Annotated in this window: 52 protein-coding genes (1 of these 52 running past the window's edge); 29 read left to right on the forward strand and 23 right to left on the reverse strand. The window is 45.0% G+C overall.

Features of this window, described 5'->3' with window-relative positions; translation table 11 throughout:
• From R8O70_RS16800 to R8O70_RS16825, 6 genes are all read left to right on the forward strand, one after another.
• Positions 1-1,228 (forward strand): HlyD family type I secretion periplasmic adaptor subunit (locus tag R8O70_RS16800; RefSeq protein ID WP_318184273.1); only part of this gene is annotated, 1,228 nt, incomplete at its 5' end.
• Between the two features lie 114 nt (positions 1,229-1,342).
• Entirely contained in the window at positions 1,343-2,026 is a 684-nt protein-coding gene (locus R8O70_RS16805) for a transglutaminase-like cysteine peptidase (RefSeq protein ID WP_005374561.1), read from the forward strand.
• A gap of 5 nt (positions 2,027-2,031) precedes the next feature.
• Positions 2,032-3,945 (forward strand): EAL domain-containing protein, encoded by a 1,914-nt coding sequence (locus R8O70_RS16810; protein WP_005383568.1) that lies wholly within the window; start codon positions 2,032-2,034, stop codon positions 3,943-3,945.
• 15 nt (positions 3,946-3,960) lie between these two features.
• Positions 3,961-6,075 carry a type I secretion system permease/ATPase gene (locus R8O70_RS16815; RefSeq protein WP_005374556.1) on the forward strand — a complete coding sequence of 705 codons (2,115 nt, stop codon included), beginning with the start codon at positions 3,961-3,963 and terminating at the stop codon, positions 6,073-6,075.
• Positions 6,076-6,568: 493 nt separating this feature from the next.
• Positions 6,569-7,162 carry a mechanosensitive ion channel family protein gene (locus tag R8O70_RS16820; RefSeq protein WP_042522270.1) on the forward strand — a complete coding sequence of 198 codons (594 nt, stop codon included), beginning with the start codon at positions 6,569-6,571 and terminating at the stop codon, positions 7,160-7,162.
• 136 nt (positions 7,163-7,298) lie between these two features.
• Entirely contained in the window at positions 7,299-7,883 is a 585-nt protein-coding gene (locus R8O70_RS16825; protein ID WP_025521460.1) for a flavodoxin family protein, read from the forward strand.
• Between the two features lie 63 nt (positions 7,884-7,946).
• On the opposite strand, the gene R8O70_RS16830 is transcribed toward R8O70_RS16825, so the two are convergent.
• Positions 7,947-9,572, reverse strand: a complete 1,626-nt coding sequence (locus R8O70_RS16830; protein WP_046875647.1) for an ABC transporter substrate-binding protein — start codon at positions 9,570-9,572, stop codon at positions 7,947-7,949.
• 141 nt (positions 9,573-9,713) lie between these two features.
• Between R8O70_RS16830 and mpaA the strand changes: the two genes are divergently transcribed.
• Positions 9,714-10,424, forward strand: a complete 711-nt coding sequence (mpaA, locus tag R8O70_RS16835; RefSeq protein ID WP_017821883.1) for a murein tripeptide amidase MpaA — start codon at positions 9,714-9,716, stop codon at positions 10,422-10,424.
• A gap of 19 nt (positions 10,425-10,443) precedes the next feature.
• Here mpaA and R8O70_RS16840 read toward each other — a convergent pair whose 3' ends face one another.
• The gene (locus R8O70_RS16840; RefSeq protein WP_005383578.1) at positions 10,444-11,295 is read right to left on the reverse strand and encodes an SIS domain-containing protein; all 852 of its coding nucleotides are present in this window, start codon (positions 11,293-11,295) and stop codon (positions 10,444-10,446) included.
• A gap of 242 nt (positions 11,296-11,537) precedes the next feature.
• On the opposite strand from R8O70_RS16840, the gene murQ reads away from it, so the two are divergent.
• The 3 genes from murQ (at position 11,538) to R8O70_RS16855 (ending at position 15,127) form a co-directional block, all read left to right on the forward strand.
• Positions 11,538-12,440, forward strand: coding sequence for an N-acetylmuramic acid 6-phosphate etherase (gene murQ, locus R8O70_RS16845; RefSeq protein WP_225466166.1), 903 nt, complete (start codon positions 11,538-11,540; stop codon positions 12,438-12,440).
• Between the two features lie 28 nt (positions 12,441-12,468).
• Positions 12,469-13,923 carry a PTS N-acetylmuramic acid transporter subunit IIBC gene (gene murP / locus R8O70_RS16850; RefSeq protein WP_170902810.1) on the forward strand — a complete coding sequence of 485 codons (1,455 nt, stop codon included), beginning with the start codon at positions 12,469-12,471 and terminating at the stop codon, positions 13,921-13,923.
• A 148-nt stretch (positions 13,924-14,071) separates the two neighbouring features.
• The gene (locus R8O70_RS16855; RefSeq protein WP_258625347.1) at positions 14,072-15,127 is read left to right on the forward strand and encodes a porin; all 1,056 of its coding nucleotides are present in this window, start codon (positions 14,072-14,074) and stop codon (positions 15,125-15,127) included.
• An 89-nt stretch (positions 15,128-15,216) separates the two neighbouring features.
• Here R8O70_RS16855 and R8O70_RS16860 read toward each other — a convergent pair whose 3' ends face one another.
• Both R8O70_RS16860 and R8O70_RS16865 read right to left on the reverse strand, forming a co-directional pair.
• Positions 15,217-15,882, reverse strand: a complete 666-nt coding sequence (locus R8O70_RS16860) for a peptidase E (RefSeq protein WP_258625346.1) — start codon at positions 15,880-15,882, stop codon at positions 15,217-15,219.
• A gap of 37 nt (positions 15,883-15,919) precedes the next feature.
• On the reverse strand, positions 15,920-16,831 hold the full coding sequence (locus R8O70_RS16865) for a LysR family transcriptional regulator (protein WP_258625345.1): 912 nt from the start codon (positions 16,829-16,831) through the stop codon (positions 15,920-15,922).
• A gap of 88 nt (positions 16,832-16,919) precedes the next feature.
• On the opposite strand from R8O70_RS16865, the gene catC reads away from it, so the two are divergent.
• A complete protein-coding gene (catC, locus tag R8O70_RS16870; protein ID WP_258625343.1) occupies positions 16,920-17,579 on the forward strand; it encodes a type C chloramphenicol O-acetyltransferase in 660 nt (219 codons plus the stop codon).
• 56 nt (positions 17,580-17,635) lie between these two features.
• Here the strand turns inward: catC and R8O70_RS16875 are convergent, their stop codons facing one another.
• The 4 genes from R8O70_RS16875 to R8O70_RS16890 form a co-directional block, all read right to left on the reverse strand.
• A complete protein-coding gene (locus tag R8O70_RS16875; RefSeq protein WP_258645236.1) occupies positions 17,636-19,315 on the reverse strand; it encodes a DUF342 domain-containing protein in 1,680 nt (559 codons plus the stop codon).
• Between the two features lie 251 nt (positions 19,316-19,566).
• The gene (locus tag R8O70_RS16880; protein WP_258625340.1) at positions 19,567-21,594 is read right to left on the reverse strand and encodes a tRNA(Met) cytidine acetyltransferase TmcA; all 2,028 of its coding nucleotides are present in this window, start codon (positions 21,592-21,594) and stop codon (positions 19,567-19,569) included.
• 105 nt (positions 21,595-21,699) lie between these two features.
• Positions 21,700-22,674, reverse strand: coding sequence for a ParB/RepB/Spo0J family partition protein (locus R8O70_RS16885; protein WP_005374504.1), 975 nt, complete (start codon positions 22,672-22,674; stop codon positions 21,700-21,702).
• 7 nt (positions 22,675-22,681) lie between these two features.
• Complete coding sequence (locus R8O70_RS16890; RefSeq protein WP_005374503.1) at positions 22,682-23,899, reverse strand: AAA family ATPase; 1,218 nt, start codon at positions 23,897-23,899, stop codon at positions 22,682-22,684.
• Positions 23,900-25,137: 1,238 nt separating this feature from the next.
• Here R8O70_RS16890 and R8O70_RS16895 point away from each other — a divergent pair.
• Positions 25,138-27,108, forward strand: a complete 1,971-nt coding sequence (locus R8O70_RS16895; RefSeq protein WP_258645234.1) for a replication initiator protein RctB domain-containing protein — start codon at positions 25,138-25,140, stop codon at positions 27,106-27,108.
• Between the two features lie 289 nt (positions 27,109-27,397).
• Here the strand turns inward: R8O70_RS16895 and R8O70_RS16900 are convergent, their stop codons facing one another.
• From R8O70_RS16900 to R8O70_RS16910, 3 genes are read right to left on the reverse strand one after another with little or no spacing between them, the layout of a single operon-like run.
• Positions 27,398-27,865, reverse strand: coding sequence for a hypothetical protein (locus tag R8O70_RS16900; RefSeq protein ID WP_047102478.1), 468 nt, complete (start codon positions 27,863-27,865; stop codon positions 27,398-27,400).
• Complete coding sequence (locus tag R8O70_RS16905) at positions 27,865-28,797, reverse strand: ATP-binding cassette domain-containing protein (protein WP_017821873.1); 933 nt, start codon at positions 28,795-28,797, stop codon at positions 27,865-27,867. Before R8O70_RS16905 ends, R8O70_RS16900 begins: the two co-directional genes overlap by 1 nt.
• 2 nt (positions 28,798-28,799) lie before the next feature.
• Positions 28,800-29,648 (reverse strand): ABC transporter ATP-binding protein, encoded by an 849-nt coding sequence (locus R8O70_RS16910; RefSeq protein ID WP_005374497.1) that lies wholly within the window; start codon positions 29,646-29,648, stop codon positions 28,800-28,802.
• A 361-nt stretch (positions 29,649-30,009) separates the two neighbouring features.
• Here R8O70_RS16910 and R8O70_RS16915 point away from each other — a divergent pair, with 361 nt between their 5' ends.
• Together R8O70_RS16915 and ribA are read left to right on the forward strand one after the other, a co-directional pair.
• A complete protein-coding gene (locus R8O70_RS16915; protein WP_005374493.1) occupies positions 30,010-30,207 on the forward strand; it encodes a PA3496 family putative envelope integrity protein in 198 nt (65 codons plus the stop codon).
• A 238-nt stretch (positions 30,208-30,445) separates the two neighbouring features.
• Complete coding sequence (gene ribA, locus R8O70_RS16920) at positions 30,446-31,507, forward strand: GTP cyclohydrolase II (RefSeq protein ID WP_005374492.1); 1,062 nt, start codon at positions 30,446-30,448, stop codon at positions 31,505-31,507.
• A gap of 68 nt (positions 31,508-31,575) precedes the next feature.
• Here ribA and R8O70_RS16925 read toward each other — a convergent pair whose 3' ends face one another.
• Positions 31,576-32,331: a substrate-binding periplasmic protein gene (locus R8O70_RS16925; protein WP_005383196.1), complete on the reverse strand. Its 756-nt coding sequence runs from the start codon at positions 32,329-32,331 to the stop codon at positions 31,576-31,578.
• Between the two features lie 68 nt (positions 32,332-32,399).
• On the opposite strand from R8O70_RS16925, the gene R8O70_RS16930 reads away from it, so the two are divergent.
• From R8O70_RS16930 to R8O70_RS16940, 3 genes are all read left to right on the forward strand, one after another.
• Complete coding sequence (locus R8O70_RS16930; RefSeq protein ID WP_042522309.1) at positions 32,400-34,298, forward strand: ATP-binding protein; 1,899 nt, start codon at positions 32,400-32,402, stop codon at positions 34,296-34,298.
• Positions 34,299-34,398: 100 nt separating this feature from the next.
• Positions 34,399-34,608 (forward strand): DUF3283 family protein, encoded by a 210-nt coding sequence (locus R8O70_RS16935; protein ID WP_005374484.1) that lies wholly within the window; start codon positions 34,399-34,401, stop codon positions 34,606-34,608.
• Positions 34,609-34,743: 135 nt separating this feature from the next.
• Complete coding sequence (locus R8O70_RS16940; protein ID WP_318184274.1) at positions 34,744-35,460, forward strand: YebC/PmpR family DNA-binding transcriptional regulator; 717 nt, start codon at positions 34,744-34,746, stop codon at positions 35,458-35,460.
• Between the two features lie 72 nt (positions 35,461-35,532).
• Here the strand turns inward: R8O70_RS16940 and rodA are convergent, their stop codons facing one another.
• Positions 35,533-36,615 (reverse strand): rod shape-determining protein RodA, encoded by a 1,083-nt coding sequence (rodA, locus tag R8O70_RS16945; RefSeq protein ID WP_065275570.1) that lies wholly within the window; start codon positions 36,613-36,615, stop codon positions 35,533-35,535.
• A 392-nt stretch (positions 36,616-37,007) separates the two neighbouring features.
• Between rodA and R8O70_RS16950 the strand changes: the two genes are divergently transcribed.
• From R8O70_RS16950 to R8O70_RS16980, 7 genes are read left to right on the forward strand one after another with little or no spacing between them, the layout of a single operon-like run.
• Entirely contained in the window at positions 37,008-37,676 is a 669-nt protein-coding gene (locus tag R8O70_RS16950; protein WP_017189795.1) for a hypothetical protein, read from the forward strand.
• Positions 37,677-37,685: 9 nt separating this feature from the next.
• Positions 37,686-38,384 carry an ABC transporter ATP-binding protein gene (locus R8O70_RS16955; protein WP_258625337.1) on the forward strand — a complete coding sequence of 233 codons (699 nt, stop codon included), beginning with the start codon at positions 37,686-37,688 and terminating at the stop codon, positions 38,382-38,384.
• On the forward strand, positions 38,372-39,640 hold the full coding sequence (locus R8O70_RS16960) for an ABC transporter permease (RefSeq protein ID WP_054575277.1): 1,269 nt from the start codon (positions 38,372-38,374) through the stop codon (positions 39,638-39,640). The genes R8O70_RS16955 and R8O70_RS16960 overlap by 13 nt, the downstream gene beginning before the upstream one ends.
• Positions 39,633-40,418, forward strand: coding sequence for an outer membrane lipoprotein-sorting protein (locus tag R8O70_RS16965; protein WP_054575276.1), 786 nt, complete (start codon positions 39,633-39,635; stop codon positions 40,416-40,418). The genes R8O70_RS16960 and R8O70_RS16965 overlap by 8 nt, the downstream gene beginning before the upstream one ends.
• 45 nt (positions 40,419-40,463) lie before the next feature.
• A complete protein-coding gene (locus R8O70_RS16970; RefSeq protein ID WP_206953049.1) occupies positions 40,464-41,810 on the forward strand; it encodes a hypothetical protein in 1,347 nt (448 codons plus the stop codon).
• On the forward strand, positions 41,811-42,833 hold the full coding sequence (locus R8O70_RS16975; protein ID WP_017821053.1) for a sensor histidine kinase: 1,023 nt from the start codon (positions 41,811-41,813) through the stop codon (positions 42,831-42,833).
• A 15-nt stretch (positions 42,834-42,848) separates the two neighbouring features.
• On the forward strand, positions 42,849-43,640 hold the full coding sequence (locus tag R8O70_RS16980; RefSeq protein WP_047102486.1) for a LytR/AlgR family response regulator transcription factor: 792 nt from the start codon (positions 42,849-42,851) through the stop codon (positions 43,638-43,640).
• Positions 43,641-43,780: 140 nt separating this feature from the next.
• On the opposite strand, the gene R8O70_RS16985 is transcribed toward R8O70_RS16980, so the two are convergent.
• The 4 genes from R8O70_RS16985 to R8O70_RS17000 all read right to left on the reverse strand — a co-directional run bounded on the left by R8O70_RS16985 (position 43,781) and on the right by R8O70_RS17000 (position 47,438).
• Positions 43,781-44,275, reverse strand: coding sequence for a peptidylprolyl isomerase (locus tag R8O70_RS16985; protein WP_020195057.1), 495 nt, complete (start codon positions 44,273-44,275; stop codon positions 43,781-43,783).
• Between the two features lie 121 nt (positions 44,276-44,396).
• Positions 44,397-46,058, reverse strand: coding sequence for a methyl-accepting chemotaxis protein (locus R8O70_RS16990; protein ID WP_318184275.1), 1,662 nt, complete (start codon positions 46,056-46,058; stop codon positions 44,397-44,399).
• Between the two features lie 175 nt (positions 46,059-46,233).
• Positions 46,234-46,620 (reverse strand): DUF393 domain-containing protein, encoded by a 387-nt coding sequence (locus R8O70_RS16995; RefSeq protein WP_318184276.1) that lies wholly within the window; start codon positions 46,618-46,620, stop codon positions 46,234-46,236.
• Positions 46,621-46,661: 41 nt separating this feature from the next.
• Positions 46,662-47,438: a DUF4344 domain-containing metallopeptidase gene (locus R8O70_RS17000; RefSeq protein ID WP_318184277.1), complete on the reverse strand. Its 777-nt coding sequence runs from the start codon at positions 47,436-47,438 to the stop codon at positions 46,662-46,664.
• 862 nt (positions 47,439-48,300) lie between these two features.
• On the opposite strand from R8O70_RS17000, the gene gltS (R8O70_RS17005) reads away from it, so the two are divergent.
• Positions 48,301-49,536, forward strand: a complete 1,236-nt coding sequence (gene gltS / locus R8O70_RS17005) for a sodium/glutamate symporter (RefSeq protein ID WP_005374448.1) — start codon at positions 48,301-48,303, stop codon at positions 49,534-49,536.
• A 99-nt stretch (positions 49,537-49,635) separates the two neighbouring features.
• Here the strand turns inward: gltS (R8O70_RS17005) and R8O70_RS17010 are convergent, their stop codons facing one another.
• The 3 genes from R8O70_RS17010 to R8O70_RS17020 are packed head-to-tail and all read right to left on the reverse strand — an operon-like array spanning position 49,636 to position 51,691.
• Complete coding sequence (locus tag R8O70_RS17010) at positions 49,636-50,466, reverse strand: hypothetical protein (RefSeq protein WP_171342396.1); 831 nt, start codon at positions 50,464-50,466, stop codon at positions 49,636-49,638.
• Complete coding sequence (locus R8O70_RS17015; protein WP_005383221.1) at positions 50,466-51,323, reverse strand: ABC transporter ATP-binding protein; 858 nt, start codon at positions 51,321-51,323, stop codon at positions 50,466-50,468. Before R8O70_RS17015 ends, R8O70_RS17010 begins: the two co-directional genes overlap by 1 nt.
• Complete coding sequence (locus R8O70_RS17020; RefSeq protein ID WP_005374444.1) at positions 51,320-51,691, reverse strand: GntR family transcriptional regulator; 372 nt, start codon at positions 51,689-51,691, stop codon at positions 51,320-51,322. The genes R8O70_RS17015 and R8O70_RS17020 overlap by 4 nt, the downstream gene beginning before the upstream one ends.
• A gap of 413 nt (positions 51,692-52,104) precedes the next feature.
• Between R8O70_RS17020 and gltS (R8O70_RS17025) the strand changes: the two genes are divergently transcribed.
• A complete protein-coding gene (gene gltS, locus R8O70_RS17025) occupies positions 52,105-53,331 on the forward strand; it encodes a sodium/glutamate symporter (protein WP_025768732.1) in 1,227 nt (408 codons plus the stop codon).
• Positions 53,332-53,484: 153 nt separating this feature from the next.
• Positions 53,485-54,351, forward strand: coding sequence for a hypothetical protein (locus tag R8O70_RS17030; protein WP_005374442.1), 867 nt, complete (start codon positions 53,485-53,487; stop codon positions 54,349-54,351).
• A gap of 90 nt (positions 54,352-54,441) precedes the next feature.
• On the opposite strand, the gene nagB is transcribed toward R8O70_RS17030, so the two are convergent.
• Complete coding sequence (gene nagB / locus R8O70_RS17035; protein WP_005374441.1) at positions 54,442-55,242, reverse strand: glucosamine-6-phosphate deaminase; 801 nt, start codon at positions 55,240-55,242, stop codon at positions 54,442-54,444.
• A gap of 374 nt (positions 55,243-55,616) precedes the next feature.
• On the opposite strand from nagB, the gene R8O70_RS17040 reads away from it, so the two are divergent.
• Entirely contained in the window at positions 55,617-55,868 is a 252-nt protein-coding gene (locus R8O70_RS17040; protein ID WP_005374440.1) for a DUF3081 domain-containing protein, read from the forward strand.
• A 147-nt stretch (positions 55,869-56,015) separates the two neighbouring features.
• On the opposite strand, the gene R8O70_RS17045 is transcribed toward R8O70_RS17040, so the two are convergent.
• The gene (locus tag R8O70_RS17045; RefSeq protein WP_005374439.1) at positions 56,016-56,369 is read right to left on the reverse strand and encodes a DUF413 domain-containing protein; all 354 of its coding nucleotides are present in this window, start codon (positions 56,367-56,369) and stop codon (positions 56,016-56,018) included.
• A 149-nt stretch (positions 56,370-56,518) separates the two neighbouring features.
• On the opposite strand from R8O70_RS17045, the gene R8O70_RS17050 reads away from it, so the two are divergent.
• Positions 56,519-57,412, forward strand: a complete 894-nt coding sequence (locus R8O70_RS17050) for a LysR family transcriptional regulator (RefSeq protein ID WP_005374436.1) — start codon at positions 56,519-56,521, stop codon at positions 57,410-57,412.
• Between the two features lie 81 nt (positions 57,413-57,493).
• Here the strand turns inward: R8O70_RS17050 and R8O70_RS17055 are convergent, their stop codons facing one another.
• Positions 57,494-57,671: the 3' end of a pirin family protein gene (locus R8O70_RS17055; protein WP_213905599.1), read on the reverse strand. The gene runs 518 nt beyond the window's last position; the window shows 178 of its 696 coding nt (coding positions 519-696); its start codon lies off the right edge, out of view; the stop codon is at positions 57,494-57,496.

Genomic DNA, 57,671 nt, shown 5'->3' on the forward strand with positions numbered 1-57,671 from the left:
GTTGCCTGCCATACGTTGCCCTCAGAAATTATCGTTATTCATTATATTATACGATAATTCCTTTTGGGATAGGCTCTTAGTCAAAGAAATCTTAGTCAAAGAAGGTCAGTTGGTTGAAAAAGGCCAACAGTTACTGCTTATCGATGACACCCGCTTTCGCTCAGATTTTCGTGAACGTGAGCAACAAGTTGCCAACCTTACCGCATCTGTGCTGCAACTATCCGCTTCTATTAACAGTGTTGCCGTTAATCGTGATTTTGAAACGGAAAACTGGCGTCAAAGTGTACTACTTGATTACGGTAAACTGACCTTCCCACCAACCTTGGAAGAGACTCGACCTCAACTCACACAGCGTCAAAAAGCAGAATATCGCGAAGATCTAGATAATTTACGCAACCAACTTTCTGTTATTGACCAACAAGTGCAGCAAAAGCAGCAGGACTTGGTAGAGATCCAAGCACGAGTAAGGAACTTGCGTCAAAGCTACCAATACGCGAAAAAAGAACTCGATATCACCAAACCTTTGGCAGACGAGGGCGTTGTTCCTCGTATTGAACTGCTCAAATTACAGCGCCAAGTCAACGATACCCGTCGTGAAATGACGTCCAGTGAGCTCAAAATTCCCGTATTGCAATCAGCGATTCGAGAATCCATGCTCAACCGTATTGATGTTGCACTCAAATTCCGCTCTGAACAGCAAGAGAAACTCAACAGCGCCCAAGACCAGTTATCTGCTTTGGTTGAATCAGCGGTGGGCTTGGAAGATAGAGTAAACCGAACGGTTGTGAATTCGCCAGTAACAGGCAAAATCAAAACACTGAACATCAATACTGTCGGTGGTGTTATCCAACCTGGTATGGATATCGTCGAGATCGTACCAACAGAAGACACACTATTGGTAGAGGCGAAAATTGCGCCAAAAGACATCGCATTTTTACGCCCAGATCTTCATGCTATCGTGAAGTTTACAGCTTACGACTTCACAAAGTACGGCGGTTTAGAGGGAGAGTTGGAACATATCAGCGCGGATACCACTCAAGATGAAGAAGGCAACAGCTTCTACATTGTTCGTGTACGCACCGAAAAAACAAACTTTGGTCAAGATGCAGATTTACCAATCATTCCAGGAATGACAGCATCGGTCGATATCATCACAGGGAAGCGAACCGTTTTGGAATATCTACTTAAACCGATTTTAAGTGCCAAAACGAACGCCTTGAAGGAGTAAACCACATTAAGATACTCGCGATAGGGAGTATTGAGCGATAAGCGATTAAATAAAAAGCACTTATTTCTCACTGACGAACTCTCTAGAAGAGTATACTTGTGATACGAGTCGAATATGCGATCCAATTTGCAGCGTAAAGTTACATTATTAATCAGCTTAAGTTGTTTGTCGTTCCAACTTGGTGCGCTGAACAGTAAAGAACAACGATGGGTCAATACGGTCACAGCGGTGTACGGCGAACGTGCGGGATTGCGCGTAAATACATGGCGAAAGAACCTCGACTTATTTAAACAATTAGAGACTCATGAACAGCTCGCTGGCGTTAACGACTTTTTTAATCAGCTGTATTTCGTTGACGACATAAAACTGTGGGGAAAGACAGATTATTGGGCTACGCCACTCGAATTTTTAGGGAGTAACGCAGGAGACTGTGAAGATTTCACTATTGCTAAGTACTTCTCTTTACTCGAGCTAGGAATACCAGATTCAAAGATGCGGTTAATATACGTAAAAGCCATCGAACTGAATCAGTTTCACATGGTATTAGCTTACTACCCTACCCCAAGTTCTGAGCCGCTCATTCTCGATAATATCAATCCTGACATTGTCCGAGCCTCTAAGCGTAGCGACTTGCTACCGATATACAGTTTTAATGGTACAAACCTGTGGTTGATGAAGTCATCTGCTAGCACTGGAGAGCTAGCAGGGAAAGCATCACGGTTGAGCCTTTGGAATGACTTACGCTCGCGCGAACGTAAGTTGCAGTTAAATAAACCTAAAATTAACTATGACGAGTGAGAAACATGACCCTATATAAGAAGCTTGTGGTGGGGATGGTTACGGTCTTTATACTCTTGTTGGCATCAGTATTCGTAATCCAATTCAACACGACTCGAGACAGCTTGGAGCAACAGCAACGTTCAGAGGTCAACAACACTATTAACACCGTAGGTTTGGCACTGGCTCCTTACCTAAAGGACAAAGATAAAGTCGCGGTTGAGTCCGTGATTAATGCTCTATTTGACGGCAGCACCTACTCCGTTGTTCGTCTTACAGCATTAGATTCTGACTACCAGATCGTGCGTACTTACCCAGTTAAACCAAGTACGGTGCCACAATGGTTTATCGACATGAATCTATTTAAAGCGATTCACGATAAGCGTGTTGTGACCAGTGGTTGGATGCAGCTCGCCGAAGTAGAAATCATTAGTCACCCAGGCGCAGCTTACGAGCAGCTCTGGCAAGGTTTTATTGGCTTGCTGTCTGTATTCAGTGTTATTTTTCTAGCTGGTTTAGTGGCAATTTCATACATCCTACGTCGCTCGCTAAAACCATTAACGGCCATCGTAAATAAAATGCATGAAATCGCGAATAACCAATTTGGTGAACCGCTTGCTCGTCCAAGAACCAAAGATCTTATCGCGGTGGTAGATGGCATTAACATGATGTCTGCTCAAATCGAGCTATCATTCAAAGAGCAAGCCAAAGAGGCGCAACGTCTGCGTGCTCAGGCTTACCTCGATCCTATATCTAAATTGGGTAACCGCTCATTCTACATCAACCAAATCGACCAATGGCTTGCAGAGCAAACGCAAGGGGGGATCGCGCTACTCCATGCTGAATACATTGGGGACATTTACGAGACCAAAGATTACCAACGCGCAGATGCCCACGTTAAAGAACTGTCTCAACGTTTGAAAAACACCATTGATGTACCGGGTGCCACTATTGCTCGCTTGTCTAGTGATGAGTTCGGCTTGCTTTTCCCTCATATGGATGAGAGCGAGTTACGCATTTTATCGGACAGCATCGTCAATTGTGTGAACGGCCTAAATACTGACCCAACAGGCTTAGCAAAACCTAAAGCGTCACTAGGGGTTGCACACAGCAAAGATCAGAAAACGCGTTCTGAAATCCTCTCGATGGTGGACAACGCACTATCGAAAGCCAAAGCGCAACCAGACAAGCCATACGGCTTCATTGGCAGTGATACACCTTCTAGTTTGATGGGTAAACAGCAATGGAAAGCGTTGGTTGAAGAAGCCATTCATAGTGATTGGGTTAAATTCCGTTTCCAAGCTGCGAAAAACACATGGGGTAAAGTATTCCACAACGAAGTATTTTCAAGCATCGAAAAAGATGGTGAAACGTATCGTGCGAATCAATACCTATTCGCACTAGAACAGTTAGACGCCACCAACATCTTTGACCAGTATGTCATTGAATCAATGATTAAGATGCTAGAAAGTGGTGAACTTAATGACCCAGTCGCGATTAACATCGCGCAAAGCAGCTTGTCTCAACCATCGTTTATTCGCTGGACAACTAGCATGCTGGAAAAACACGCCAAAGTGGCCTCTAAGCTACACTTTGAAATTCCAGAGGAATGCTTTATCGATCAGCCTCACCACACAGCACTGTTATGTAATGCCATTCGCCAATCAGGTGCTGAGTTCGGCGTAGATAACTACGGACGTAACTTCCAATCTTTGGAATACATCCAAGAGTTCCGCCCGAACTATGTGAAGCTCGATTACCTATTCACACACAACTTGCACGACGAAAAACAAAAATTCACGCTAACGTCGATCTCTCGTACTGCCCACAACCTTGGTATTACGACTATCGCATCGCGTATCGAAACTCAAATCCAGTTGGATTTCCTCACTGAACACTTTGTTGAGGTATTCCAAGGATTCATCGTCGACAAGGAATAAAAAGGTTTATCAACGATGAAAGACCCTTTACTGAATTCGCTCATCTACGTTAGCCGTTACTATGGGTTAGCTAACTCGCCAGAAGCGCTAGTCAACGGACTACCGCTATCTGACGGTAAACTGACCCCATTTTTGCTACCAAGAGCAGCGGAAAGGGCCGGATTGGTTGCCAAGGAAAACCGCGCAGAGCTGGAGAGCATCTCCAGCCTAATTCTGCCGGCAATCTTAGTTCTTAAAGGCGGTGACTCTTGCGTTCTCAACAGCATCAATATGGAGAAACGCGAGGCCGAAGTCACCACCCTAGAAAGTGGAATGGTGCCGATCTCTATTCCATTAGAAGACCTACTTGAGCAATACACTGGTCGGTACTTTTTAGTTAAAAAGCAATTCCGTTTCGATGAGCGCTCTCCCGAAGTGCTCAAAACCAACGAAGGCCACTGGTTCTGGTCAACCTTGTGGCAGTCAAAACGCATCTACCGCGATGTTTTAATCGCATCACTTCTCATCAACCTCTTTGCGGTTGCCGCTCCGCTATTCACTCGCTTGGTGTACGACAAAGTGGTTCCGAATCTTGCGTTTGAAACCCTATGGGTACTAGCAAGTGGCATCTTTGTCGTGTTCCTGTTCGACTTCATTCTCAAGTCGCTGAGAAATTACTTCATTGATGTGGCGGGCAAGAAGTCTGACATTCTGATTTCATCCAAACTGTTCAGCAAAGTGATGGGGATTAGAATGGAATCGAAGCCGCCTTCGGTCGGTGCCTTCGCTCGCCATTTACAAGAATTCGAATCTATTCGAGAGTTTTTTACTTCAGCGACCGTCAGTGCTCTCATTGATTTGCCTTTTGCCATTTTATTCTTAGTGATTATATGGCTAATGGCTGGCGATCTTGTGTATGTACCGATGGTGGGCGTGGTCATTTTGATTATTCACTCGCTACTGATACAAGGGCCGCTGCGCCGCTCCATTGAGGAGGGTTCACGCCTAGCATCGCAAAAATATGCCAATTTGATAGAGAGCTTGGCTGGGTTAGAAACCGTAAAAATGCTCAGTGCGCAAAGCCAATTCCAATACCGCTGGGAAGAGGCAGTTGCGCACATGGCGAACTGGAATATAAAAAGCCGCCGAATTACGGATAGCATTCAAAACGCGGCAGGTTTTGTGCAGCAAAGTAGTAACGTAGGGATGATCATCCTAGGCGTTTACTTGATTGCAGAGGGCGACTTAACCATGGGTGGTTTGATTGCCGCAACCATGCTTAGCGGCCGCGCGATTGGTCCTTTGGTTCAGTTATCCTTACTCTCTACGCGCTACAACCAAGCGAAGTCTTCTATGACAATTATCAATCAAGTCATGGAAATGCCGGATGAACAAGAAGAAGGTAAACGTTACATTCACCGTCCAATAGTACAAGGCAAAATTGAACTTGAACGCGTGACCTTCCACTACCCAGATTCACCGGTGGCGTCGATTCGAGATTTGAGCTTGACCATTAACCCTGGCGAAAAAGTAGCGATCATAGGCCGTATCGGTTCGGGTAAAACCACGTTAGAGCGTCTCATCATGGGCTTGTATCAGCCGACGGAAGGTCATGTTCGCATTGATGATACCGACATCGCACAGCTGCATCATGTCGACATTCGCCGTAATATTGGTTGTGTGCCGCAAGATTCGAATCTGTTCTTTGGTTCTATCCGCGACAACATTACGCTAGGTCGCCCATTAACCGATGACCGTGACGTACTAGACGCAGCGAATCGTGCCGGTGTTACTGCGTTTACGCAATCTGACCCAGCGGGCTTAGAACGCCAAGTTGGTGAAGGTGGTGCAATGCTTTCGGGTGGTCAACGTCAAGCAGTCACGATCGCTCGTGCATTTTTGGGTCGTCCTCCTGTTCTACTCATGGATGAACCAACCAGTGCGATGGATAACCGCTCAGAGATGCACATTAAGCATCAATTAGCACAGTTGAAACCTAGTGAAACGCTGATTCTGATTACGCATAAAACGTCTATGCTCGACATCGTTGATCGCGTAATTGTGATGGAAAAAGGCAGCATCATTGCAGATGGTCCTAAAGCGCAAGTGCTGAACGATTTGAAACAAGGCAAAGTGCGTGCGGTTAGCTAGCCTGAATTCACATTGATAAAAGACAAGGGCCCCGTTTAACTTGTGTTTAACGGGGCTTATTTTATTGGGAGCCCGAGATAATTAAGTTCTTCAAGCGCGACCCAAACGAGTACAAGGCCAACAATCACGAATAAAATCATAATCGCCTTTTCATCTTCTTCCATTTTTCAACGCCCTAAAAGCTATTTCAATTAATACACCTTAGGTTATCAGGACAAAAGTCATATTCAGCTCGTTTATAAGGAACTAGCGTCATATAATGTCGGATATGGGATACAGCTCAAAGATTGCTCTTTTCAAAATCACGTCAGCTTTGGTTGAATATAAGTAATAAAGCCAAAGAGTTCGTAATACTCACTAAGTCTTTGATTAACTTATACAGTACTCTGTGGAACCTCAACACAGAGACAAATGGTGTAAAGAAAAATTGTGATTACTTACAGCAAAAAATCAGCTATAAAAGCCGCTTTCTAGATATCGTCGAGATGAAGAAATGAATGATTGGATCCAATTAGAGCAAGTGAGCCAGTATTTCACTACGGGCTCCCTCGGTTACAAACTATTGATGGGCATTTTTGTCCTGATCGCGTATCGCATCCTGAAGAGGATTGTAAATAGAGCCATCCTAAATTTGGCAACAACGAAAGGTGTAAAAAAGGCTCGTTTGAGTTTTATTCAGCGCTGTTTCAATGTCGCGCTGCTATTTTTGACCGCCTCTATTTTTGCCATTATCACAGGTATTGGCTATGGCGATGTGTCTTTGTTCCTATCGTCCATTTTTGCCGTATTAGGTGTGGCGTTTATTGCGCAGTGGTCAATTCTGAGCAACATCACAGCCAGCTTTTTGATCTTTTTTGTCTTCCCGTACCGAGTGGGTGACCGAATTAAAGTCGTAGACAAAGATGAAGACATCTGCGGTGAGATTCAAGAGATCAGCATGTTTCACGTGTTAATTAAGCACGACAACGGTAACTTGATCACTTACCCAAACAACCAGATTTTGCAAAAAGCAGTGCTAAAGCTGGCGAAAAACAAGCCAGAGCCAAGTAAAGTAAAATCTCGGATTTATACTCGCAGAAAGAAATAACCCACTAAAAAGCCGATGTATCTACATCGGCTTTTTTAATGCACTTCTTTTTAAGTTTTAGTGTTGACCTCAACTTAGCTTGAGGTTTTAGCCTTAGTCGCACGATTAAAAATCAACAATGAAAAAAGGAACCATTGTGTCCAAAATTGCGATTATTTATTTCTCTAAAACCGACGTTACTGGTCAGCTTGCTCGCGCGATTGCCGCAGGCCTTGAACAACAAGGCATTAAGCAGCAAGATGAATGTGAAATCCTCTCTCACCGAATTGAAGGCAGTGAGATTATTGAGGGACGTTTTGTGAACCCTAAACTAATGGATGAACTTGCTGAGTGTGATGCGATTATCTTTGGCTCACCGACCTATATGGGCGGTGTAGCAGCGCAGTTTAAAGCATTTGCAGATGCAAGCAGTGAATCTTGGTATTACCAAAAATGGGCGAGCAAAATCGCGGCTGGCTTTACCAGTGGTGGGGCAATGAATGGCGACCAATCTTGCACATTACAATATCTACAAACGCTCGCTAACCAACACGGCATGATGTGGGTCGGGTTGGATAAGATCAGCAATTCTGGGGAGCAAAACCTGAATCGTTATGGTGTACAAGGTGGTATTGTTGCACAAGGTGGTGAAGGTGGTCAGTTGCATGCTTCTGATGTTGCAACGGCGGAGTATCTTGGCAAACGAGTCGCTATGCTCGTGAATAAGCTCTCCACTCGCTAACAATAAAAAGAAGCCCCGTAAGATACATCTTCGGGGCTTCATATTTATCGCTTGTTTTGAGCGCTACTTCTTGATGTAGAGGTCTTTCGAGTAGATACGACCTTCTACGTTGTTCTTGGCAAAACCGCCAACCGTAGGACGAACCAAACGCGCTTGCATGTAGTAGTAAATCGGTGCGATTGGCATATCCGCCGCCAACAATTGCTCGGCTTGATCATAGAAACCTTGGCGTGCTTTCTCATTGGTTGCAGCCAATGCACTGTTCATCGCGTTGTCGTACGCTTCACTGCTGTAACGTGCAAAGTTACCCGAGGAACCTGAGCGAAGTAAGCTCAGGAAAGTAGACGCTTCATTGTAATCACCACACCAGGAAGCGCGCATCACATCGAAATTGCCTTGTTTACGCGCCACTAAGTACGACTTCCACTCTTGGTTTTCTAACTCCACGTTTGCACCGAGATTTTTTTGTAGCATCGACGCTATCGCAACCGCGATCGATTTGTTTGCCTCACTGGTGTTGTACAGCAATTTAAAATCGAGCGGCTTGTCTTGGCTGTAACCCGCTTCTTTTAACAACTGACGCGCTTTCTCGTCACGTTGTTGCTGACTCCACTTACTGTATTCAGGCGGCGTCGCATCAAACCCTGCGGTGTACTGATGCGCAAAAGTATAAGCAGGAAGGTTGCCCACTTGCGTGACACCATTCGTAATCACATCGCGCATGATGGAGTACGACACCGCTTGACGCACTCGCACATCATCAAATGGCGGACGAGTGGTATTGAACGCGTAGTAATACGTACACAATAATGGCACCACCGTGTAAGCCTGCTTGTAATCTTGTTTAAGCTTCTGCGCCATATGAGTCGGCACATCTGACGTGATATCCAGCTCTCCTGCCGCAAAGCGATTGATAGACGCGTTTTGGTTTTCAAACGGAATGTAAGTCACTCTGTTTAGATGCGTATCTGCGCTGTCCCAGTAACTTGGACTCTTAACCAGTTCAATGCGTTCATTCACGACCCACTTATCCAATGTGAATGCACCGTTGCTAACAAATTGGTCTGGATCGCTCCACGGCTTGTCGCGGTTTTCCACTGTCGCTTGATGCACTGGCATCATGGACGTGTGCCCAGTCATAGCAACAAAGTACGGCACTTGACTGTCCAACTCAAAACGTAGGGTGTATTTATCCACTGCCTTGATACCGAGATCGTCCAAAGGCTTTTTGCCCTCTGCTACATCGGCGATGTTTTTGATCTTGGTGAGTTTGAGATACCAAACATTTGGAGAAGCGGTCTTCGGGTCCACCGCTCGGCGCAGTGAATAAACAAAATCATCCGCTGTCACAGGCTCGCCATTCGACCATTTCGCGTCTTTGCGCAAGTGAAAAGTAAAGGTTTGGTTGTCGTTGGTTTCCCATGATTCTGCCACACCGGGAATAATGTTTCCGTCACGATCTTGAATCACAAGCCCTTCAAATAAGTCACGAATCACATGCATTTCTGGCAGACCTTCGGCTTTCGCTGGGTCAAGCGTCGCCGCCTCTGCGTCATTCGCACGTACTAAATGCTGTTCTGCGGCAAGTTGAATACCTTTAGGTAAGGTCTCCGCAGCAACTGATGTAGCAAGAAAAGGGGTGAATAAAGAGGAAATCAGCAACGCCGTTGAATGTTTTTTAAAATCCATATCGTTTTTCGTTCTCCTAACGCGTCTTGTGAAGCAAGTTCCACAATTAACATTTCAACCGTTGACGAGTTTAAACGGTTCAGTTTAGCTAGGTGTAATTAGCTTAGATATTGATACTACTTCATCAATCAGGAGATTACGGTGAGTCTAATTCCAAGAACGGAAAGAGCGGCATTTTTAATTCGGCCAACATCATACGGTCAATCCGTGCTTGGTGCGCCATTACTGTACTTTCCGGCTCAAGTCGAAAGTGCTTTGCGAGGTTTGATTTTGGCAGGCACTCACGGGGACGAGACGGCCTCGATTGCAGGTTTGTCCTGCGCGCTAAGAAGCTTGCCTGCTGAAAACTTACGACATGATGTGATTCTGTCAATGAATCCTGACGGCAACCAACTAGGCACACGCGCAAATGCAAACCAAGTGGATCTCAATCGCGCGTTTCCAACCCAAAATTGGACTGAGCATGGCACAGTGTATCGATGGAGCTCTCACACACCCGTTCGAGACGTACAGGTGAAAACTGGCACTAAAAACCAACTAGAGCCTGAAGTTAGCGCATTAATTAACTTGATTGAACTGCGCAAGCCAAAGTTTGTGGTGTCGTTTCATGAACCGCTTGCTTTTGTGGATGATCCCAAACATTCCGACCTTGCCAAATGGCTCGGCGAGCAGTTCCAACTGCCAATCGTGGACGATGTCGACTACGAAACACCCGGCTCATTCGGCACTTGGTGTAGTGAACGTGATTTACCTTGCATCACGTTGGAATTGCCCGCGATTTCTGCCGATCTCACCATTGAAAAACATCTCTCTGCTTTTATTGCTTTGCTGAGGCACGATCCGGATCTTTAGTCCGCTGTTGGTTAAGCGATCATGTGAGGATCTGTTTGATGTCGGTACTGATATCGCTGATCAACTGACGGGCACTGTCGTCTCTTTGTTGAACCAAGATGATAAACAGCAAATCGGTGATCACGTTTTGCGCGGTACGCGAAGCAATGGATGAGCTGCGATGTTCCGTTTCATTGGCAATCGTATCAAACGTAATATCGGCAATACCGCGCAAGCGACTTCTTCCAGGCGCAGATAACGCAATCACCTTCGCGCCCTGCTCTTTTGCCGCTTCTGCCGCGACGAGAATTTCTTTGCGCTCACCCGAAAACGAGATTGCGATCTGAACATCTTCTGGAGAGAGCGTGCGGGCAACAGCAATCTGCACGTGGCTGTCTTGTTCAGAAAGCGCCGTAATACCAAGTTTAAGCAGTTTAAAGCTTAAATCCTTCGCGGTCAGTGCAGAGCCCCCAATCCCGACCACTTGCACTCGACGCGCTTCACTCAACCATTTCACCGCTTGGTGACACGCTTCGTAAGACAGCGTATTGGTAGTTTGAAACATAGCGTCGGTTTTCGCTTTCACCAGTTTCTGTGAAATTACCGCAATGGGGTCGTCAGCCAAAATATCACTGTGCAGCGGTGTCGACTGCATCGCATGCTTACGGCCAATCTCTTCATTCAAAGCTAACTTAAACTCGCTGTAACCTTTAAAGCCGATACGCTGAGTAAATTTCACAATGCTCGATTGACTCACTTTTACTTGCGCCGCAAGTTCTTGGCTGGTGAGCAGCGCCGCCTTTTCTGCGTTTTCAACAATCCAATCGCCAACCAAACGACCGCTTTGCGAAAGCTGAGTACGCCTCGCGACTATCCTATTGATAACTGACACAACAAAAACCTCAAAAATTTTAAATAAATTATTCCAAAACAGAAATAATAGGCGTTTGATTTAACCCCCTGATTATTCTAACCAAGACAGTTAATCCCGGATGTAATAGACGTATATTTTCTCTCATTATTCCAAATTTCTCCTGCATAAAGAATAACCTCAAGTGTGATTTTTATCACCAAACCTGAATATTTTATTCCATAAAATCGCCCTCAGATTGAACATTACAAAGAGTGCAAAACATGAAAATTGATTTAAGCAGATTGGTGACAGAAAGCCGTAACCCAGCCAGTGCGGAGATCGATACGCTTTCGACAATCGAGATGCTGCAAGTCATTAATGAAGAGGATCAAAAAGTCCCGCTCGCGGTAAAAGCGGTGCTACCACAAATTGCAGAGACAGTTGACGCAATTACCCAAGCTTTTGCAAATGGTGGCCGTTTAATTTACATGGGAGCTGGTACGTCAGGTCGCTTAGGCATTCTTGATGCGAGCGAGTGTCCTCCTACCTACGGCACGCACCCAGATATGGTGATTGGCTTAATTGCTGGTGGACATCAGGCGATTTTGAAAGCGGTAGAAAACGCAGAAGACAACGCGAAAATGGGTCAAGACGACTTAAAAGCACTTCACCTCACCAAGCATGACGTGGTTGTAGGCATTGCAGCGAGTGGCCGTACACCTTATGTACTAGGTGGTTTGGAGTACGCTAAATCCATCGGAGCCACGACCGCATCTATCGCTTGTAATCCAGAATGTGCCATGGCAGAAGCGGCCGACATCGCGATTCTGCCGATAGTTGGCGCAGAGGTTGTCACTGGATCTTCTCGCATGAAAGCCGGCACCGCACAAAAACTGGTGCTAAACATGCTCACGACAGGCGCAATGATTCGTAGCGGTAAGGTATTTGGCAACTTAATGGTGGATGTAGAAGCCACTAACGCCAAGCTCATCCAACGCCAAACCAACATTGTTGTGGAAGCAACCGACGCATCAAAAGAAGAAGCAGAGCGAGCATTAAATGCCTGTGGTCGCCACTGCAAAACCGCCATCTTAATGATTTTGGCCGATTTGGATGCCGAACAAGCCAAATCACGCCTAGCCGCGCACAACGGCTTTATTCGCGCAGCACTAAATAATAACTAAATAATCCGAGTTCTGAAGGATAGACCCTATGGCAAAAATAACTTCAAACACAGTATCGCAGTTGCTGTCCGCAGTGGGTGGCAGTAGCAACGTAAGCAAATGTGGTAACTGTATGACGCGTTTGCGTTTATCGCTCGCCAACAATGGCTTGGCTGATCAATCAGTTATCAAGCAAATTCCCGGCGTAATGGGTGTGGTGGAAAGCGATGAGCAGTTTCAGATCATTCTCGGTCCCGGAAAAGCTCAACAAGCGGCTGAGATGATGAATCAACTGATCGAAAGCTTAACCTCTGGTGACAGTGAAGAAGCAGATATGCCGCAACAAGATCTTTCTGCCGTCGCGGCCGAGCAGAAAAAACAGATGAAGAGCAAACAAACCAGTGCGGTTCAGCGTTTTTTAAGCAAGTTTGCCACCATCTTTACGCCGTTGATCCCTGGCTTTATTGCCGCTGGTTTGTTGCTAGGTTTTGCGACGTTATTGGAGCAGATGTTTGTTCTTGACCAGACACCAAGCCAGTTTATGTTGGATTTGATCGCCTACATGAAAGTCTTTGGTAAGGGTCTGTTTGCTTTCCTAAGTATTCTGATTGGTTACAACGCGCAGCAAGCATTTGGCGGCTCTGGTGTTAATGGTGCCATTCTCGCCTCTTTGTTTGTGCTGGGTTACAACCCTGAGGCGACATCCGGCATTTACTCTGGCATGAACGAGTTTTTCGGCTTTGCGATTGATCCGCGCGGCAACATTATCGGCGTACTTTTGGCGGCGATCATCGGTGCGCAAGTCGAGCGTAAGGTTCGTCAATACATGCCAGATGATCTGGATATGATCTTAACGTCCGTTATCACTCTGTTGATCATGGGTGCGGTAACCTTCTTGATCATCATGCCAATCGGCGGCGAGCTGTTTAAAGGGATGTCTTGGTTGTTCCTCAACTTGAACGATAACCCATTAGGCGCTGCAATCTTGGCAGGTTTGTTCTTAATTTCTGTGGTATTTGGCATCCACCAGGGTTTTGTTCCAGTGTACTTCGCATTGATGGAAGCACAGGGCTTTAACTCACTATTCCCTATCCTGGCGATGGCAGGTGGCGGTCAGGTTGGCGCGTCAATGGCGCTGTATTTCAAAGCCAAAAAAGACGCTCTACTGCGCACCCAAGTTAAAGGCGCTATTATTCCGGGTCTTCTAGGCATTGGCGAACCATTGATTTACGGCGTGACATTACCACGCGTAAAACCATTCGTTACCGCTTGTATTGGTGGTGCTGCGGGCGGCTTCTTTATCGGTTTAGTTTCTTACCTTGGCTTACCAGTTGGTCTTAATACGGTGTTTGGCCCGTCCGGTATCGTGGCGATTCCTCTCATGACATCTGAAAATGGCATCTTCCCGGGCATGATGGTGTTTGTTGCCGGCCTGCTTATCTCTTACATCGTCGGCTTCCTCGCGACTTACTTCTTTGGCTGCAAAGACGTCGATTTAAGCTAAATCATTCTTCCCCTATAGGAATGGACTAGCTCGCGCCCTTGGCAAACAAGGGCGCACCCTCTCTCTACTTCACGACAATTTTTCTTATTCCGTTACTCGGAAGGGGCTTTGTCGTACCTAAAACAATAGAAATGAAAGGTCGTTAATCATGAAAAAGCACATTTTGGCTCTACTTCTCCCTACATTGATGGCATCAAACGCAATGGCAGCGCAGCTGTATCAAGCGGAAGATGGGTCAGTTTTAAATATTTACTCTCGTCTTGGTTTCAATGTCACCAGTAAAAATGACGAGCACGGCGATGCAAATGGCGAGTTTGATGGCCGTATTGGTTTAAACGGTTCACAAACCATCAACGAGTACGCGTCGATCATCGGCCAAGCGCAATACCAAGTGGGTGCAGCTGAATACGCAAACCAAGTAAACGACAAACCATCTCTGACTGCACGTTATGTATGGGCGGGTATTGATGCGAAAGATTATGGTCGTATTACTGGTGGTCGCGTGGCATCTGGATTGATTATGTTTACCGACATTGGTGATGTGTTCGCCTCTTCCGATGTTTCTATGGCGCGCCAAGCGAATAAAGTCGACAAAACCGCGACGCAAGTTTTCCGTCAAGATGGCACGCTGCAATATCAAAACAGCCTAGGTAATTTCGACTTTTCTGTCGCGTACATTTTAGGAAACAACACTTCTGAGCTCGACTACGGTTACAACGCTGCACTGCGTTATACGCTAGACATGGGGAATTTGGGTACCTTGGCGCCAGTGGTGACGATGCAGAAAAATAAAGGTGATGCACGTGAAAGCAACGACACCGATTACACATTCTGGGGCGCAGGTACGCGTTACTACCTAGGTGATTTGATGTTGGGTGCGTTGTACTCGGAAGATGAACTAGAGGGCTATTACTCACAAACCAGCACCGACAAAGTGATGGAATTGACGGCGGTTTACAGTGTAAATGACAAATGGGCACTGCGTGCTGGTTATCGTTCTTTAGAAAACAGTGATGGTGACGAGCTAGAGCTGAAAGATACAACGCTAGAAGTGCAATACAAACTGACGCCTCGTTCTTCTATCTACACAAACTACGTTGATCGTAACGGTTCGCGTGGCTACAGCAATGGACAAGAAGTCTCGTTTGGCGGTGCGCACGCAGACGAAAGCTACTACCACTTAGGTCTGCGTTACGAGCTGTAAGCACGATACTTAATGTAAGTTCGCTGAATCCATGAGCTTCTTATGTGTCCGGTCAGTAGTTATTGCCTTTAATGCTGATTTGAAGAAGCTCACCCTCGTAATATGTTTTCTTCGTTACCTGTTTTGACCAACACGCCTGCATCAGGAAAACTGGTGACAGTAGCTAACAATTTTCCATCGACAAAGTGCAATGCCGCATAATCGTGAATACCATAACAAGTGATGCTCGGTTGAGAACAAGCAAAGGCTTGGAAAACCTCAAACTTCTCACCAATATGGGAAAAATGCGCCGCAGCCAAACCGTCAATTAATCCAAGACAACGCATAACTTGGTATGCTTCGGGATCACTGTCTGTCACCGCAAACTCAAACCAACAAATTGCACCAGCGCTCATGCCACAAATGATGATGCCTTGTTCATAACACTGCTTGAGTATTCTATCGATTCCCCATTCGCGCCAAATGGCCAACATCGAACGCGTATTACCGCCACCGACGTAAATGATGTCTTGTTCAAATAGCGTTTCTTTCCAACCAGCATCAAACTTAAACAGCGGAAAATGGGTTACGTTTTCACTAAGCTTCGCATTGTAAAAACGTTCAATAACTTCATCGGCGTCTCCCGTGGCTGTCGGTAGAAAACAAATGTTTGGATTCTCCTTACCAGACAAAGACAAAATGTATTGATCGAGCGGGCTCGGATTCTCTCCCATCATCCAGCCCCCACCGCCAATCGCAATACAGTGTTTTCGCATTCCTTTGCTTCCTCAATTGTTGCTAAGTTTGTTGTCGCTATTCGCCGACAGAATATATGTTCCTAAAGTGATCAATGAACGCTCGCGTTCTTCTTGGTAAGTGCTCACGTTTTGGGTAAAGCAGATAAAGCGGCAAAATCGCATCCGTTTGCCATTCTGGCAGCAAACTCACGAGTTTTTCTTTTTGTGCAGGGTCGAGTTTAGCCAGTGCAAATTCATCTAACATGGCTACACCACAGCCAGCCAAAGTAGCATCCAACATGGACTGGACAAGATTAAAACTCAGCGTACTTTCTAACTCAATGCTGCACTGCTGTTGAGTTTGCTTATGCGTAAACGTCCACTTGTCTAACACCAAGTCACGACTTTTATAAAGGATGTGCTCTAAGTCACCAAGATCCTCTGGCGTACTTACATTTGGTTTATCAGCTAAATACGAGCGATGAGCGATCGGTTTACAGTGTAAAGTGCGTAGCTGATGGCCGACGTATCCCTCTGGGGGAGTATCGGTAAAATAGAATGCGATATCAAACCCAGCCTCAATCAAGTCGAGAGGTGTCTCTGTGAAGATCACTTCGATGCTCACCTGTGGATGTTGCAATCGAAACTCGATCAATGTTTGGCTGAGTAACGCGGCTCCGAAAGAAGCGGACGCCGCTATTCTCAATTTTCCCGATACGATCTCGTTTGCCATGGCTTGCTCATTGATCTGCTCAGCGCCTTCGAGCAGTTGCTTTACCTGCTGATAAAACCGCAAACCATCGTAGGTCAAATTAAACTGGCGCGTAGTTCGCTGAATAAGCTGCACCGACAATATGTCTTCTAGCTGTTTAAGTTGCCGACTTACATGCGCATTCGAACAATTCAGGCGCTTTGCTGCGCCAGCAATACTTCGCTCCTCGCACAAAGCGACGTAAAGTGGTACGTAGCTGAGCCATTTTATTTCCATACAGTAATTCTGAATCTCTAAAATCAAACTACTGGAAATAATAGAAAGCCTCTAAACTCTGTACAACCTAAATTTGAAAGGATGAGTTATGAGTGTTTTCGACACGTGGTTAAAAGGTCAAGTCATTAAAGATCACATCACTAATCCCAATATCATCGTTGGCGATTACAGCTATTACTCGGGCTTCTATCATCAAAAAAGCTTCGAAGAGCAAGCAGTACGCTACTTGTTGGGTGACCCCGTCACACTTCAAGAATGGCAAAGTAGAGAACCCGATAGCATCGACAAATTAATCATTGGCAAGTTTTGTTCCATCGCTTCTGGAGCCACCTTCATGATGGCAGGAAACCAAGGTCATCGCATTGACTGGATTTCGACCTTCCCCTTCTCTCCTGAAGACTTTGGAGAAGGCGTACAAGACGGTTTCGAGCGTGCCGGAGATACAGTGGTGGGGAACGATGTTTGGATTGGCAGCGAGGCGATGATCATGCCCGGAGTAAACATCGGTGATGGAGCCGTCATCGGAGCACGCACCGTAGTGACGAAAGACGTGCAACCTTATTCGGTAGTGGTTGGAAACAACCAAGTCGTCCGTCAACGATTCAGCGATAAAGAGATTGAAACTCTACTCAATATCCAATGGTGGAACTGGCCAATAGAACACATTAAACAAGCAATGAAAGTAATGTGTAGCAGCCAAGTCGGTGCGCTTGCGGACTACTATCAAGAGCACATTGTCGGTTTGTAAATAAACAAAAGCCCACACATCTTGTTGCGACGTGTGGGCTCAGTGAGTAAGAAAGCTTAAACCGCAGCGACGTCCTCTTCTTCCAAGTTCGCCGAGACTTTAATTTCGTATTGATTGAAACGGAACGAACAACCGCCATGAGTGCGCTTTGTCGTTACCTGCTCGTCGCCAAACTGCACCGTCACGCGTGTGAAGACACGCTCTTTGGCTTCGACAATATTTTCTTCTAACGCGACTTCAAAGTCGTGTTCCGTTTGTTCTAGCTTTTGCTTTATCGCTTCAAGCTGCTCGTTGTTTTGTGTTTTCATCACATCAATCTGAGCTTGTTCTTCGTCGGTACGTTCGGCTTTAGGACGTTTCTTAAATTCGAGCTCTTTACGAATCACATCCATCGTGCCTTCTTGAGCGTGTTTGTATTGATCTTTGAGCTCTGCTAATCGCTCCTTAAATGCAGAATAGCGCGCGAACGCTTCTACCTTAGTGGCGGTGTCGCCTTCTACGCCCAATTGTAAGCACACCACTTTGCCACCGACTTTTGCATCTCCGCCGCTGAGCGTGCCGTTCCTACCGTTCGCATCTAGCACCGTCAGATTGCGCCCACAAACAATATCGTTATTCATACTGTGCACCGCCAACTCAATATCTTCGCCGGCTTGCAAATCACAATATTGGGCGTAGCTGGCACGAATCGAACCTTTGGCTTTGACGTGACAACTCTTTGGCTGGCCATCACTCACGGTGTGGCCAATGATCCCTTTACCAACTTGGATGTCGTCTTGCGCTTGTACGTCAGCCGATTCAATGAAGCCGCCTACAGTAATAGAACCCGTCGCTTTAACAATCATGCCAGATTCAATGTTGCCACCGATAATCACATTCCCTTTGAATTTCACGTGGCCTGTATTCACGCCAACGCTATTGAGGCAGAGTGCGTTATCAACTTCGATGGTTTTGTCTTTAATCAGAGGCGTACCGGATACCGATGCAATCAATAGGTGTGGGTCTTGCTTGCTTATCTCGGTGCCCTTGCCTGGCTTCATTGGGCTGTCTTTTCCGGCTTGTGGAGGAATCACTCGCCCTTGAACAGTAAAACCAGGCGTACCTTTGGTCGCAGGCGTGCGGCGCATCACCTCATCGCCTACGTCAACCGCGATAGTTTCACCGAGGTTACGTAAATCAATTTTGTCGCTAGCAGATTGGCCGTCTTTGGGTTTGAGGATGCGTTTGGTGATGTCTTTAACAAGAGGAGTAAAAAGAGCGTCTTTGCCTTTGATAGGTTGCTTACCAACCGCTACAGGTTGAGAAAAAGTTTCGCCGGGTTTGAGCTGAGTGCTGACAACCAACACTTTCTTCAAAGCCAGTTTGTTGATGCCTTTCGAAACTCGCGCTTGAGCAAGAGCTTGAACAATCTCGGGGCCACGTAAACCTCGGCCTCCGTACGCGCCGACAACGTTCATACTGGCGAGCATGTCATTATTCGATAATTCAACCTCAACTTGCGCGTTGCGTTTTTCCGCAATGACGATGCCTTCGTAGGCCTCGGCTTTACGTTCTTTGGCGCAGTTAATGAATCTCACGACTTCCCCCTCAACAACAAACATCTTTTCAGCGTTCATTGCGACGAGCTGCTCGTTTAATTCATTTTGATTTAGCTCGCCACCGAGGTCCACTTCTCCCGGAAGACGGGCTATCACCTTGGTCTTATCTTCAGATAACTCCAGACACAGCTTCCACATACCCTTACCACTTTGCTTCCCATCAACACTTTCAGTCTACCCAAATCCGTTTTCTGAACAAACCTCGCATTTCTTATTATAGGGCTCACGTCACTAAAGAAAGTAATCCATCAATAACGGTTAAACAGATATTAAGAGAGCATTTCGATTTAACCTAAAGCTCAATCAAAATACACGCCGAAATAAAAAGGAGCTGGATTTACAGTGTAAAATCAGCTCCTAATAATTTCATTTACAGTGTAAATTTCCCTTTAGTGTTTACAGTGTAAATCGTTCCAAATGTGTCTTACTTCGTCCCTTAACTGCTGCTCAACTTGCCTTCTTCCAGGTAAACCAAATTGCTGAGCACATTCAGTCCAACTACGGTTAAGAAAAAGCTTACTGATCATCAAGTCGGAAGCAGAGTTCAAACCTAAGTTAAGTAACCACTGCTGAAGCCAAGCAGACACGGACTCATAACTGTTACCACCATCAGCATAGCATTCAATTAGTAATAACTTAGCGGGATGAAGTGGACTCATTCCCAAAGGTTGCGGTAATAGAGCTCGAAAAATAGAGGCTTCTAATTTTGGATAGACGTCAGCCACATTGTTAGACAACATTTCTTCAAATAGCGCCTGAGATTCATCGACCCAAGCCGTCTGTTGGGAATCACAAGGTTTGACCATCAAGACTGAATAACAACCGCTAGCAGCATCGCGCATTGACCCTAAACGAATTGCACGGAAGTTCGATTGTAGCCAGAAATGGACCAACTCTTCCGTCGCACCGAAACTCGTGGATAAGTAAGCAATGTGTTTAGCCGCCATTTGATCAAGTTGCTGCAGCATTTTTTGACCGATGCCTCTTCCTTGCAATTCCGGATGAACAGCAATTCTCATGACTCGCAGCGTCGATAGATTCGCGACATTCGGGAATCCTAAGTGGTTTGCAATCGTAACTGGGGCTAAGTGTCCTTTAGGACGACGCTTACCAAGCTGAATTTCTTCAACCAATTCAGCGTCAAGCCCACCCTCTTCGACCGCTAATATTACCCCCACAACCGCATTATCTTGCTTAGCAAAATAGAGCTGACTGTTGTCGTCTTGCAAAAGGTGAATCAAATCATTCGGCGAGGTCTGATAATGAGCATTAACCAAAAGAGCGAAGCACTCGCGCAGCAAACTAGGCTGCGATATCAAATCGTCCTTATCGGCTTTAGAAAGGGAAATTGAGTCGACCTGGTTAAGTTGATGGTGCGTTAACTCCGCATCCAACAAAAACGCGTCATAGAGCCATGATTCGAGCGCATCATTCATGCTCCAGCGGATGGGCTGTGTCATGTGCCACGTTTTCATTCCCGAACGCTGTTTCTGAAGCCAATCAACAAATTTAATCGTAAAGCCCCGGCCACAACCTTCATAACCGTGAATAGTCGTAGAAAAAACGAGTCGATGATAATGTTCGGTAATGCTTTTGAGCATAGGAACTGGAATTGCAGCCGCTTCATCGACAAGTAACAAATCACATTCAGGTCGGCTCAATAATAGTTCATCTGGAGCAATAAATTGAATGGCTCCCTGCCCTGATTCTAATCTATCCTTCTTAATACGCTGTGCGCTAGGGAGTAAACGTAAAGCATGTTGGTAAACAGGCTCAACGGCTTTTATAGATGGTGCCGTAATTAAGATTCTAAGCGGCTTCTGCTGTAATAAGTTCGCACACGCAATTCCGAGGGCGCTTGTTTTTCCACGTCCACGATCAGCGGTCAAAATTAATGGTCGCTTTCGATGTCCAGTTACCACCTTTTCAATTAGAGAAATGGCATGTTCTTGTTCCGTGTAGTGACTTTCTTTTTCTGCTTGCTTGATGTCTGGAGCCGTTGGCAATGGTTTGTCTTGCTCAATAACAACGAGCTTCTCCCATTGTTTGTGCATCCATTGCTGAGCAAAATTCGCATTTTGTCGCAGCTCAGTAATGACAATAAGAAAACCGCCGCCAACCAATGAGCCAAGCGCGGCGGTAAAACTATTGGCGTCAAAGCCATTTCGAGCATCAAACAATAGAACGTCACACTCTCTGCCTAGCAACATGTGCCCTTGTTTAGACGAAACACTGGATACGTTTTTCAAACCAAAATCACCAACAGAAAACCAACGTTGATGGCGCTGCGTTTTATGGAACTCTGACATCAACGCATTTTGCCAAGAAGCCTCGCCTTGAATGACAACACCAATCCTTTGGAAAGATTGGTGAGCTTGATGTTGAAGTGATGAAAGGAAATCAGATTGTGTCTGCATTTTGTCTATCCAACGTTGAACTGACGCAATGGTATCACATCTTTAATTTGACGCTTCTCAGATATAAAAAAACCGCCCGGAGGCGGTTGATTCAATCATCATTTGTTATTGCAGTTTGGTTTGTACAAACGCAAGAATCTCTTCCATTAAGCTGTCGTCAACTTTCTTCAAGTTCAACGCCAGGCTGCTACCTTTTCGGCTATAGCTTGCTCGACCTTTAACTAAGTCGACTTTTTCCGTCTTCTTACCAGGTTTTGCTGGTGCAAGTTCAGTAATCCAATTTTCGATGCTTTCCGTGACTTCTTTTGTCAGACGAGCAACGCCTTGAGCTGTGCTTCGCTGCCATAAAAACCCTTCGCTAGAGCGACATTTATCTAACAGCTCTTGCTGCTGCTCTGGCGTTAGCGTTGAAAACTGTTTGTGCAGTTTCACGATTGTTGGGCGACCGAGATCGCCAACATTCGGATACGCTTGAAGCAGTTCTAACGGTAATGCTGCGGCTTTTAAAGCGCCACTTACCAACGCTTCACTGCACTGGAACATTTTTGCCAATGCTTTCTGATCTTCAGCTTCACCACTATCAAGCTTAGCCTGCATCTCTTTCCCTTTTTCATATAAAGAGAGCGGCTTGTGAGCATTTGCCACATCAGACAAAAACTTAGCATGGTCAGTATTAATGTTGTCAGCAACATAAACCAAAAAGTCTTGTTCAGCGAGGATACAAGACATGCGACGACGGCTACCATCTAAAACTTCAATCTTGCCATCTTCAGTTCTACGACCCACTGCTGGATATTGTTGGCCACGCTCTTTGAGTGTGACTAAAACATCAGATAAAGCATGTTCGTTTAAGAACGATTGCTCACGAGCGTTATCAACAAATACTGTTGTTTCTGTCGCAACTTTATTTGCAGGAATACGCACAAGTTCAAACTGAACAATATTTTCACCTGCAACTGCTAGTTCAATCGTTTGAGCTTTCTCTTTTGCCGCAGTTTGCGCCTCTTGCGGAGTCACAACACGACGCTTATTCGTTTTGCCAAATAATTTCGCGTTTAATTCAGACGTTTTCAAAGCCATTTACTTATTACCCCTGATTCAATGACGGCCAATTAGAGTGCAGCACACGCTCTAATTCCAGTGCGCTCTTATGAACAGCGTCTTGCGCGGTAGCTAGTGTCTTCTTACCGCCTTCAAAATCGCTTACTGTCAGATCAAATACTGTGCTGTAGGTATCGGCACAGGTTTCAAACGCACGGCTACGAGGAATAGTAGCCATCATAACTTGGTCACCTAGAAGATAGTTCATTTCAGTTAAAACAGAAACTTGCTTCTTATTGTCGTCCTCAAACATGGTTGGCATCAAGCGAACAAACTCAAGACCATTCCAGTCCTCCGGGAACATTTCATATACCGTAGGCAAATGCTGGAAGAAGTTTACTGTTGAAGCCCAGTCCAGACGCTTAGCCGCACAAGGAATTAGCAAGGCATTTGATGCATACATTGCATTCCATACTAATGGGTCAACGTGTGGACCGGTATCAATCATAATGATATCGAAGTCATCAGCAATTTTATCAATCAGTTGCTCTTTCAGCAGACGGACGATATCGAGTGATGGGTCTTCAGATAGCGTTTGCCATGCTTCCGCATTAAACATCGCGTCTTCTGGAAACGCTGAAATCGACTTTAAGTTCGGATATTGCGTTGGCAGCAATACGTTTTTACGTAAAAATTCACTGTCAATTTCCACACCATCAGGCACGTTACCCAACATAATGTCTACCGCAGAATAGATATTATCATGCTCTGCCATGCTGATTTGCGGGTTGAGGAATAAACGTAGCGAGCCTTGTGGGTCTAAGTCGATTAAACAAATACGGTATCGTTTATCCAAATTTAGCGCTAAACATGCCGCTAAATGAACCGCGGTCATTGATTTACCTGTACCGCCCTTTTGGTTCTGCACATTAATAATCCAAGGTTTGTTACCTGAATTCTTTTTACGCTCATGAAATTTAGGCACTTCAGCCGCATCCATGAGCATGTGTGCTTCTTCTAACGTAATTGAATAATGATTCGCGTTGTTTTTTGTAAATTGATGCCCAGCGGCTTCCATTTTACCAATCGCGTCGTCGAGCTTACGGCGAGTTAGACCAGAACGGGTTTCCATCATCGCTTTCGACATTGGTGGGAAGTAGTTATCGCTTCGCTCTTCTAAAACAATTTCAATACGGTCAGCTTGAACCTGCTGAGTCAGCTCCGCTAACTCAAGAAGGTTTTCAATCGTTTTTTCTCTTTTCATGCCAAATTCCGTTGGAAGGATTTATAATTGCAATTGTACAGCAGTAAAGACCAAAAACAACAAAAAGGTGCACGAACACTTTGAATTACCATCACATAAAAAAACACCCAAATCGACGCTTTTATGATTCATGGTCAAAAAGATAACTATTTTTAATCAAATAATCTTCTCATAAATGGACACCTAAACTTAAAAATAAAAAGTGTTACAACGTCACTCATTTACAATGTAAATCAATTTTCTACCGGAACGATTATAATCTTAAGCTAAATTACGGATTATGTTAGACCAACCTAATTTAAACGAAAAATAGTAAGTAATATCGGAACAATAAAGAGCTGAACACCTTGATCATGTCTCCGAGCAAAATAGGGCAGTTCCAGCGAAACATCTATGGAAGTATGATCAAGGTATACTTATGATCATGCTTCCGTGTTAATAAACAAATCCGAAAGCATGATCATGGAAAAATTGAGCAGAGTACGGTGTAAACAAGCAAATAAAATAAGATCCATTAATCGGAAATATGATCAAGCCTTAGAATCTCTCGGAAGCATGAGTTTTCTTCTCTAATTTACGGTTGAGTGCAGACAGAATGGGGGATTGAGCAGAAATTGACGTTATAGAAGCCGGAACAATGAAATTGCTCAAGTTGCTATGATAAATCACGCTCTCATGATCATGCTTCCTGTAAATAAGCAGAGACTAGGATTTACTTCTAAATATGAGCGACTTGAATGTATTTTAATCAGATGAGTGATATCTCATCAATATGGGCGCCAGAACGATAGATATATTGGCTCTTGATCATCGATCCGAGTATAAATAACATCACCAATGCACAATATAATCATCGTGAAGATCATTATTAAATACTGCATCTGTGGATAACCTGTAAAAACATCATGATCATCGTTTCAAGACTCTTTTGATCATCTTTTCATAACCTTAATGATCATGCTTACGAATAAATATGATCATGCTTTCAGGTTATTGTTGATCATACTTTCAGACTTCTTATGATCATAGTTCCGAAACACATGGAAATAATAGTCTTATAGAACAAAAGCTTAGCGAGAAATTTCAAGCCAGATCATTAGATCATATAATCAATTAAGATCAGATTAATCAAAAAGATCAGTTATTTAAAAAACAATCTTTTTTCTTTATTTATGATCTGTTTTTCTTTATTCTTCGGAACCATAGCACAACTACGGCTAGTGTGATCTGGATCTAAAATGACGGCTGATGAAAAAATTCTGATTAAAGCACCGAGAAGCCACAAAGATGGCCATCTTTTTGAGGTACATGAATCCTCTGCGGATTGGGTAGAGCAGTACCAACATTTCAAAGGGGTGACCAAAAGCATCTTAGAGTTGCTTAATCTGATCTCATTACGAGGCTTCAGCAGCAAGGATGGTTTGGTTTCAACCACAGAGATTGTGGAAGCAACAGATGGGCAACTCACACGTGCAGCTCTGCAACAACGTTTGCGCGCGGCAGTAAATATTGGTTTATTTACTCAAACTCCAGTGCGTTTTGAAGAGGGACTTGCTGGTAAAACGATGCTACATAAATTTGTGAATCCCAATCAGCTTATATCTGTGTTGGGAGCAACAAGTCTTGTTACCGACAAAGTTCGCCAGAACGAGAAACAAAAACGTTCGAAAGCATTGGCTCAGACTCAAGTAAACAAACGTTTGTTGAATGAGCACGGGTTAAACACACCTCCCACGATGAAAGATGAAGCCGATCAATTTGTTGTATCTCCAACAAATTGGGCTGGGATAATTGACCAAGCACTTGCGCCACCAAGAACTCGAAAAAGTTATCAGAAATCCATGGTGTCGATCTCTGGCACAAAAGCCGTTATTGAGACGCGATCATCCAAAAATATCATGACTGTGGATGATCTCATGACCCTGTTCGCTCTCTTCACGTTAACAGTTCAGTACCATGATCATCACAAAGATCAGTATCAGCTTGATGCGGCTCACGTACCAAACAAAACGCCGCTATACATCACTGATATTTTGTCGCTCAGAGGCAAAAAAGACAGTGGCCCAGCTCGTGATTCCATTCGCGATAGCATTGATCGCATTGAATTCACTGATTTTCAGCTCCATGAACTTACTGGACGTTGGCTAAGTGAAAACATGCCCGAAGGCTTTAAGAGTGACCGCTTCCGCTTCTTAGCCCGTACCATCACGGCTTCAGAAGAAGCGCCCGTTGAGGGCAGTGATGGCGAAATTCGTATTAAACCCAACTTATACATCTTGGTGTGGGAACCGTCGTTCTACGAAGAACTACTAACACGCGATTATTTCTTCTTGTTCCCACCAGAGATCTTGAAACAACATACTTTGGTGTTTCAACTGTACTCTTTCTTCCGTAGTCGCATGGTTCGTCGTCACACGGATTGCATGCTACTGAGTGAGTTAAACCAGAAACTTGCACGTAACATTGAGTGGCGACGTTTCTCCATGGATCTGATCCGAGAACTAAAGCGGTTGTCTGATGGAAAAGGGAATGATGATCTATTCGTCGTTAATTTGTGGGGTTATCACCTGACGATCGAAACCATGATCGAAAATGACAAAGTGATGGACTACCAGATCGACATCAAATGTGATGTCGAAGAGGTCTTACGTTACTCGCGAGCGCGAACGACCAACGCAGGAAAGCGTAACATGGCGCCTACGCTGCCAAATCCACTTCGTAATGAGATGGTAACCCGACAACAGCTTGAGGAGCTCTCAGGCATCATAGACGGCGAATTTGAGCCCATTCAACGCAAAGCACCGTCTCCAAGAGGAAATTTAGGGCGACGCGTGAAGCAAAGAAAACATTTGGTAGAGATCAATGCTGATGAGATCACCATTACTCTATCTAAATATACCTCACCAGAGGCTCTAGAACGCAGTATAACGGCTTTGTCTGCGATGACAGGGCACTCCTATGCCTCAATCAAAGAAGAGTGCTCAGATTACATAGAGAAGCTCGATTGGCTAAGGGTAGGGGATGAGCGGATTCCTTATGAGACATTAAGTAAAACCGTCGAGCTGTTTAACACCCAGAACGATGTTAAGCATCTTACCATCGAGCGCTTGATTGCGGGGTTAGCGGTGCGTCGGAAAGTTTGTCGTCAAATCTTCGATGGTCACATGGATGAAATGGTATTTCGTGCCTTGGATGAAATGGCGATTTAAAAGTGTCGCTTGATGTGTATCAAGCTATAGGTGTGATGTATCGGTTTGAAATGTAACAATGTCTTTCGATGATAAAAAACAGACTTAACTCTTACAAACCACTGACATTAGAAGCCAAGCCTAATACTACTATTTATCCCGAATAGACAACCTTTTGTCCTTTCTGATGATTAATAGATTGGCTCATATTGTTACATTCATTCTGAATAGACTTCGCGAGTTTCTCCTCAGGAAACTCGCTTTTTTTTGCCTAAAATTCCGCTAATTAAGCCTTGATCATTTTTCCGGACTAATGAGGTAAACCTTGATCATGCTTCTTGGGTTCATTCCAATGTAATGAACGCATCAACGCAACATGTGATTCGATTAAGCTATGGGCTTGTTCCTGCCACTTGTTTTGATCACACTGCTGATTACAAAACTCTAACGCCACAACGGTGAGATGCTGAAGTCGTCTCAAACACCAATCTTTGATCAGAATATCAGTCGAGACTTGGCATGCTGCTTGTTCAAGCTTTGCACTCGTATAAAGCAAGGTTTGATATGCTTTCTGAGGGTCTTGGTAGCTTGCATGTTGAAACACGCGTAAACATCCATCCAACCAGCAAGCAATCGCTTTACTTTGAAGATCACTCAATTCGGGTCCAAACACGTCATCAGGCACCTGATATAAGATCGTTTCCAATTTTTCTACTTGATCATGTTTCCGCTGTTCGTACCACATGGCGATTTGATCTTGCCAAGTACTCAAATCCATTACGCTGCCTCAGTCCATTGTTTTACATAGTGATTTGGCCCTATTTGATCAAATTCGTCGACAATTATGCTGCTACGTTGACGAATTTCATCGGCATCTATCGAATAGTTTGGCTCATTTTTCACTAAGTTACCAAAAGGTAAGTCAGGATCAGGAACGGCAGAAATCAACAGCTTAGTATAAGGATGCTGCGGATTCTTAAGTATTGAATGAGTGTCGCCCCATTCAACGATTTGCCCTTTGTACATTACTGCGGTTTCTTCCGCGATGTAGTGCGCAGTCGCCAGATCATGTGTGATGTATAAAAAACCAATTCCCAGTTCTTGCTTCATTCGTTGCATTAAATTCAACACTCCCAAGCGAATAGAAACATCCAGCATAGACGTAGGCTCATCCGCAAGAATGATTTGCGAACCTACCGCTAAAGCCCTTGCTAAGTTTACTCGCTGACGTTGCCCACCACTGAGTTCGTGAGGGAACTTATTCAATGTCTCTTCAGGTAGTTCCACCAGCTTTAGAAGCTCTTCCAAGCGGGCTGGGATGTCGCGCTCGTTTTTGACTTGTTTATGAATTTTTAAAGGACGTGTTAGGTGATGGCGAATGGTATGAGTTGGATTGAGAGAGCCAAACGGATCTTGAAACACCATTTGTACTTTACTGCGATATTCTTGTAGAGCCGATCGTGACGTGATCTCATTTATGTCAGTGCCATTGAAAAGGATCTCGCCTTCCGTTGCAGGATAGACTTTGGTTATTAAACGAGCGCAAGTACTCTTACCGCAGCCTGACTCTCCAACCAAAGCCAAGGTTTTTCCTGCGTACAGATCAAAAGTCACTCCTTGAAGCGCACGAAAGGTTTCCTCTTTCGCTAAACCACCGCCCACTTTGAATTCTTTAATCACATTTTTCATTTGGATGATAGGCTGGCTCATGGTTACGCTCCTTGTAACTCTGGTTGTTTGTGGACGTCATGGATGTTTGGGAAAGAAGCCCATAGCTTTTGCGTGTAGGGGTGTTGAGGATGATTGCGTATATCGTATGCTCGATTGACTTCGACGATTTCTCCGTGACGCATGATTGCAATTCGATCACATAGTTGGCTCATGAGTGCCAGGTCATGAGTGATAAAGAGGACTGAAAAACCGAACTCATCTCTAAGCTGATAAATTTGCTGTAAAATTTCTCTCTGTACCACTACATCTAATGCTGTTGTGGGTTCATCCATAATGATCAGTTTTGGATTTAGAGACAAAGCAATGGCTATCACCAAGCGCTGACGCATTCCTCCTGAAAATTGATGAGGATATTCTGCTAAGCGTTCTCGAGGAATATTGACCAAGTCCAACAACTTTTCTGCTCTATCTTTTGCTTGAGCGTTAGTGAGGCCTTGATGGTGTCGTAACACATCTGCAAATTGCTCTTGTATCGTTAAGACAGGGTTGAGTGAGTTCATCGCGCTCTGGAACACCATGGCGATTTCACTCCACCTTAGAGCGGTCAGTTCAGAGTCTGAGATACTAAGGATATCTTTGCCATCAAACCATATTTTACCGCCAGAAATGAACGCTGGCGGCTTATGAAGACGATTTATTGAGAATGCGATTGTGCTTTTACCACATCCAGATTCACCGGCAAGACCAAATACTTCGCCTTTGCCGATATCAAAGCTGACGGACTTTACCGCATTAAAATCACCATTATCAGTGATGTAATCGACGCACAAATCTCGGATCTGGATGACCGGGTCATTGTGGTATGCATGACTTAAGTTAATACCATCCATATAAACACCTTATCAATCTAAAAGATAATTATTATCATTATCAGGTGTGGCGGTTTTTAGAAAGTATCAAGCTATGAATCAGTGAAGTGACTCGAAAGTTAGGTGAAACAGGAAGTGGTGTAATGCGTCGTTGATAAAACTAAAGAAGAGCAGAATTGAGAGCTAGATCAGCACACTTTTCGTAGGGGTAATTACTCAAATTTAATCGTAAATTTGTCCCTTGGCAAAACTTAAATGATGAATCTATTAAGGAGTTAACGAAAGGGCGGGAGGGGTCACATTTCCCTACAGTTTTTCTTACCACCTTGTTCCGGTTTTGCTATAGATTACGCATCGAAAACATGGTGTGTTCGGAGGAAATATGTCCATTAATTCTATCGACCATGACGAGATGACCAACATCGCTCACAAATGGGAATTACCTGATGAGGAAACCGTTGTGAAGCCAGAGAAAACAGTGAAATCAGCAGAAGCCAGAAGACGCATTGAAGCGTTACGTGAGATCCGTGAAAGTGGGTTGACCATTGAAGAAGCAAGGGAGCTTGGCTTGATACACTGATCGCCTCAGGTTGGTTTAGCAACCCATAGGGTAGTCGACGGACTGCCCTTTTTATTTTTTCACTCTATTACTCTCTTATTCAAAACCTCCATTTATCTGTCTTGCGCCTCAAAAGCACGAGTTTCACACTCACGTCCCGTCCCGAAGAAGTTTGACAATCTGACCTTGTGTTACTAGATATATCAGTAGCGATATGCTTTTTGTTGATTATCGCAACCACAAAGCAAGGAGCGCAAGTATGGTTGATCAAATCCTTTTTTATGAGCCCGATGAGCCCCACGGTTTTCTCTCAAATTTTTGCCATGCCCCAGTCAATATCTCCTCCCAAACTTGGCCCACCAGCGAACATTATTACCAAGCCCAAAAGTTTCTCGATGCTCAGTTGCAAAGTAAAATTCAGCACGCAAGCACCCCTGATGAAGCGTTTGCTTTAAGCCGTAAATACGAACACTTTGTCAGAAGCGATTGGGACGATATAAAGTTGGCTGTTATGGCTTTCATCGTTAGGGAAAAGTTTCTACAAAATCCACCATTAGCGCAGCAATTAATGAGAACGGGTAACGCTTGCCTAACAGAGCATTCTCATAAAGATGCCTTTTGGGGAGACGGGGGAGATGGTAAAGGAGAAAATCATCTAGGAGAGATTCTGATGAATGTGCGGGCAGAGCTGAGACATGTTGAGCCTTACAATCTCGTGAAGTTTATCGATAAAGCCAAATTGCCCACCCAGTGGGGCACATTTATGATGTACGGCTTTATTGAAGCCGCGACAAATAAAGAGCATCTTGCTCTGGTCTATGGTGAGCCAACAAAAAGTGCAGCTCCACTTATTCGGTTGCATTCGGAGTGTCTTACCGGAGATGCTCTATTTAGCACGCGTTGTGACTGTGGTTTTCAGCTTAATAGAGCGCTACAAAACATCGTCAAAGAGGGATGTGGCGTGCTGCTTTATTTACGTCAAGAAGGGCGTGGAATCGGCTTGATTAATAAAATTCGTGCCTATCACTTACAAGATGATGGCGCAGATACCGTGGAAGCAAATGAGCGTTTAGGTTTTGCCGCTGATATGCGTGATTACGCGTTCTGTAAAGGAATGCTAGAGCATTTGGGGATTGACGCTGTGCGTCTAATGACGAATAACCCACGCAAGCTCGCCGCCTTAAAAGCGGTTGATATTAACGTCATTGAACGAGTGCCATTACAAGAAGGGAATAACCCAAGTAATCAACATTACCTGCAAACCAAGGCGAGTAAATTGGGGCACATGTTTGATCCTAAGTTTGTTAACCACATTAAGTAAGTGCTACAGATTTCCCAGAAACAAAAACGCCAACGTATCATCGTTGGCGTTTTTGTTAATGAGTTGATTCATTGATACTTTTGAATGATTTCATCAATTTCCCCTGAGGTTTTTAATTCAACGAGTCGTGTATTGATGTAATTTTGAGTTTCTGGTTGCATTTGAGGTGAAAAAGCCAGGTAGATTGAGTAGTCAGGAATAACCGAGCTGAAAGGCTGTATCTGAAAATTCTCTAACGGCAAATTGAGTCGCTTTAAGTTGTAAAGGACTCGGGATTCCATCTCGACAAAAGCTGTATCTCCAGGGGTTCGGCTTATCACTCGGTATGCGGCGTTGTAGTCTTTCACACGCATTTCATTGACACTGCCATTTTCAAAGAACGGTGTTAAATTTGGATAATCAAACCCCAGCAGTAATACAATAGAACGACCATGCATGGTATCCATATTTTTGAATTCTAAAGGCTTCTCGCTACTCGACACCAGTACATGTTTTACAGTGTAAATGGGCTCCTCAGATAAATTTTCCGACTGCACCTTGCCCCAGTTCGGGCTGCCATAAGTTAACCAGTTTGGCTCAGCGCCTTCTTCCAATATGGAAATCATACGTTTAAATGGATAAGTATGATAATTCACTTGGTAATCCGACTCCGCGAAGATAGCGCTGACGATATCGGTCACAATTCCGGAGTGCATTTGTCCCTGTTGTTCAATTTGAAATGGTCGAGCTTGTTCAGCAATGACGTAATAGTTCACTTGATTTGCGGTCACATGAGAACTTACAACAATTAAGCTAAAAGCCAATCTAAGTAGAAGTCTTTTCATCGTATCCTCGATTATTATTTGTGCGTAGCTATATTTAGAGTAGCGCAAGTTTATCGGAGCGGTTTCATATGGATGAAAAAGAGCGATCTCAACGTCGTTTTAGTATCGGCAACCAACTTATGTTGGCGGTATTAACGTTGAGTTTAATCTTTACGGTCATCATTTCTACAGTGAGCTTATATCGAGTTTTTCACGAAGATTTAGCCCATTTAGATGTTGAATTAAAGCAGGTTGAGTCTAGCTATTTATCGAGCTTTTCTGCGAGTTTGTGGGTAGAGGATAGGGAGCTGTTGCTGACACAAGCTCAAGGTGCAATGCGTATGCCCTCGGTGGACTACTTACGTATTGCTAGTGAAGACGAAGTTATCATTGAATTAGGTTCGGCGCTTTCTGAGGATGTTGTCGAGAGAAGCTGGCCGATGCAGTATCGGGTCGGCGATAAAACGTATGATCTCGCGATATTAACGGTTCAATCGGATCTTAGCGCGATATATGAAGATCTTTGGCAGCAGTTCTTTTTTCTACTTACGACAGAAGCGATCAAAATTCTTGTCCTCATCATTGGTGTTCTTTGGGTGGCGTTTCGCTTGTTGGTCAATCCGTTACAATTGCTGTCTGGTGCGGTGAGCGATTTTCGTGGCGGTACAGTGCCGAGTAAAGTGACTCTCCCTAAACGATGGTGCTTTGATGAAGTGAGTGTTTTGGCAGAGAAATACAACCGAAGTGTTGAGAAAGTGAAAGAGCACCAGACTGAGTTAGAGGCTGAACGCGATAGGGCAGAAGTCGCTAATCGTAAGAAAAGTGAGTTTCTTGCCACTATGAGTCATGAGATCCGCACACCGATGAATGGCATTATTGGTGTGTCGTCGTTGCTCAATGACACCGACCTCGATCCCCAGCAAAAAGAGTTTGTAGAGATCATTGACAGTTCTTCTCACTCACTAATGACGATCATCGACGACATTTTGGACTTCTCTAAAGTTGAAGCTGGCAAAGTAGAGCTAGAATACACGAGCTATGATCTTCGCGAGCTACTTGACGATGTCATCAGTTTACATAGTGTCAAAGCCAAGCAGAAAAACTTACAGCTGCTCAGCGATATTGATCCTCACTTGCCAACGGAAGTGCAAGGTGATGCCACACGATTGAAACAAGTTCTGAACAATTTGTTGAGCAACGCGATTAAATTTACCGAGCGCGGCCATGTGAAGCTTCTTGTAGCGTTATCTCGACTTGATGGAGAGACCGCTCATATCCGGTTTCGAGTTGTGGATTCTGGTATTGGTATTGCGAAAGAGCACCAACAAGCAATCTTCGAACGCTTCCAACAAGCTGATGGTAGTACCACCAGAAAGTATGGTGGGACAGGGCTTGGTTTGGCGATAGCTGCACAGTTGGTTAACTTGATGGGAGGGGAAATACAACTAACAAGTGAGCTTGGGCTGGGAAGCTGTTTTGAATTTTCGATTCCTGTTGCTGTAATAAATGCGCAATCGACCTATACCGACCAACTTAATGTATTAGATTTCCGGAAAGCGGAAGACAACGAAATCAGCCCTCAAGATAATGATAAACCTTGGGTATTGGTTGTTGAAGATACCATCGTCAATCAGAAGGTAGTTCGCATCATGTTAGAAAAACTGGGTGTGCGAGTGAGTGTCGCCAACCATGGCGAAGAAGCATTGCAGCTGTGTGATCAGCAGCCTTTCGATTTGATTTTTATGGACTGCCAAATGCCTGTGATGGATGGGTTTATTGCTACGGAGCGAATTCGAAAAATGGGAGAGTGGGGGAAACACGTTCCAATTATTGCGCTAAGTGCCAATGTCATTAAAGAGGATCAGCAACATTGCTTCGATGTCGGGATGAACGAGTTCGTGGCTAAACCCGTTACCAAGACTCGATTACAACAAATATTCGAACAGCATTTACCAAAAGCACTGAAAATCAGCGCTGTGCCTAAATAGTTAACTTGAAATCGATCAAGTTAAGTGCGTTTCTATTCTGTAATTGTAACTCTGTGTGATATAGTGCCCGGCTAGTATTTAAAGTACCTTGAGGCTGTGAATGTCGTTTAATCTATCCCTATTGCCGCCTGACGAAAAAAACAAAATCGAACTGGATAAGCAGGCGTCGTTTTTGGTTTGGAAGCTCAGAGAGGCCAAATCTGGTCCTGAAGCAATAGAAGAACAGTTGTCCAAGATTAACGATGCTGATGAAAAGGCGTTTTTCCAGCAATCGGTCGAAAAGTACAAACGAGTAATGGGTGTCGCTTAACGCGAACCGTGGCAATGGTTCAATCCAATGCGACGAATGAGGTAACCTCCCTATTCCTTTGCTAAGCGAAATTGAAAAGGTTTCGCTTTTTGCTAAAATCCTTCGCATTAAATTTGAATTTAGAGAGACATCCCGATGGGAAGAAGTTTTGAAGTGCGCAAAGCCTCTATGGCGAAAACTGCAGGCGCGAAAATTAAAGTTTATTCCAAATACGGTAAAGAAATTTACATGTGCGCGAAAAACGGTGGTGGTGATCCAGACATGAACTTGTCTTTGAAACACCTGATCGCAAAAGCGAAAAAAGACCAAGTTCCTGCGCACGTTATCGATAAAGCGATCGACAAAGCGAACGGTGGCGGTGGTGAAGACTACACTCCTGCACGTTACGAAGGCTTCGGCCCTGGCGGTACTAGCGTTATCGTTGACTGTCTAACAGACAACGGCAACCGTACTTTCCAAGATGTACGCCAATGCTTTGTGAAAGTCGGTGCGAAAATTGGTGTTGAGGGCTCGGTTTCTCACATGTTCGATCACCAAGCGGTATTCCAGTTCAAAGGCGACGATGATGAAATCATCCTAGAAACGCTAATGATGGAAGACGTAGACGTTACTGACGTTGAGCTAGAAGACGGTGTTATCACTGTATTCGCACCTCACACAGAATTCTTCAAAACAAAAACTGCGCTTAACGGTGCATTCCCAGATCTAACGATCGATGTTGAAGAAATCACATTCGTTCCGCAAACTCATACGCCTGTTTCGGGTGAAGATGCTGAGAAGTTCCAGAAATTCCTAGATTTTCTAGATGACTGTGATGATGTTCAGCAGGTTTACCACAACGCAGAGCTGTAATTAATTCGCTCATATCGTTGTAAAAAGGCTTCCTTAGGGAAGCCTTTTTTGATCGCTTTTTCTCAAGCAGAGCTATGCGTTACGATATTTGGAATAACACAGCGACATGATTACACCAAAACAGATACCTTGAGTTAGCATCGCCGTGCCGCCATAGCTAAAGAAGGGAAGTGGGCTACCCATTACTGGCAACAAGCCACTCACCATGCCCGTATTGATAAAAGCATACAGAAAAAAGCTCATCGCTAATGCGCCACTTACCAGCCGACTAAAAAAGTGGTCAGACTGACATGCAAGCAACATAACGCGTGCAGTAATAAACAAGTACAATGCGAGTAAGACTAAACTGCCAACAAAGCCCCATTCTTCTGCATAGGTCGAAAAAATAAAGTCCGTATGACTTTCTGGAATAAAGCCAAGTGTTCCCTGCGTTGCATTCATCCAACCTTTGCCTTTCATACCGCCTGAGCCAATCGCAATCAAAGATTGGATGATTTGGTAGCCCGAACCCAGTGGATCGGACTCAGGGTGCAAGAACTGTGTTACACGGCTCTTTTGATAGGTTTCCATAACGAAGAACCATAAAATAGGCGCTAACGTTAAAATGCTCGCAATAAACCCGCAGATTATTTTCCAGCTCATGCCAGCCAAAAACAAAACGAACAATGCATAAATGATGGTAAAAACTGCACCGTCTAAATCCGGTTGTAGCGCGATTAACCCGGCAGGAATCATTGTAATAAGTAAGCAAAACGCAATTTTCCGACTGTCTGGTCGACCTCCTTCAATATGCAGCATCCAGGCGATCATGATTGGAATGGAAAGTTTGATTAGCTCAGACGGTTGAAAGCGGAAGAAGCCGATATCGAGCCAACGTTGAGAGCCATTGGTGCTATCACCAAATAAAGCGACAGCAAGTAGCAGAGCAACCGCAATAATGTAGAGATATGGAGCTGAGCGCTGATAGCTGGACGCTGGAATCGAGGACATGACCAAGATACAAACTAATGTCAGTCCGCAGCGCGCCAAATGTTTGAAGAGCATCGCCTCATTAAAGCTACTGGCACTCCAGAGAGTGAGCGAACTTAACAGCATGATCGGAATGATCGCCATGAGTAGTGGCAAATCAACTCTTGGGAAATAACGCTTATTCATTTTCAACGACCTAATAACGCACCTATTTTGAGTGCGAAAACAACTAAAACTCGAAGAGTTCAAACTATTCCGATGCTAAGAATCTCGATTTCGAAACAACAGACACCATGCAAAGGTGTGTAAGAAAGGAGAGTGCGCACTGTCTGTTATGGGTAGTTGTGAGATGGATAAATACACTAGCCTCAGATTTTAAGCCAGTGTTTTTATTGTGACTGCCGTAAAAATGTAGAGTCACGAATTAACGGAGTTGTATTTTCAGTTTAAGTGAATGCCATTCATCCTCTCTCAATACCATTCACTCCGCATAACTGCCATTGGTCGCATGCAAAAGCAGTGTGCGATCTTCTCCCTTAATCTGAAACCATCAAATCACGTTCAACTAAGGACAGTACATGATGGTTTCTCAATCTCGCTCAATCAAAGCTCTTAAACTGGCAAGTACGTTTATCGCCGCATTTGCACTTAGCAGCAATCTGGCTCTGGCTAATCCAAGCGAGCGCACACTCAGTCAATTCAACCAAGCAGCGCAGGGTGACTCTGGCTTAGTTGATACCGTTTACGGTGAATTATCCAAACAACTCGAAGAGCAAGGTGCAACGCCAGTGACCTTGGTTTACTTAGGCAGTGCGGAGACGTTGCAAGGTCGTGAGGCGTTTATGCCTTGGAACAAGATGAAGTTCACCGAGCGCGGTCTTGCCACAATCCAAAAAGGTTTGGACCTAATGGCGAATCAGCCAGTACCACTGCAAGAGCAACAACGCTTACAAGGCTTGCCGGAATACCAATTAGCCACTGCCATGGCAGCCACTACGTTTACCTCTTTACCTGACATGTTCAATCACTTTGAGCGTGGCTACGAGCTGTACCTTTCTCTGCTCGATGAACCGAGTTTTAGCCAACAACCTTTTGCGGCTACTTCATGGATTTACCGTTATGCCATTGAAGCAGCACTACGAGCTGAAGATGTTCAACAAGCCAAAACATGGTTAGCGCAAATGGAGCAATTGGGCGACAGCAATCTAGAAACGCAAACCGCGAAAGCGTTGCTAGCGAAATATTAGGGAGGCGCCATGATCGTTTTTAATCAACTTAGCCGCGATTACGCCCTTGGCAGCCAAACGGTACGTGCATTGCGAGACGTGTCTGGTGAAGTGTTTTCCGGCGAAATGGTGGCATTGTGCGGGCCGTCTGGCTCAGGAAAAAGCACCTTACTTAACGTGCTTGGCATGCTGGATACTCAATACCAAGGTCAGGTGACATTTGCAGGCAGCCCATACCCAACCGGACAAATGCAGGCTGCGAAAATGCGCCGTGAAAAGCTTGGTTTTGTGTTCCAAAAATTCAATCTTGTCCCTGTGATGACGGCGTTAGAGAACGTGGCGTATCCGCTGCATCTCAACGGTTTTTCAAAAGCGGAACAAACCGAGCTCGCCACACAAATGCTAGAACACGTTGGCTTGGGTGAGTTTATTCATCACATGCCCGATAACTTGTCGGGCGGTCAGCAGCAGCGTGTGGCAATTGCGCGCGCCTTAGTGCACAAACCTGCATTGGTGATCGCTGATGAGCCAACCGCAAGTCTTGATAGCCAAACTGCCAACAAGGTCATCGACATTATGAAAGGGCTCGGACACGAGCTAGGCACCACTTTTATCGTCGCCACTCACGACCCTCGCATGGCATCCCGCTGTGAGCGCACCATTGAATTGGTGGATGGCAAAATTACCCAAACGCACGCAAGTGTGGAGGAGGTTTCATGGGCAAGCTAATTCCTGTTTCGGTTCGCCTTGCTTGGTTGAACCTGCAACGTAATCGCCGCCGCAGTTTGTTGTCGATGCTGATCATCGCTATTGCCGTGTTTGCGTTAACCAGTGCGGGCGGTTTTGGTCTGTACACCTATGACAGTTTGAAAGAATCGACAGCGCGTGACACGGGGCATCTGACGTTAACCACGCCGGGTTATTTCGCCAAAGAAGAAGAGATGCCACTGAGTAACGGTTTAACTCATGCAGACGACATTACCAAGCAATTGATTGGCTTGAATGAAGTGCGAGGCGTGCAGCCACGAGTTGAGTTCAGCGGTTTGATTTCCAACGGCAACAAGTCCTCGATCTTTATCGGCATTGGCGTGAACGAACGCGAATTCGATATGAAAGGACCGTTTTTGGACGTGCGCGAAGGGCAGACGCTGTCCAACATTCATGCATCGCGTTATGACCCTACAGAGCCAGAAGTGATGCTTGGCGTTGATTTAGCGAACAACCTAAGCGTGCATGTTGGTGATTGGATTACCTTGCTGGCGACCACAACCGACGGCGCATTGAACGCGTATGACTTCAAAGTGCGTGGCATCTACTCAACAGGCGTACCTGAGCTTGATAAACGCCAGCTTTACGTACACATCAACAGCGCGCAATCGCTGCTCGGTTCAGACAAAGTCAGTGCGTTATCGGTCTTCCTGTTCGATACCAGTTTAACGAGCCAAGTCGAGCAACAAGTGGCTTCGGTTCTGAGTAAGCAAAAGCAGAACTTTGGTGATCAAGATATTGAGATTACGCCTTGGCAAGAACGTGCGTTCTTCTATCTCAAAGTGAAAGATTTGTACGACCGTATCTTCGGCATCATGGGTGCAGTGATGGCGCTGGTAGTCTTTGTCGCGCTGTTCAACACCATGACCATGTCGGTAACGGAACGCACACGTGAAATTGGCACCTTGTCAGCACTTGGTAGCTACCCTCGCGAAATTATTGCTGGGTTCTTGCGCGAAGCAGGGTTACTTGCCGTGATTGGCAGCTTAATCGGTGCTTTGTTTACGGCGCTAGTCACCGTCTTACTGATGGTCGTGGATGTGCAAATGCCGCCACCGCCAGGACGAACAGAAGGTTACCCATTAACGATTTACTTCTCTTGGGAGCTGGTGGCTATAGCTGGACTCGCAGTATTGATGATTTGTTTGGTTGCGGCGTTTTTCTCGGCACGCAAAGGGGTGAACAAGCCAATTACGGAGGCACTGATTTATGTTTAATTTCAAATCACTATTACCAATTGCATTGCTAACGGTAAATGGCGTTGCAAGTATGAATGTCAGTGCGAATGAAACAGCACTAGATGCACAGCAAGTTGCGCAATTGATTGAAAAAGCTGACAGCTACCGCTTGCAAGATGATTCCTCCAAAGTGGTGTCTCTGGTGCGCTTATATCAAGACCAAGAGTTAGATAAAACTCGCCTTTACCACGTGTACACGCGTCCAAATCGTGAATCGCTGGTGGTATTCAAATCGGCGGTTGAAGCAGGGCAAAAGATGTTGATGATGGGCGATAACTACTGGCTGCAAATGCCAAAGAGCCGCCGCCCGATTCGCATTACGCCAATGCAGAAGTTGCTTGGGGAAGCGTCTATCGGCGACATCTCAACCCTGACGTGGAGCCAAGATTATCAAGGTGAATGGAAAGCGACAGAAACCGTTTCGGTGAACGGGGAAAGTGTCGCGGCTTATCACCTTGCGTTAACCGCGAAAACCAAAGGGGCGAGCTATCAGAAGATCGACTTGTGGTTGTCTGAGCAAGATGCGTTTCCAATCAAAGCCGATCTTTACTTGCGCTCGGGCAAACTCGCCAAGCAAGCGCAATACGGACGTGCAAGCGACAACGGTGAAGACTACGTCAGTGAGATGACCTTGCTTGATAGCATTCAGCCGAGCAAAAAGACCGTTATCGAGTACCAAGAAATCGTGCCTTGGCAGCTGGATAACAAGTTCTACAACCCAAGTTATTTGCCAAAAGCCAACACGACTCAGCTTTAGTCTGAGCTTCGTAAATAGAACCATAAAAACGAGCAAGGAAGTCACATGAAACCGCACCAGCCTAACCTTAACAAAAGCACCAGTTTGTTGATTGCTGCGTCGTTGTGTGTGGGCACAGCAGCCCCAGTTTTTGCCAATGATGAGCTGAGTTTTGAGTGGGATTGGGCTGTCAGTTACGAAACGGCCAAGCAACGGGATAGCGCATTTATGCTGGCGCAGAGCAGTTCTCGTGATTCACTTAATGCACTGTTGGATGTGCAGGTGAATTATCACAACTTCAGTGGTTTGTTCGCTCTGTATAGCCAAGGTTTGTACCTCAATCAACAAGGAGAGAGTGATTGGTGGAGTGAAGCTGATAACCAACTGTTGATTAGAGAGCTGGCTTGGCTAGGGGAGTGGCAAGTCGGTGATACCACTCTTGATGTGAGTTTGGGTAAGTTACGCGTGGATTGGGGCGTGGGTTATGGCTACCGACCTTTGGATCTGTTTAAGCCTTATCGACAAAATCCTGTTGGCTTAGTAGCAGAAGAAGGTGCGGGTGTGTTTTCACTCTCACACTACGATATGGCCGGCGAGTGGACGGTGATTGCAACTGATTCAAGTTGGGGGCAACAAGACCAAAGTGCACTGGATCAAGCCGCAGAGCAGCAAGGTGTTGGTATTCGTCGTTATGCGCTGGTGGGTGATACCGAGTATCAACTTATTGGTTATTACGATGATGTGCGCCGAGGTTTACTCGGAGCCAGTGCCATTGCGGTGTGGGATGAATCCATCGCCATGCACGGTTCCATGCTGTGGCAAAAGCAAAGTGTTGGCTATCAGTTTCAGCAGGATGATCTTTACCGACCCGTTTCAGTTGAGGCGCAGGGCAGTGCATTCCAAGCCTTGATTGGATTGAACTGGGCAAACCAAGCCGGACACAACGTGATTGCTGAATATTGGTACGACAGCCGAGCATGGTCGAAAAGCGAATGGCAACAAGCAATAGAGCGTGGCGAATTACTCTCTCAGATCCCTGAACCTAACAACTCTCTGTTGGCTAGCAGCGCTCTACTTGCGACAAGCTACGCCCAAGGGTTTCAGCATGCCAATATCGTTCAGCATAACGTAATGCTGCACTGGAGTTGGGATGTGGAAGCGTGGGCTGCATGGAACGGCAAAGCAGATATGGGCTGGCTAATTGATGTAACCCCCACGTTGGATGTGATGTTGTCGCCACAAGATGGCGGTGTGATTGTCACGCAGTGGCTTAACTACCAATGGATTGATACTGGCGATCAAAGTGTAGAAGTGGAAGTTGCCGCACGCTTTTTAACCGGAGACGACCAATCTGCTTACGCACAAATCAATGATAAGCATATGATTGTATTTAATATCAAAGGGAAATTCTAAATGTGTTCAGCAAAATCAGTGGTAAAAAGTGGATGGCCGCGTAGCTTATTAGTGACCACGGCATTTTGTCTCTTTATCGCAGCAATGACGCTCTCGGTTTGGGGCGGTCCATTTTACATTCATGTGGCGGTTAGCTTTGGATTTGGCTATTCGGCTATCTTCTTCTCATGGTTGATTGACCGTTTGTTTCCAACCATCCCGCGTATGATAGAAGTGGTGTGTTCGCTTGTTGCCTGTTTATTGTTTGGGGTGATTAATGCGCAATTTTGGCTCGGAGAGTATTTTGGTATCTCCGATATGATCCCTGTTGGCTTAATGGGATTACTGTTTAGCGGTATGTGTTATTTCTATTTTTACTCGCGTGAGAAAGAGGCGGTTGCTCAACGAGAGTTGGAAGCCATCAAGCGCGAGAAAGCAGAGCAAGATCGTGCGCTGTTGCTGAGTCAGCTTAAGCAGATGCAAAGCCAGATTGAACCGCATTTCTTATTCAATACCTTGGCAAATATCAGTGCGCTCATGTCGCAAGATGTCGATAAAGCCAAGCTAATGCTAGAACAGTTAACCGCGCTGCTGCGTGCGACGCTCAAAAGCTCACGCGAAGAACACACCACCATAGACAATGAAACGGCGTTACTTGAGGCTTACTTAGGCATCCAACAAACTCGTTTGGGTGATCGACTCAGTTACAAGATTGAGGTGGAAGAAGGGCTAGGCAGAACCGAATTACCGCCGATGATGCTCCAACCTTTAATCGAAAACGCCATCATCCATGGTATTGAGCCGAAGCGAGAAGGCGGCGAAATCAGTTTGCTCATCAAGCGTGAACGACAGAACTTGAAGATTGAAGTCAGAGACACGGGTGTTGGCTTGAATCATGTTAGTGGGCACATGGGCTCTGGCGTCGGTTTAAGTAACCTCAAGCAGCGAGTTGAAGCTTTGTTCGCAGGGCAAGGAGAGGTTTCTATCAGTGAGTCTGCTCAGGGTGGTGTTTGTGTTCGCCTGAGTTGGCCAATGGAATCGTAATCAAGGAAGAAAGGAATGAATACAGGGTTTACTGCCATTATTGCTGATGATGAACCGCTATTGAGGCATCATCTTGATAAAAGCCTAGCTGAAGTGTGGCCAGAGCTAGAGGTGATAGCCAAAGTCGCCGATGGTGAACAAGCGTTGCAAGCCATTGAGCAAAGCCAACCTGATATTGCGTTTCTCGATATTCGTATGCCAGTTTTGGATGGCATGACATTGGCGCAAAAACTCAATCAACTCGCCAATCCACCTTTGATTGTGTTTGTTACTGCGTACGATGATTACGCCATCAAAGCCTTTGAACAAAATGCCGCCGATTATTTGCTTAAGCCTATCTCGGATGAGCGCCTCCTGACGACGTGTGAAAGAGTGAAAGCACGCCTTGCTAAGCGAGAGCAACAAAGCAGTAATGTGCAGATGAGCAGCCTGTTAGAACAGTTGCAGCAATTATCCGCGCCACAAACGCCGCAATATCTTCAGTGGATCAAAGCGACGCAAGGGGAAGATATTCATCTGATTGCTACGTCTGATGTATTGTATTTCAAAGCGGAAGAAAAATACGTTTCTGTGTATGCCCAACAAGGGCAAGGCAAAGTGCAGGAGTATTTGATTCGCACCTCGTTGAAAGAGTTGATAGGGCAGCTTAACCCAGAACAGTTCTGGCAAGTACACCGTTCAAGCGTTGTGCAAGTGTGCAAAATTAGCAAAGTAAACAAAGACTTTGCTGGAAGAATGTTTGTTCACGTTGGAGAAACTAAGCTCGCTGTGAGCCGTGCATCTCAAAGTTTGTTCAAAGGGATGTAATCGCTAGAACTGCTCACTCTTTACACTGTAAACTCGCTGCTCATTTGTTTCAGCAACAAAAACAAAAAGCGCCTAAGTCATCTGACATTAGGCGCTTTTGTCGTTTTATAGCGACGATTTCTCCGAAGAGGCGAATGGGCTTATTCGCTGATCGTCACTTTCTCGATAATGATTGGATCGCATGGCACATCATCGTGACCAAGCTTAGAGGTCGTTTTTACTTTCGCGATGCGATTTACGACATCCATACCCGCGGTCACTTTACCAAACACGGCGTAGCCCCAGCCTAGGTTGGTGGTTGCGGTGTGGTCTAGAAAATCATTGTCTTCCAAGTTAATGAAGAACTGAGCCGTTGCAGAGTGCGGTGCATCGGTACGCGCCATTGCGATAGTGCCAACAAGGTTCTTTAGACCACGGTTTGCTTCGTTCGCGATCGGAGCGCGTGTTGGTTTTTCTGCCATGTCTTCGGTATGACCGCCACCTTGGATCATAAAACCGTCGATAACGCGGTGGAAAATGGTGCCGTTGTAGAAGCCATCTTCACAGTATTTTTTGAAGTTCTTTGAGCTAACTGGCGCTCGTTCTAGGTTCAGTTCAATCTCGATGTCACCGAAATTGGTGGTCATAATAATCATCTGGTTTTGCCCTTGTAGGTGCTAAGTTGGCGGCATTATAGCTAAGGCTTCTGAGGATCGCAGAAATAAAAACAGCGACGGTTGGCGTCGCTGTTTGCATGATGAATGGGTGAGGAAAGCGTTAAACCGTAAAGCGACCGACCAAGTCGTACAGCTCGTTAGCTTTGTGGTTCAGATTGCCACTGCCTGCACGGTTTTGGTTGGCAAGGTGCGCCGATTGGCTGCTTTGTTGAGAGATGACTTCGATGCGTTGTGAAATCTCTTGCCCAACTTGGCTTTGCTCTTCGGTTGCCGTTGCGATCAAGGTGTTCATGTCCATGATGTTAGCAATTGCGGCTTGGATTTCTTGCAGTGCGGCAGAGGCTGCTCGTGCTTCTTCAACCGTTGCTTCACCGCGCGCTTGGCTCGAACCCATGGCTTTCACTGCCGCATCCGAGCCAGACTTCAACTGCTCAATCATTTGGTGAATTTCGCCTGTGCTGTCTTGAGTGCGACTCGCCAGTTTACGAACCTCATCGGCAACGACTGCGAAGCCGCGACCTTGTTCGCCTGCACGGGCTGCTTCAATGGCTGCGTTCAGTGCCAATAGGTTGGTTTGCTCGGCGATATCCTGAATCACTTCTAGAGAAGAAGAAATGTTTTTTACGTCGCTCTCTAAACGAGAAATCACCGTGCTGGCTTCCGACACCTCTAGCGCGAGCGCTTCGACAGAGTTCGCTGCTGAATCAACAATGTGTTTTGCTTGTTGTGAGTTTTCATCGGCGTCTCTGGCTGATTGCGCTGCTTGGTTAGCGTTGTTTGAAATCTCGTGCGCCGTTGCTGTCATCTCGGTCATTGCCGCTGCGACTTGTTCGGTCTCTTCACGTTGACCAGAAGCTAATTCATCCACTTGCGATGCACGCTGTGACATCTCGTTGGTCTCTGAAACCACTTCTTGTCCTACGTGGCTAACGCTCTTAATGATGCCTTGCAGGCTTTCAACGAAGATATTGAAGTTACGGCTAAGTTGGGTGAACTCCGGCACGCTCGATTCTTCCATGCGCGCGGTTAAATCTGCATCGCCTTGCGCGAAAGAGTGAATTGAAGCATCAAACTGCTCAATAGGTTTCATGATGCTGCGGTTAACAAACACGGCAAAGACTGCAACTATCGCTGTAATCGAGGCACAAAACAGGGCTATCGCAGTTAGTGTGGTGTTGAGATCTTCGTGTGCTGCTTTTTCCATGTCTGCCACAATGGCGTCGATATCGTCAGTGTAGAAGCCCGTACCCAACATCAAGTCCCATTCAGGAATAAAGACTGAGTAGCTGAGTTTCGGTAGTGCTTCACTCTGACCGAGTTTCGGGAAGTAATAAGTCGTGAACTCACCAGTTTTGGCATTTTTTAGCAAATCCTGAATCAGGTAATTGCCTTTCTTGTCCTGCAAGTTATAGAAGTTTTCCCCGATGCCTTTGGTGTTTTTACCCACCACGACGCGAACGCCTTTTGAATCATAACCAAAGATGTAGCCGGATTGACCAAACTCTAGTTGTTTCAAGATAGGCAGAGCTTCTTCCAGTGGGGCATTTTGTGCGAGTAGCGGTTCGACAGCGGAACGCGCCATTTGGACGTAGTTTTTGAGCTCGGCTTTTTTCATCTCCATCATTTGACTTCGAGTCTGCTCAATCTCGTGTTCGTTGTAGGCTGTGGTTTGTAGATAGGTGAACCACATCATGCCTATTGCCATGGTTAGAATTGGAATTATTGAAAGGATATATAGTCGTTTTCTGATCGTCAGATTCATAGAGACGTCCTTCTCTCGGCGCAGCGTTACAAGTGACAAGCTGAATAAGCTTGCCTGATAAAATTATTAATACTTATTGTTGTAATGCTTAGAGATTAACCGAGTTAATCAATCAGAAGTACTGGAAGTTTATAAATTTAGACTAAGGTCGTAGCATTTTTAAGCAGGATCACAATTAACGTGAACACGAACCGTTATTGCAGCGAGAAGTGCCCGTTAACCAGTAGGAGACGCGGTAGCGGTTTTTGGCAAATTTGAGGTAAAGCCAATCCGCAACAGGTTTGACAACGCGCCAACGCAGCGGTGCATACAACCAACCGCGACCGACCAGTTGCCATGCTCGATGAGTCACGTCTAACCCAAGCAGCAGCTCACCCTTATCGTTGAGGGCGTGCAAAATGGTGTTGGCTTGCTCCGGATCGATCTGCGGATAAGCGGCAAACGCCTCGCTGTAGATGTCGATGGTTTTAATCTGCTGCTTGGCATCGCGTTGTTTTAGCGCCTTCATCTCTTTGGCGCACAAGGGACAAGTGCCATCGTAAAATACGGTCAGTTTGGTCATGATTGAGCTCATTATTGGCGGTTCTACTCCCTTTTACGCGATTATTTTTCTTTTAGTTCATTGTCTTGCAAGTAATGCAGCCAATTATCACGGATGTTGCCGTAATTGAATTGGCAGAACTCTTTGCGATCGCGTAAGTAATCTTTTTCTACTTCATCCAACAAGGCTTTGTATTGCTCTGGATCGCTGCCGTAGACCAGACACAGGGTAGAGAAGTAACGCTGCAGATCGAAACTGTGCTCGTCAATGTACTCGCCAAAATCGTAGTAGTCCGGTCTGTCGTCGGATTCGAATGCGAACATGTCGGCGGCGCTAATGGCCATATCTGCGCCATCTTCTAGGAAGTCAATCATTAAAATAGTGGCAAAATTATCGACCGCATCTTCTTCTTTTCCGAGAACAGGGATGCTTTGATCTTCGATGTAAGCATGTCCAGCTTCATGAAGTAAAGTGTGCAATAACGTATCTAGCGCCCCTGTTTTTGGGGATTTTCCGAAGCGTTCTTCATACTGATTATTGGAGAAGTAATTGAGCGACTCCAAATAAAAAGTGTAAGGAACGTATATTGTGTGTGTATCAGGATCATACATTGGACCATCTTCTCCGCCGTAAACCAGCGTGAGAGCTTTATCAAATGGAAAGTAGGCCTGAGATAGCTCAGCAAAGATGGTGTTTACATCGCTGCTTTGAATAGATTGTTGGGCGATTTTTTCATGAGTTGTCTCTACGGGAGAATATTGAATACGAATGTTTTCAGCTGCTGTAGCTGATGAGACGACGCTGAGTAATAGTGCAGGGCAAAGCGAATGAATGTTCATGTGGGACTCTTGTTATTGAATAACTTGTATAAAAAATTATACATGTTTTTGTCTGATGCATAGTTGGGGTTGTACTCATTAGCCAAAGTCGGGACGTCGGTCTCGAAAAGCAATCATGATAACATCGCATATTTCGGCTGCTTGGTTCTCTAGGGCGTTTATCAAGACCTCCTGGATAAGAACGGCGGTGAAGTTATTAGCTATGCATCGTATTCTAAGAAGCTTACTGAGTAACTGTGCTTCGATCTTTATCTGTGAAAATGATAATAGGCAGTTAATCATTGCAAGGTTTAACTATGGGGTTGGTGAATGTCACTGAATTGAAGAAAATTATCAGCGATATGTTATAATCCTGCTCCGTTGTGACGAAAACGTTTGTTGCAGCCTGAGAGTTTCCTTGGATTCGGCTCGTTTATACACCATGAGCCAGAGTTGAAAAGCTACGACAGGAACAGGCAAACCCAATTGTTTTGAACGCGCTCTCGGCGTTTAGCGGTTACAACGGGAAGGAACTTTGTTTGATAGTAATTGACACATTCTGTTTAAGTAAGGGAGCCCGAAGTGGTTCAGAAAGTGTCACCCAGAATTTACTCACAACACGACAGCCCAAGCGATAACGCACAGGTATTGCGAGGGGCCATTTGAAGGAGCTGTATCAGCTCCTTTCACATTTAAGGGCTTGCTAACAGCGTAAAAACTGACACATCGCTTAAGGAGCGCCCCTTAAACTAGCCTAAGGCGCATCTACACCAACTTTTTGAGTATTTTCGAAACAATAAAGCGAGAAAATTTGCTATTGAACGAAGGTTAAACTAACACTCATTCATTACGGAGAATGAAGAGAACAATAATAAGAGGCGATATGAATCATTTAATATCTGTAGGTGCACTGGAGTCCTTCTTGGTCGCAATTAGTGTGCTTTTCCTGGGGCATTTTATTAATGCTAAGCTACCGATTTTAAAGAAATTCAACATACCTGAGCCGATTGTAGGTGGTCTTATTGTAGCCTGCATGATTACTGCTCTTCATTTCAACGGCATCGATTTAGAGTTCGACTTGCCATTACAAAATACGTTTATGTTAATGTTTTTTGCGACAGTTGGTTTGGCCGCAAATTACACTCAGTTGATGAAAGGAGGTGCGAAGGTTTTTATCTTCTTAGCTGTCGCATCGTTTTACATCATCATACAAAACGGCGTTGGCGTTTCACTTGCGGCGGCGCTCGGTTTAGATCCTTTGATGGGGTTAATTGCTGGCTCGATTACTCTGTCTGGTGGTCATGGTACAGGTGCTGCGTGGTCACAAACCTTTCAAGACGTGTATGGATTGGATAACGTCTTAGAAATTGCAATGGCATCAGCGACTTTTGGTTTGATCATCGGCGGTATCATTGGTAGCCCTGTAGCGCAGCGCCTAGTCGAAAAGAACAGCATAGAGTCTGAGTATGGTCGTGGTGGTCGAGATGCCAAAACTCACGAGAAATTCCCGGAGTTGGTGACTTACAATGAATACGAAGAAGATAAAGTAACGGCGAAAAAAGTGGTGGAGAAACTCTTCTTCCTACTGATCTGTGTTACTGGGGCCAAGTATGTCGAGCAATGGGTAAGCACGTATGAAATCTCATGGCTGATGATTCCAGACTTCGTATATGCGCTATTCATTGGTGTGATCATTACGAATTTCTTGGAAGTGACCAAGATTCGTAAGTTAGATGCCGAAACGGTAGATATGTTAGGTACGGTATCGCTATCTCTGTTCTTAGCGATGGCTCTGATGAGCTTGAAGTTATGGAATATCTTCGATCTAGCGATTCCATTCTTGGTTATTTTAGCTGTGCAGTCTGTCGTCTTAGCAATCTTTACGTACTATGTTACGTTCAAAGTGATGGGAAGCAACTACGATGCTGCTGTTATTGCAGGGGGGCACTGCGGTTTTGGCTTGGGGGCAACCCCAACAGCCGTAATGAACATGGGTTCGATCGTTAACCGATTTGGCCCGTCGCCACAAGCATTTATGGTGGTGCCAATTGTGGGCGCTTTCTTTATCGACATCGTCAACTTAATTATCTTGCAAGGCTACATTTCATTCCTTGGTTAAAGTTAAGTGGATGAGCTCCTAGAGGCGAAATAAAACGGTCACAACACTGGTTGTGACCGTTTTTTTATGACTTGGTTTGGTCGTTTATTGAACGAAGCATTATTGGATAGTTCGGCTGAACTTGAGGCTAGCTGTCCAACCAAGAATACCAATGAAGGCGTAAATGCCAACGTTTAACCAACCCGCTTGAGGAATGGCATTGAATGGGTTTGGTGTAATAATGGCGTGCAGCGGAAGGTAAAGCACTTCGGAGAAAAACTGATCTAGCCCGTAGAAACCAAAAAGTGCGATAGGCATCCAACGCAGCGCATAAATGGCGATAAACAAAATGACCAGTGGTGAGTTCACTTTTTGTGAAATAGCCATCGCAGTTAATGCCAGCGGTAACAGCAGAATACCGGTGAACAACATTCTGATTAAAAACTCTCCCCAATGCAGCAGCACGTAACCTAACGAGGCTTGGCGGTACAATAAAGCCAATTGGTGATCAGTAGAGATGTTCAGCAACCACAACATTAAATTTGCAGCGAGTACGAGCACCGAGCAGACAAGCGGAATCACCAATAAGCCAAATCCTAGCTTCACTAAATGGGTTTTTATGTCACTGACAGGCATACTGCGCCAAAACATAATGCTGCCTTCCGCCCGTTCTTTGCGTAGCGTTCTTGGGAAGTACTGAACGGCTAACAAGATAGACAGCAGCCCTGCTCCTCCGGAAATCAACATATTGACGTCATCACCAAGCTCTTTGTGAATGTCACTGACATCGCCACCAAAGCTCATTTGGAAAAACATATTGTGTTGTAGAGTATCGTTACTCATTAAACTCACAAAGAGAATAACTCCACACGCCAACACAAACAGTGGAATACGTAAAACAAGAGGGTTTTCTAACCACTCTTTTTGCAACATCGCGACAACTGAACGCATTACGCTGCCTCCTTCTGCAATGCTAAAAATAGATCCGCTAACTTCACCCCATGGATGGAACCCATTGTTTCTGCTTGTTGGGCATACTGGGCTTTGAGTAACCATTTCGTTGAACCGAGGCCTTTTTGTGACGAGAGTGGGTTCATCGCTTCAATTTGTGTGCGGTGCTCGTCGTTGGCTTCAAGAATGAAATAGTCTTCACTGATACTGTCCATCGAGGTTTGCAGAACGGGGCGACCATGCTTAAGAATCAGAACATCTGTCAGCAAGTGCTCAATCTCTGATACTTCATGACTGGCGATGATCAACACGCGCTCGCCGTCGTGAAACCATTCCAATAAGTGACGATAAAACGTCTCGCGATACACGAGATCTAACCCGAGTGTCGGTTCATCCAATATGAGGATTTGGGTGTTGGTCGCGATCACAATCGCGAGGTGTAATTGCACCTTCATCCCTTTGGATAAAGATTTGATGCGCGCACGAGGTTTGATGTCCGTTTGACGAAGTAGCGTATCTGCTTGGGCGCGATTGAACCCTGGATGCACGCCCTCGGTATAGTTAAGCAGTTGAGCAACGGTCATCCAATCTGGCAGAACGTTGACATCCGAGATGTAGGATAAGCTCTGCATTATCTTGTCGCGTTGCATAATAGGTTCAAATCCGTTGATACGAATAGTGCCCTGATATTCATGTGCACCGAGTAGGGCATTAATAAGCGTTGATTTACCTGCGCCATTATGGCCGAGTAAGCCAAGTACTTGTCCTGCATGTAGGTCGAAACTCACTTCATGCAGTGCTTCTCCTTGTTGCTGATATTGCTTGGAGACGTTGTTTACACTGACTAATGCGCTCATTGGTCACCTTTCAAGTGTGGTTTTAGTTGTTGAATGAATTCGTCGAGTGACATATCCAGACGCTGTATTGTGTCGGCTATCTGCGGAATTTGTTGCTGAAGAAAACGTGCCTTCTCGTCTGCGAGTAATTTGAGCTTTGCTCCTGAAGCGACAAACATACCTTGACCGCGTTTTTTCTCCACTAGCCCGTCATCAACAAGCAATTGATAGCCTTTCATAACGGTGAGGTGGTTAATTTTCATATCTGCAGAGATGCTACGGACGGAGGGCAGAGCATCGCCTTCTTGCCAGACACCTTGCAGTATTTGCTGCGTGATCTGGTCTGCCAACTGTCGAAATATCGGTTGGCGATCATGCCAATTAGTCATGAGTGAATCTCTTGGTTGAGATGGTGTTATATATATGTATAACACCTAGTGCATTAGAGAGAAAGTAATAATTTAAAACCTAGTGTATCCGCCTGTCTCATTCGCTCTAAATATCCACCTATGTGGTCGTTGTTTTGAGGTTTTGTTTTATATGGAAATTAATTGCTTCTCATAAGTTGAGAAGTGTTGTTTTTCTCTTCCCATCAATACACTTATCACCTGTTCTAAATGAATATTCTCACTGAATGATAATTAGCATAATTTTAGGTCTGCCTATTTCTTACTTGATGAGAATTGATGGTCAAAGAGGCCTAGAAAACAAAAGTTTCGAGAGGCAATCTGACTGGCTTAGGCACCTATCTCACGTTGAGCGCGTGCTCAATGAATGAGAAAGAGTAGAGTAAAGAGGTCTCATGAATCAGGTAATATCTATCGGCCCACAGGAGTCGTTCCTCGTCGCAATTTGCGTGTTGTTTTTAGGGCAGTTCATCAATACCAAGTTACCAACCTTAAAAAAATTTAATATTCCAGAGCCAATTGTTGGTGGTCTAGTGGTCGCTTGCGTCATCACGACGATGCACTTAAACGGTGTGGATGTTTCCTTTGATTTACCACTGCAAAACGTCTTTATGCTGATGTTTTTTGCAACCGTTGGCTTAGCGGCAAATTACACCCAACTGATTAAAGGCGGTGCGAAGGTTTTCATCTTCCTAGTTGTGGCATCGGTCTACATTCTTATCCAAAATGCGGTCGGCGTGTCCTTAGCAACAGCGTTGGGGTTAGATCCACTCATGGGGTTGATCGCCGGATCCATTACGCTTTCTGGCGGACATGGAACTGGAGCTGCGTGGTCGCAAACTTTTCAAGAAATGTATGGTTTGCATAATGTTCTAGAGGTGGCAATGGCTTCTGCTACATTTGGCTTGGTGATGGGAGGGATTATTGGCAGCCCTGTTGCACAAAAGCTACTAAACAAACACAACTTGGAATCGGAATACGGACGCACCAATCAAAGTCATCAGAGTTTCCCTGAACTGGTGACGTACAACGAACATGAGGAAGATCGTGTCACAGCGAAAAGAGTCGTTGAAAGCTTGTCCATCATTCTACTTTGCGTGACAGGCGCGAAGTATCTCGAGAGTTGGGTAAGCAGTTTTGACATCAAGTGGTTAATGATTCCCGATTTTGTGTATGCGCTGTTTATTGGTGTTGTTATCACTAACATCATGGAAGTGACGAAGGCGCGCAAGGTTGATTTAGAAACCGTTGATATTCTTGGCACGGTTGCACTATCTCTATTTCTTGCCATGGCCTTGATGAGTTTGAAATTGTGGAATATTTTCGATCTTGCGATCCCATTCCTTATTATTCTTGCTATTCAGTCGGCAGTGTTGGCGATGTTCACTTACTACGTAACATTCCGCATGATGGGAGGCAACTACGATGCGGCGGTGATCGCTAGCGGACACTGCGGTTTTGGGTTAGGTGCTACACCGACTGCGGTCATGAATATGGGCTCCATCGTGAGTCGATATGGTCCATCACCACAAGCATTTATGGTGGTTCCAATTGTCGGTGCATTCTTCATCGACATTGTGAATTTAGTGATTTTGCAAGGATGCATCGCTTTTATTAAATAACATTCGCTTTTTTACCGAAATAACAAAGCCAGCACCTATACGCTGGCTTTGCCATTTGTAACACGAAATCTTGTTTGCCTGACTTCAAGCCGTGAAATCAATGCGTTACTATGACGACATAGTGTTCATTTTGCAGCAGCATGAGGTACCCACATGTCTGAAAAAATATCGACGTCGGCATTAGCGAAAATGCGCAAGGTAGAAGCTAAGCTGCTGTTTGCCGATCTCAAACGTGCAGGCTACATCGTTCGCCAAGATGAAAAGTGGATTTTGACCGAAGAAGGGGCAAAGTTTGGCGGTGAGTATGTGGATCACCCTAAATTTGGCCAGTTCATCGTCTGGCCGACCAACTTACATATTGAGCTGACTCCCAGCTCTGGGAAAACATTGAGCGCGACACAACTGGGTGAAAAGCTGAAATTGAATGCGAAGCGCATGAACCAGCTTTTGAGTGAACTGGGTTGGTTGACCAAATCCGAAGAGGGATGGAGTGTCACAGAAGCTGGTGTGCGCGCTGGTGGGCAGCAAAGAACCGATAAAGAAACACAAAATACCTTTGTCGTATGGCACGATGTGGTGCTGCGTAACAAGCGTCTTAAGCAGTCTGTCATTGAGTTTTTAGGGCAAGACGCGGAGTCACATTCTACGGATAAATCGTACTCAAGCTTTCGCCAAAAATTTGAAGCCAAGCACCGAACATTAGATGGGCATTACGTACGCTCTAAGGGTGAGTTGCTCATTGACAACTGGCTGTACTTGGCTGGTGTAGTGCACGCTTATGAGCGTCAGTTGCCGATTGACCAAGATGTCACTAGCGATTTTTACTTGCCAGGTGGCAAAGTCTATTTGCAATTTTGGGGAAGTGACGATGGGGAGATGGCTCAGGCCGACCGTGAGACCATTCGTACTGTTTATGAGCAGCATCATTTCAATCTTATCGAAGTCGAACCGAGTGAACTAGACAAGTTGGATGAAGTGCTTCCTAAGCGTCTTCGTCAGTTTGGTATTAAAGCTTATTGACGACTTAAGCCCGCTGTTCAGATAAGAAAAAACCCGTGTTCAACACGGGTTTTGTATTTTTAGTGTATTTCTAGGCTGCCATCCTATGGGTTAAAAGCCTTTGATGTTTTCTGCTTCTAGCTCAGAGAAGTACTTCACTGTCTTCACTTTCAGTTCTTGTTGAGCTGGTTCGTCGCATACGATCACCGCTTTAGGGTGAAGCTGAAGTGCAGAAACTGTCCATAGATGGTTTACACAACCTTCCACGGCTGCTTCAAGTGCCTGAGCTTTGTTATGGCCAGTGACCAAGATCATCACTTCTTCTGAGTCTAGAAGCGTACCAACACCGATAGTCAGCGCGTATTTAGGCACTTGGTTGATATCGCCGTCAAAGAAGCGAGAGTTCGCAATGCGAGTGTCTTCAGTGAGGGTCTTGATGCGAGTACGAGAAGAAAGAGATGACGCTGGCTCGTTGAACGCGATGTGACCGTCGTTACCCACGCCGCCCATGAACAGGTTGATCTTGCCGTAAGACTTAATTTTGTCTTCGTAACGCTTACATTCTGCGTCGTGATCGTCTGTGTTACCGTTCAGTAGGTTGATATTTTCTTCTTGAATATCAATGTGATTAAAGAAGTTGTTGTACATGAATGAGCGGTAAGATTCTGGGTGATCCGCAGGGATGCCAATGTACTCATCCATGTTAAAAGTCACGACGTTTTTGAAGCTGACTTCGCCAGCTTGGTAAAGCTCGATTAGGGCTTTGTAGGTTGCTAGAGGAGTGCCACCAGTTGGTAGACCCAGAACGAATGGACGCTCAGCAGTAGGTTTAAAGTCGTTGATACGCTTAGCGATATGCGCAGCTGCCCACTTACCTACTTGTGCTGCTCGAGTTAACGGGATAAGTCTCATTTTGTGCCCCTAGTTATTGGAATTGACGATGTACTGAAACATTAATTCGCATTATAAAATAAGTAATGGCGAACTGCTATTGTTTTAGGTCAAAATTTTGCTTTTTCTTTAACCAATGTTGGTTTTGTCGACGATTTTTATATCTAAATGCTTTTATAAGACGATTTTTTACAAAAAAATTGCATTATGAAACTGACGAATCAATAGATAAAATTTATGATCTAAATTAAGTTCTGCCTTCGCACTTAACCTTGTTTTTTAACAACCTACAGAGTGCGAAATCGCACACGAACTTCAAATATTATGGGTTAGATATGGCATGGCGCTCATTCTTTAACCATAATTGAAATGTGTAAACCAGTGAGGAATTCGGTATGAAAAATGAGTTAGATCCGAGCAAAGTACTACAGGCTTACGAATGTGTGATGAACAACGGTACACCAACCGAATTTGGTAAAATGTATGAGGGTGTAGAAGCGTTTTCTGACTACGATGGGTACAACGTTTTCTTGAGAGGGAATGGTGTTGAGCTAAAAATTGGCTTCCACAACACCTATCACTTGGAATATGACCAAGAGCATTTGAAAGAGAGCTTTCTGAAAAAGATTGCGACGCTCGCCAAGTAAACGGTCATCACCCAAATATTAAAAAAGCCCTTGGGAGAATGCCCCCTTGGGCTTTAGGAGAAGAAATGAGCTTGTCTTGCTCGCTCAGTAAAGTCAAACGAGCTTTCGCCTACTGCTAGAAAAAGGCGAGAACTAGGTTATTGGTTATTAATCGTCTTCAACCAAACTCTCTTCAATGTATTCTTCTGTGGCGTCAGGCTTGTTACGACCATTTAGCGTATGGAAGCGCTTGCGACCACGAGCAAGTTGGGTGTACTTTAGCCACGTACGCTCAAGTTTTGTTTTTGCTTTGCCCGGGTTTTCTAACACCTTGATGAAGTGTTTCTCTTCGCTGTTTTCAGGTGTTAATTCGCCTGACTCTAAGCCAAGCATTGTATCCCCATAAATTGTTAGGATTTCCTCTTCTGAAAGAGTAAAATCGCCAGACTTTGCAAAGCCGCGTGGGAATTTTACGTTATCGTAAAAACGTTTTTTGCCATGACGGAATTCAGTGTCAGACATGTCAACAGCCTCTGTAACCGTTATTGATGAATGTAGTGAACTTACGGCGAAAATTAGGCTTAAATCTAACAAAAGAAAAACAAAACTTTTTTGTCGTCATGATTTTAATTAGTTGTTAATCTGGTTTTATATTAACCAGGAGATGGTTTATGGATGTAAAAGTCTTTCGAACATTTTTAGAGCTGGCAAGAGTTCGTCACTTCGGACGTGCTGCTGAGAACCTTTATATTACCCAAGCCGCTGTGAGCGCACGTATCAAACAATTGGAAAGTTACTTCGATACGCAATTGTTTATTCGTGATCGAAATAACATAAAGCTGACCTCTGCAGGTGAGCGCTTAATCAGCTATGCCGAGGTAATGGTCACTACATTGCAACAAGCGAAGCTAGAATTATCGCTTGAAGATGGCAAAGCGCTGCAACTAACGTTAGGTGGCACGCCAAACATTTGGGACGCTTATTTACAGAATTGTTTAAGTGTCGTCACAGATTCGTTTGGTGGTTATGGCTTCATGGCAGAAGTGATGGGACGTGAGATGCTCAGTCGTAGCTTGCTAGAGCGCACGTTAGATATGGCATTTGCGTTCGATCAGATCAAAGCTGATGAGCTTAACTGTAAAAAAGTGGCAGATGTTGTTCTCGTTCTGGTATCAACTGAGAAAGATTCTTTAGACACCGTTTTCGAAAACAAATATGTGTACGTTGACTGGGGGACGCGTTTCTCCTCGGAGCATTCTGAACGTCACCCTAAGATTCCGGCTCCATATTTACGCACTTCAACAGCGCGTATCGCATTGGACTTTATTTTAGAGAAGGGTGGAGCCGCGTACTTACCAATCTCTCTCGTGGAGCCATTTATCGCCAATGGGCAGCTTCACAAGGTGTCTGGAGTAGAAGATTGGTGTCGCCCTATCTATTTGAGCTATCGTAAAGCTAGCTCGTCTGTAGACGCGATTAAGCAAGTGGAAGAAATTGTCAAAGAGATCGATCCACTGACCGCTTACAGTTTTCAGCAAATTGGTTCTGGCACTTCCGACGAATAGCGTTGAATGAAAAGTCAGAAAAACGAAAAAGCCGCCTTGAGAAATCAAGGCGGCTTTGTTTTTATCTCGATGAATCGATAGTTATGGTAAGTCAAACAACAGGGCTGTTGTGCTTTCGTTTGATGTATTGCGCAAAACAACCTTACTCTGGTGTTCAATCTTCGCGCCGTCGCCAGCCGTCAAAGTGGTATTGTCGACACTAAGGCTGCCTGTCACTTGATGGATGAATAGCTTTCGGCCCGACTCAATCTCAAAGTTT

Origin of the sequence: Vibrio sp. 779(2023), assembly GCF_033344285.1 — a bacterium.
In the GTDB taxonomy this organism is placed as follows: Bacteria; Pseudomonadota; Gammaproteobacteria; order Enterobacterales; family Vibrionaceae; genus Vibrio; species Vibrio alginolyticus.

Coding starts and splice junctions, on each gene's coding strand:
- R8O70_RS17050 (WP_005374436.1), top strand. CDS start 56,519: ATGGATGTAAAAGTCTTTCGAACATTTTTAGAGCTGGCAAGAGTTCGT.
- R8O70_RS16905 (WP_017821873.1), bottom strand. CDS start 28,797: ATGAGCCAGCCTATCATCCAAATGAAAAATGTGATTAAAGAATTCAAA.
- R8O70_RS16955 (WP_258625337.1), top strand. CDS start 37,686: ATGATCGTTTTTAATCAACTTAGCCGCGATTACGCCCTTGGCAGCCAA.
- R8O70_RS17000 (WP_318184277.1), bottom strand. CDS start 47,438: ATGAACATTCATTCGCTTTGCCCTGCACTATTACTCAGCGTCGTCTCA.
- R8O70_RS17015 (WP_005383221.1), bottom strand. CDS start 51,323: ATGAGCGCATTAGTCAGTGTAAACAACGTCTCCAAGCAATATCAGCAA.
- rodA (WP_065275570.1), bottom strand. CDS start 36,615: ATGAATAAGCGTTATTTCCCAAGAGTTGATTTGCCACTACTCATGGCG.
- R8O70_RS17040 (WP_005374440.1), top strand. CDS start 55,617: ATGAAAAATGAGTTAGATCCGAGCAAAGTACTACAGGCTTACGAATGT.
- R8O70_RS16890 (WP_005374503.1), bottom strand. CDS start 23,899: ATGAAAAGAGAAAAAACGATTGAAAACCTTCTTGAGTTAGCGGAGCTG.
- gltS (WP_025768732.1), top strand. CDS start 52,105: ATGAATCAGGTAATATCTATCGGCCCACAGGAGTCGTTCCTCGTCGCA.
- R8O70_RS16880 (WP_258625340.1), bottom strand. CDS start 21,594: ATGCAGACACAATCTGATTTCCTTTCATCACTTCAACATCAAGCTCAC.
- R8O70_RS16820 (WP_042522270.1), top strand. CDS start 6,569: ATGAATGATTGGATCCAATTAGAGCAAGTGAGCCAGTATTTCACTACG.
- gltS (WP_005374448.1), top strand. CDS start 48,301: ATGAATCATTTAATATCTGTAGGTGCACTGGAGTCCTTCTTGGTCGCA.
- R8O70_RS16990 (WP_318184275.1), bottom strand. CDS start 46,058: ATGAATCTGACGATCAGAAAACGACTATATATCCTTTCAATAATTCCA.
- catC (WP_258625343.1), top strand. CDS start 16,920: ATGAGTGTTTTCGACACGTGGTTAAAAGGTCAAGTCATTAAAGATCAC.
- R8O70_RS16995 (WP_318184276.1), bottom strand. CDS start 46,620: ATGACCAAACTGACCGTATTTTACGATGGCACTTGTCCCTTGTGCGCC.
- R8O70_RS16830 (WP_046875647.1), bottom strand. CDS start 9,572: ATGGATTTTAAAAAACATTCAACGGCGTTGCTGATTTCCTCTTTATTC.
- R8O70_RS17020 (WP_005374444.1), bottom strand. CDS start 51,691: ATGACTAATTGGCATGATCGCCAACCGATATTTCGACAGTTGGCAGAC.
- R8O70_RS16855 (WP_258625347.1), top strand. CDS start 14,072: ATGAAAAAGCACATTTTGGCTCTACTTCTCCCTACATTGATGGCATCA.
- R8O70_RS16930 (WP_042522309.1), top strand. CDS start 32,400: ATGGATGAAAAAGAGCGATCTCAACGTCGTTTTAGTATCGGCAACCAA.
- murQ (WP_225466166.1), top strand. CDS start 11,538: ATGAAAATTGATTTAAGCAGATTGGTGACAGAAAGCCGTAACCCAGCC.
- R8O70_RS16805 (WP_005374561.1), top strand. CDS start 1,343: ATGCGATCCAATTTGCAGCGTAAAGTTACATTATTAATCAGCTTAAGT.
- R8O70_RS16965 (WP_054575276.1), top strand. CDS start 39,633: ATGTTTAATTTCAAATCACTATTACCAATTGCATTGCTAACGGTAAAT.
- R8O70_RS16885 (WP_005374504.1), bottom strand. CDS start 22,674: ATGGCTTTGAAAACGTCTGAATTAAACGCGAAATTATTTGGCAAAACG.
- R8O70_RS16815 (WP_005374556.1), top strand. CDS start 3,961: ATGAAAGACCCTTTACTGAATTCGCTCATCTACGTTAGCCGTTACTAT.
- R8O70_RS16900 (WP_047102478.1), bottom strand. CDS start 27,865: ATGGATTTGAGTACTTGGCAAGATCAAATCGCCATGTGGTACGAACAG.
- R8O70_RS16910 (WP_005374497.1), bottom strand. CDS start 29,648: ATGGATGGTATTAACTTAAGTCATGCATACCACAATGACCCGGTCATC.
- R8O70_RS16875 (WP_258645236.1), bottom strand. CDS start 19,315: ATGTGGAAGCTGTGTCTGGAGTTATCTGAAGATAAGACCAAGGTGATA.
- R8O70_RS16810 (WP_005383568.1), top strand. CDS start 2,032: ATGACCCTATATAAGAAGCTTGTGGTGGGGATGGTTACGGTCTTTATA.
- R8O70_RS16985 (WP_020195057.1), bottom strand. CDS start 44,275: ATGATTATTATGACCACCAATTTCGGTGACATCGAGATTGAACTGAAC.
- R8O70_RS16980 (WP_047102486.1), top strand. CDS start 42,849: ATGAATACAGGGTTTACTGCCATTATTGCTGATGATGAACCGCTATTG.
- R8O70_RS16970 (WP_206953049.1), top strand. CDS start 40,464: ATGAAACCGCACCAGCCTAACCTTAACAAAAGCACCAGTTTGTTGATT.
- ribA (WP_005374492.1), top strand. CDS start 30,446: ATGGTTGATCAAATCCTTTTTTATGAGCCCGATGAGCCCCACGGTTTT.
- R8O70_RS16975 (WP_017821053.1), top strand. CDS start 41,811: ATGTGTTCAGCAAAATCAGTGGTAAAAAGTGGATGGCCGCGTAGCTTA.
- R8O70_RS16895 (WP_258645234.1), top strand. CDS start 25,138: ATGACGGCTGATGAAAAAATTCTGATTAAAGCACCGAGAAGCCACAAA.
- R8O70_RS16925 (WP_005383196.1), bottom strand. CDS start 32,331: ATGAAAAGACTTCTACTTAGATTGGCTTTTAGCTTAATTGTTGTAAGT.
- R8O70_RS16860 (WP_258625346.1), bottom strand. CDS start 15,882: ATGCGAAAACACTGTATTGCGATTGGCGGTGGGGGCTGGATGATGGGA.
- R8O70_RS16935 (WP_005374484.1), top strand. CDS start 34,399: ATGTCGTTTAATCTATCCCTATTGCCGCCTGACGAAAAAAACAAAATC.
- R8O70_RS16865 (WP_258625345.1), bottom strand. CDS start 16,831: ATGGAAATAAAATGGCTCAGCTACGTACCACTTTACGTCGCTTTGTGC.
- R8O70_RS16960 (WP_054575277.1), top strand. CDS start 38,372: ATGGGCAAGCTAATTCCTGTTTCGGTTCGCCTTGCTTGGTTGAACCTG.
- R8O70_RS16940 (WP_318184274.1), top strand. CDS start 34,744: ATGGGAAGAAGTTTTGAAGTGCGCAAAGCCTCTATGGCGAAAACTGCA.
- R8O70_RS17010 (WP_171342396.1), bottom strand. CDS start 50,466: ATGCGTTCAGTTGTCGCGATGTTGCAAAAAGAGTGGTTAGAAAACCCT.
- R8O70_RS16915 (WP_005374493.1), top strand. CDS start 30,010: ATGTCCATTAATTCTATCGACCATGACGAGATGACCAACATCGCTCAC.
- nagB (WP_005374441.1), bottom strand. CDS start 55,242: ATGAGACTTATCCCGTTAACTCGAGCAGCACAAGTAGGTAAGTGGGCA.
- R8O70_RS16950 (WP_017189795.1), top strand. CDS start 37,008: ATGATGGTTTCTCAATCTCGCTCAATCAAAGCTCTTAAACTGGCAAGT.
- R8O70_RS17045 (WP_005374439.1), bottom strand. CDS start 56,369: ATGTCTGACACTGAATTCCGTCATGGCAAAAAACGTTTTTACGATAAC.
- murP (WP_170902810.1), top strand. CDS start 12,469: ATGGCAAAAATAACTTCAAACACAGTATCGCAGTTGCTGTCCGCAGTG.
- R8O70_RS17030 (WP_005374442.1), top strand. CDS start 53,485: ATGTCTGAAAAAATATCGACGTCGGCATTAGCGAAAATGCGCAAGGTA.